Raw genomic sequence first — 55,073 nt, forward strand, 5'->3', positions numbered from 1 at the left:
GCATCGCGCTCGAGCACCCGCGCATCGAGCGCTTCCACCGTGTTCAGCGCGACATCGAGACCGGGATCCGAGAGCAGGCGCGGTCCGGCATTCGCCAGCGTGGCATCATCGAGGATGACGCGCATGCCTGTGTCGGACCATCCGAACAGGCCGTTGCCGTCACGGTCTCGCCCAACCCAGTGGACACTGTCGCGCTCGGCCACCTCCATCGGCGCGGAAAGCTCGGCGCTGACACCGGTAACCATGGCATTGGTGCCGGCCAGCGCCAGCGCGCGGGCAGACGCCTCGGCCGCAACGGCATTGGCGAGATCGGCAATCCCGACCGAGCCCGCCATGACGCGCCAGCCCGAGCCGTGGCGGGTAAGCTGGTAATAGCGCCCGCCGCCGAATTGGCCTGCAGCAAAGGCGGCACCGGCCTCGCTTTTGATGACCATCGCCGTGCCGCCGTCGATCGACAAGCTCGGCTCGACCGTATTCGTGCCCGCGACATAGATCAGCACGGTCGAAGTCCCCGAGATCGCGGCAACCCCGTTGCGCTTGGCGGCCGAGGGCAGTTCCGCCGTCAGTGCGTCGGCCGTCCCGCCGACATTGGCGAGCGACATCAGGCCGGCATCGCGTGCCAGGGTCATCGTATCCACGCGGCGCACCACGCCCCAATAGGGGGCAGCGTCCGGAAACAGCGGGTCGTCGGCGTCGAGATGGGAGAGGCGATAGGTCAGCACGCCGCTTTCCATGGTGACAATCATGCCCAAGCCCGCAAGCAGGTCGGCCTGCCCCGCCGCAACAGCCTGTGCGCGGTTGGCAAATTGCTTGCCAGCCCCCGCCGTCACGCCGTTCCAAAGCGCCGCGAGCGCGGCATTCACCGCGCCCTCGAAGTCGCTTTCTTGCGCATATTGGGTCGGAGCCGCGCCACGCGTGACGAGCTCGAAAGTTGGTGCAGGCATGTCGGCCCTCAGTTTCAGGTGGTGGTTGCCGAGGCACCGGCCGAGAACGGCGAGAGGTTGCCCCATTGGTCGCGCGCCCGCGCGAAGTAGAAGCGGGTCACCCCGCTGCCGAGGCCGCTGTGGCGGCGTTTGATCGAGACGTTTGCGCCGGCGTTGACGGTCCAGAGCAGGGTTGCCGTGAGCGGGCTGTCGGCGCTGGCGGCATAGACCAGCAGCTCGCGCGCATTGCGGTCGCCCGATTGCTGCGCGGTGACATCGATCCAACCCGCGCCCGCCGCAATTGCGGTAATCTCCGGCGCGGCGATCTCGGCTTCCGGTCCCGCCGCGTGGATCCACGCGGTCTCGAGCCAGTCGGACTGGCCATAGGTGCCGCGCGTACGCACGCGGATCTTGTAGCGGTAGCGATCACCGATCTTGACCAAGGGCACGACGGCTTGGAAAAGCCCGCCATCGTCGGCACCGCTGTCGGCGATCTGACCGCCCGAGCGCCAGCCTTCCCATTTCCAGCTCACCGTTCCGTTGTCGCCGGACTCAACGCGTCGGTAATACCCGTATTCCCATTCGTAGCCCTTGGCCGAAGCCGAGACCGACGCCTGCCAATAGGCCAGAACCGCCGCGATCGTCATGTCTCCCGATTGCTGCGCGGCAAGGCTGCCGGTGATGATCGTCACCGCAGGCGGTGACTGGACCTTGCCGCCGGTCGGGCTGAATGCGCCCGGCGCAACATCCTTTTCCTCGCTCGCGGCATCCCAGGCAAAGACCGCATCGGACGCTTCGGACAAGACGACCGGCAAGCGGATGGTGACGGCGTCGCTATCGTTGATGCCCGCTGTCGGCTCGATGCTCTCGACCTCGTACTTTTCGTTCCACGCGCCATAGGGCGCGGGCAGGTTCAACCGGCAGACCGATCCCGCCACGAGATCGAAGGCGTCGGGCATCAGCTCCCCCGAGACCTGCCGTTGCATGCGCGAGCGCATCACTGCGATCTTGGCAAGGCGCTGCGCCTGCCGGTGATCGGTGACAAAATCGAGATCCAGCGTCAGCCGCTTGGCGACGCCGCCATCGGCCGCCTGCGCGCCCGGCACGACATACACCGGCGTTTCCGCGCTTTCATAGGCGCGATCGGGCGCGGGATAGCGGGCAACCGCTTCGGTGTAGAGATCATCCGAGGAGCGCCAGCGCACCAGCTCGAGGGGCTGGCCGGTGGTGAATTCGGTGATCGTCTTGACGCTATAGCGCAGTACACCAGGCACAATCGCGAGCTTGCCGCCGATGCGCGTCAGACGCGCGCCGCCCGCATCGAGAAGCGGCTGGATCTGGTCTTCCAGCTCGGCCCCGTCGCCATAGACCAGCACGCCGTCGCAGCGGTAGCGCGGCTGATAACCGCCGCCCTTGAGCGCCACCGCCTGATCCGCCACATCGGCCGCCCAAGCGAATGTATCCATGCGGAGATAGGCGTCGCCATAAGGGCGCGCCGGATTGCTGCGCAGGGCATCAAGCGCGATCAGGCCCTGATTGCGCGAGAACTTCGTCACTCCATCGCGCGGGTCATGAACCAGCGACCAATTCCCGTCGACGGTCAGCTCGGGCGTGGGTGACGGCCAGCGCTCTGCCCTGTCGTCATCGCTACCAAGACGGAAACGCGCCCAGAGCACCGTCCGCCCGCGCCACGCATCGCTCGCCTGAAAATGACCGCCGGAGTTGGCCACGATATAGTCGGGGCACTTCCTTTGGTCTCCCCTGCCGATCCAGATCCAGACATGCGGGCCGCTCGCGCCGGGGCCAAACGGCCAGTTCGTGCCGTTGGCCCCGCCGCCGTTGAAATCGAAGGCATCGCCGGTCAGTTCCACCTTGCGCTTGTCGAGATAGACCGTGAAGGGCCCCGCGCTGGGTCGGCTGTTCAGCAGGTAGCAGATGTACAGGCTGCGGCCGCGCACCTTCCAGCCGACCGGCGTGCCCGGCGCCCAGGTCTTGCCGTAGACATGGCGATAGGCGGGCAGCGAGGTCGGCACGACCAGCTCCGCGCGCTGGGTCTCTTGCTTGGGCTTGCCGCGCAGAGCCTGCACCGCCATGCTCAGGCCGACCGAAAGGGCCATTTGGACCACGCCCGAGACGATGGCAAAGCCCGCCGTTGCGGCCGCGCCGGCCCCGAGCAGCGATGTTGCGACCCAAACCCCCACCGGCGCGGCGTCGGCGCGATCGGGGATCACCGCAAAGCCGATCAGCGCGGTGGAAATCAAAAGCAGTTTACGCAAGGTGCCATCCCTGTTCGGCGGCCTGCACCAGGGCAAAGCCGCGCAAAGACTTTCCGGCCCAGAGGCCGGGGTGAATGCAGATCGCCAGCGATGCGCGGCCCTCGATGCCGACAAGCGCCAGCCCGCCGGCGGCATGGCCGTCGCGCAACCCCGCCTCGGCCGCGAGCGTGGCCGCCAGCCCGTTCATGCCGCCGCTCTCGCGCATGAGCCGCAGCGCGCCCCGCTCGCCCTGATAGCCCCTGACCCGCGCCATGGGGTCGAAGCCCCAAAGCGCGGCGAAGACGTCACAGGCGGCGCTGGAGCAGTCGCAGGGGCCCCATGCAAAAGGCCGCGCCATGACGCGCTCCACCGCAGCGAAGACCTGATCGGGGGTCATGGCTCGGGCCATTGCGTCTTCTGCGCATCGGCCTGGGCAAACATCAGATGCCGCCCTGCCGTGTCAGCGGGATAGGCGCGGCTTTGATCCTCGTGGCTATGCGCGATCGCGGCCATGGTCCGGTAGGACGGGCCGGTCGAGAGCGTCACGGTCAGCGTGAACAAAGTGACCGGCTGGCCATCTTCGTCGACTTCCTCGGAGCGCAGCACCATGCCGTCACAGGTGCCGGTGATGACATCGACCGCCCCGATCAGATCGGTGCCACCCCATGTCGTGGTCGCTCCGAGATAGACCGTGCCGATCCGGCCACGAATGACCGTGTCGGCATAGACCGCGAGCTCATCCCAGTCGCAGGTGATCGAGAGGTGGAATTCCTCGGGCACGCCCATCAGCCCCTCGGCCGGTGTGCTGACCTCGCCGAAGGCCCCGACGCCGGTGAAGGCCTGCCCGCCGAAGCTGATATTGCCCGCATTGCTATGGGCGCGCAGCCGCGCCCCCGGCCAGTCGAGATCGACCAGAACCACCGGATAAAAAAACGGCCCCGAAAGGGCCGTCAAAAGCGCGGAAGGCGTGTTGCGGGTCAGATCCATGGATTGCGCTCCGTAAAGCCGCCGACCTCATCGGCAAAAACCTCGCGGAAAGCCCAAGTATAGGACCAATCCGCGCCGACCGGCTGGACCGAGCGCGGCAGGGCCCCGTCAACGCGGAACACCGCCTCGTCCTGACCGGCCATATTGACGCGGCCGTTCGCAATGGTCGGCTGGCGATCGAGGCGCAGCGTCACCGCGCCCGAGCCATTGGTGACGGCCGCACGCACCACACGGGCAACTTCGGATATGGCCGCATCAGCCATGCTGTGGATCCTGATGTAATCGCCCGGGGCCGCGACCTGCATGCGCGGCGGCAGGCCCGAGACCGGCAGATGCCACCACATCCCGCTCGCCGTCGCGGTGCCCGCCTCGATCACCGTGCCGCTGAAGCTGCGCAGCGGGTTCGGGCCGCTGCCGGCGCGCCATGTCAGCGGATCCACCCCGCTGCCTGCGCGCCAGTTGAGCGGGTGGGCATTCATATCCGCCCCCTGACGGCGCAATTCGTCGAGGTGCCAGTTGATCGGCGAGGATTTGATGCGCACGCCGTGGATGCCGCCCTCGAGCAGCTGCTTGAGCATCTCGCAATAGCCCGCACCCATCCGCCCCGCCGCCAGCGCCGAGACCTGAAGCGTCACGACCTTGCGCTTGCGCTGCGAGGCCTGCATCTGGTCGCGCCCCGTCATCAGCGAGCGCAGCCGCGCCACCGGCGCGACCTCGGTCCATTCGGAGCCGATTACCCCCACCGGCGGCCATGGGAAAACATTGATCGCCATGGATTACCTGAGAACTGATTTGGTTTTGCTGTTTGCTTTGGCCATCTGGCCCACGGCACCGCGTTGGATGGACGGCGCTGCGGCGTTGATCCGGCTGTCGATCACCTCGAGCATGATCCCCAGATCATGGGTGGCCCGCACAACCAGCGTTCCACCGTTACCGCCGAGCCCCTGCCCCTTGGTGTGATCAAGAATGGTTTCGTTCGGGTGCATCATGGCGAGGAAGCCACCCTTGCCATCGAGGCCGCCGGAGCGCGCACCGTCGCCGGTATGGCCGCCGCCATCAAAGGACAGGAGCGACCCGAGCAGGCTCCCGAGCCCGCCACCATCCCCACCGCCCAAGCCCCAGAGCCCCTCGAAGGCCTTGCTGGCCGCCATCTCCGCCAATTTGGCGATAATGCCTCCCAGAGCATCCTTGAAGCTGGAGGCTCCGCTGATCCAATCCGAGAACGCGCTGCCGAAGGCGCCCTTGATCTCGTCCTGGGTACGGGCGAACTCCTCTTGTTCTTCGCGCAGTGATTTGAGCGTGCGCTCGGCATCGACATGCGCGCCGGCCATCTGGCGGATGTTGGCCAGCATCTCGGGCGACAGGGCGACATTCGATTTCTGGGCCTCGGTCAGAAGCTTTTGCTCCTCCTCGATGATCGCCAGCTGACGCTCCCAATCCCCGCCGGCCGCCACCGCGCTTTTGAACGCCTCGACCTGCGCCAGCACGGCTTGGGTATCAGCCTGCAGATCACCCACCCGGTCGGAGAAACGATCCGCGCCGCTACGCGCGCCACGGCTCTTGCGCGCCGAGCCGCCCTTCTTCCCGCCACGCGGCTTGCGCGCCTCGGTGGTCAAGCCCGACCACTCATCATTCTGGGAAAAATCGAGATCGACCTGATTGATGTAGTTCTGGACGGTTGCATCACTCATCGAGAAGAATGGCGAGCCGGGCGTGTTCTGACCGTTCAGGATTTCCTGCTTGCGGCCCGCGATCTCGCCGGCGCGGCGCGCTTCGACGGCCGAGCCACCGGCATCGCGCACGCTTTTGGCGGCGTTGATCTTGGCGTTCATGATCATCGAGCCACCAAGGGCATTGATCAGGGCTGCGGAATCCTGAATCTCCTTGCGAACGGCCGCCATGGCATCCTGCCAATCCCGCGTCTGCATGGTCGCGTCATAGGAGGCATCGGCTGCATCCCAGAGGCTTTGCTTCATCTCGTCGGTGATGTTCATCGAGTCGATCAGCAGATATTGCTTCTCGCGTTCGGCCTGCGCTTGGTATTCGGTGACCTCGCGCGATCGCTCGCCATATTCGAGCGTCAGCGCCCGCAGCTCGGCTTCGCGCTCGAAGGTCGCCAGCATCTCTTCCGCTTTGGCCGCATCGGCCGCGCGGATGTCGGCGCGCTGTTTCTCGCCTTCGAGCAAAGCGCGCTGCAGCGGGATCATCTCGGCGTCGATCGCCGCCAAAGCCGTGCCATCGGCCCCCGCCTCCTTGGCCGCTTTCAACTGCGCATCGAACGCATCGAGCTTCTGACGTAACCCCGTCAGATAGTCGTCAAGGCCGCCCTCGGGAACCGGCTTGCCGAGATAGGCAAAGATATCGCGCATGGTATTGCCGAAGCGCTCGGCCATCGCGAGCTTGTCGCGATCCAGACCGCCGAAGCCCCAAAGCGTTTCTCCCCAGCTCTCGGATTTGAAGCCGAGTTTGCCCGCGGCCTGGGCGAGGTTCGCACTTTCGATCCGGCCGGCACCATCGATGCCGCGCTCGCCGAAAGCATCAAAACCGAGATCGCTATAGGCCTTGCTCATAATGCCGGAAATCGTCGAACGGGTGCGTTCGGCCTCCATCACCATGATTTTGCGCGCGATCGCCGCCCCGCGCTGCGCCTCTTCGCCATAGAGCTTTTCGGCCTGGCCGGTGTAAAGCAGCGACACGCCGAACGCGTCGTTATAGCCCGACATGCTTTCCTTGAGCGATTTGAACGCATCCTCGGCCTTCTTGGCCTCCTCTTGCGCGGGCATCAGCCACTGGACAGCCGCTGCGCCAAAACCAATCACCCCGATGGTTGCCAGCGAGACAGGGTTGAGCATGCCGACAAACGCCCCGCCCAGAGCACGCAGCGCGCCAACCCCGCCGCCCATCTGGGTGAGTACCTGGCTGATCTGCGTGCCCTGCTGGAGCGCGAGCTGCAGCGGGTTCTGCCCCGCCGCCATCATGACGCCGATGTCGTTGAACTGCGACACCAGGTTGGCGTTGGCACCCGCCGCCGCCCGCATTCCGCGCGTGGCATCGTCGGACGTCTTCTTCAGACCGGAAATCTCTGCCTTGGCCTTGCCGACCCCCGCGGCAAAGCCGCCGGCATCAAGACTGAGGCGTGCCTTCAACTCACCGACATTGCCCGCCATTCAAGACCCTTCCTCGATCGCACCCCAAGCCTGCGCCAGAAGACGCAAGGCGGTTTCCTGTTGTACGGCGGTTTGAGCGCCGCCCCTGGTCGGAGCGCCATGCGCACCGAAGTAATCGTCGTATCCGCGCAACTTGCCCACAAAGGCCGCGCCGGTAAGCGCCGCCATTGTCCAGGCCATGCGGTTGCGCATCGCCAGGTCGAGGTGCAGGCGGTCGCGAACCGCCCGCATCTGCAAGACGAACAAACGCGGGGTCAGCGACCAAAAGGCTCCCGGAGCAAATCCGGCCGCAATATGGTCGCGATAGAGTTGGCTCAGATGGATGTCGCCCGCCGCTTGCGCGGGCGCCGCCGGTTTCCCGGGCGTTTCTCCGGAGCGGGCACATCACCTTCTTGCGGCATCGCCGCATTGACGCCCGCCACAAAGGCCGAAGCATTGGCGTCGAGAATGCGCCCTGCCAGCTCGAGCGTCATGTCGGGCGCATCGCCTTTGAGCCCGCCGTAAATCAGGGCCCGCATGTCGCGTGCACCGATCAGCCCTTTCTGGATGCCGCCGTTTTCCAACAAGGTCAGCATGGCAAAGCCGTTCTTTCCGGTTACGTCCTCGAAAGTGCAGAGCGCCCCCATATCGATGGTCAATGGGTAATCCCGCCCGTCGTGGTGCAGAAGTATGGTGCCGCGAAGATCCATGATTGCTCTTTCTGCTTATGGGACGGCCACGATGACCGGCTTGCCCGAGGGTTTGATGGTCACGGAAGCACTGAGCTTGCCCTCGGGCGAGATCTCACCAGGAGCGAATGCGGTGACAATGCCCTTGAACTGCAAAGCCACGGTGCCGCTTGGAAAGGTCAGCTGGAAATAGCCCTCACCCGCCTCGAAGGCCGCCAAGAGCGGGTCGGAAACTGCCGGCACCCAGTTGACGTCAAAGGTGCAGTCCGATCCGGTTTTGAGGCCCGCAATGAATTCCGCATAGGCGTCAGGGCTCTCAAGATGCGTGGCATCGACGGTATTGCGGGTCCAGCCCGCAGGGGTGACGCGCGTGACTTCTGCCGCTCCGACATAGGGTCCGCCCGCAGCCGCCCCGATGCCAAATTGGGCACCAAGCCCGATCTGTGCCTTGGTCTCCGGCATATTCTGCCCTCCAATCAATAGAAAATGGGGACCGCGCGAGATCCGCGCGGCACAATATCAGGGGGTATCGGGGAGCGTGGCCGGCGCGCGCAGGCTGGTGATCTCGAACCCCATCACCAGCGTACCGATGTTGCGGGCGCCGTCCGCATTGCTCACGATCGAGGTCTCCCGCAAGAAACAGAACTGGTTTTGCTGCCGCAACGCGCCGGTCACCAGCGCCTCGACAAAGGCGCTATCCTCATCAAGGATATCCTCGACATCGTCCCCGCCCGCGCGCCGGATCGCGATCTGCATCAAGGTTTTGCGCTCGGAAGTGGTGAAACTCTCCATGCGGAAACCCTCTTGCGGGGTCAGCACGCCCAGAACCGGCAAGCTTTGCGTATCGACAGAACCTGACCAGACCTTCGGGGCCGTGAAGTCTGCGAAGCGGGTATGACCGGTCAGTGCGGCCATGGCCTGCACCCGATAATTGGAACGGTAATGGGCCATCAGATCATCCATCAACCAGCTGAAGTTCACAGACCAAGAAAGCATCGCGAGCAGGCGATCCTGTCGGGTGAACGTTCATGATTTTGAACACACGCCCGCGGGAAACGGTGATGTGCTCACCGCGCCGGGCCTCGGGCGCCAGATCCCGCGCAACCCGCCAGCTCGGGGCAGAGATCAGGACCAAATGACCATCCGCTCCCTCGACCTCGATCGGGGCCTCGCGAAACACCGACTGGATCTCGCGCGGGGCACCGGACCGAGGCTGATAGGAGACGGAAGCGCCGACCACATCCGCAAGGATGCCGGTCATCCCGTCAAAGATGCTGGCCATCAGGGCATCGTCGTCCTTGTCGCCTGCCCGCCGGTAGGGAATCCCGATCTCGGTATAGTGCACACCGGAAAAATCGAGATCATCACCGTCAATTTCCGCCTTGCGCCGCGCGGTCTCGTAGCGCTCCACCAGGGCGGACCATGACGCAAAGGTCGCCGCCGCGCCGTTGAGCGCATAGCTGACGAAAGGCGTATTGCGGATCGCCGGATCATCGATACGCACCAAACGGCGCTTGCCCGTCGCTTCGTCAACCTCACGGCTCTCGTGCAGCCAGCCGCCATGGCCCTGCGCCGCGCGGCGGTTCATCTCCGCTTTTTGGCGGTGATGGATCACACTGCCGCAATGCGGGCAAACCATATGCGCCTGATCCCCCGCCTCGCCGGGATCCAGATCACGGTTGTAACTGAGGCGCTCGTAAGTCGGCTCAAAATACTCCGCGCAATCGAGGCACTCCCAGAACCAGCGCGCGCGCGTCCCCTCGTTATAAAGGTTGACGATCCCCCCCGTCGTGGCCGGCATCAGATGCGGCTCGAGCGGATTGGCTTCGCGCGCCTTGTCCTCATCGACCGGAAAGGCCGGCGTGCTTTCGGCAAAGACGCAGCCGCGGCTCAGAAACGTCCGGATCCGCTGCAGGGCCATGCCCCAGGGCGAGGCCTCGGGGGCGTCTTTGGGACCGAGCCGTTGCGGCATGTGATCATAATCGGTCAACAGCACCATGCGTTGCGAGCGCGAGGACAGCTGGTTCGCCACCGGATAGCCGATGCCGAGCCTCATCCCCTTGAAGCGCTTGCGGCTGAAGGTACTGTCCTCGCGCGCCTTTCCCAGACGCTCTGCCAGCAGCGGGCTGTGATAAATCGCCGGATCCAGCTTTTCCTCGACCCAGGCATCCGCATCGGTCTTGGTCATGTGGATCAGCTGCACCGGCCCCGGAGCACAGGTGACCGCATGGGCCGAGACCGACAGCAGCATCTGGCTTTTGCCGCTTTGCGAAGGACCGACGAAGACTACTCCCTTGAAGCGACGAGACTGCGAGATGTCCTGCGGCTCGATCGTATAGGGCGTGACACCGCGGTCATAGGCACTCCAGCGCCCCGCAACCGGCACCCGCAAGGCGCGCTCGGCCGCATCCGTCACTGTGATCCGGCTGGGTGGATCAAGCAGCGGCAGCGCATCTGCAATGATCTCTTCGGCCGTCATGAAGGGCGGTAGCGGCTGGATGCGGCTCAGTTCCCCCATGCCGCGATCAAGCATGATCACCATCAGCCCAGATCCAGTTCCGGCTGCCGACCAGACATCGCAACAACAGCCCCGGCACTCGTCACCCGCTCGGCGATCATCCGCTTTGCTTCGCCGCGAATCTGGTCGCAATACTCTTCAAGCTGTGCGACCTGCGCCGCCGTCAGCCCGAAGTTCATTTCAGCGAAGTCCGGCAGGTTATCCATGGCAGTGCCAAAGGCGACAAAAACATCCTCGATGACCGCGCGCGCCCGATCGACCCTCATCAGATCGCCGCGCTGCTCTGCCACCCGATTCCGATGGTATTCGGCCTCAGAAAGCTTGCGCAGCTCGTCCGCAGACAGGTGACCTTCTTCTTCCGCCTGATCCTCGTCCAGGTTCCGAAAGGCCAAAGACGCCTGCGCGACCAGCTGATCACCGCGCAGTTTGGAGGCGCGCGCACGCTCGTCGCGGTCCTGCCGCCAAGCCCAGCAATGGGAGAGGCGGAACTCGTAGGCCACGCCGTTTTGGCCGGTAGACATGACCGGCATGCCTTTATTGACCCAATCCGTGACCGCATTGACCGAGACGCTAAATGCGGCGGCCAGCTGCGCCCGGTTCAAGGGCGTGCCGTCATCCTCGACCCCGTCCGGCAGCGGATGGCGTGCGAGATCGAGCATGCTCCCGTCTGACAGCGTGATGACTTCCGACATAGCAACCTCATGAAGAACAACAGCAACACCAACAGCAATAAGCGGTTGAAATTGCCCGAACGAATTGAACGGGGTGCGAATTACCCCCGTGCAGGTCCTTGCCGGGAAGGACCCGAAAACGTGACATATTCGACACAGGGCCGCGAAACGGCTCAGGAACCTGCCTTCGCCGCCAGGCGCGCCACCCGCGCCTCAATCTCGCGCCGCAAATGCACGGGCAGACGCAGCCGGAACGCTTCATCGGCCCCGTCATAAAAGCCGAGCCGCGGCTGGTACTGCGGCACCACCCGCGTGAAGCGCAGGATCTGGTAGATCGTGCCGTCGGCTTCGCGCATCCACACGCCTTTGGGCAACCGGCTATCCGCCTGCGGCACGAAGAAGCCTGCCTTCCTCCGCCTGCGCTTGCGCGAAGCCGCGGTCGTGTTCGTCCAGGCATCGCGCTGCGCCCTCAGCCCCGACATCACCTTGTTGCGCTCGCCCGCATCCCAGTTGCCATAAGCGTTGAGCTTGGCGAAAGGCGCGGGCGTCACGGCGGTGATCGTCCCGTCATAAGCCAGCCGCGACCGCAGAACCGTTTCCAAGCCGGTGGTCGGGCGTGGCCCGCCGCCCTCCTGCACCTTGAGGTAATCGCGTGCCGCATTGCGCGGGCGCTCGTGGATCACCGCCTCGAGCCGTTCGGTATGGGCCTTTTGGACAACAAAGGCACCTTTGGTGAACGGGGTCGGACGGTCAAACACCGCATCCATCCGTGCATGGATCCCCGCGAGCACATCCCCCGCCGTCTTGTCCAGCGCATCCTTCGCCGCCCATTTGATCTGGCGTTCGGAAAGTTGGCGCAAGTTTGCCTGAAGATCCGCGTCATCGAGCGTAAGGTTGAACATCAGAGGCTCCGCAGTGCACCCATTGCGGGACTATAGTCCGTGCGAATCGCTTGAGGGTGGTGTTAGGCTTCCATGAGCGATTTTTTCGAGATCATTTCATGGCAGCACTTTTCATCGGCACGATCACAGGCCTCATATGCGCGGTAGTCGCGGCATGGCTAGGAGCCCCCATCTGGGCGGTGATCTGTGTCTACGCTGTCAGTGGCGTCATCGCCGCACTCGCCCATGCCGTCGTGCTTGCCCTCATTGAGCCTGATCTGGCGGCAAGAGATAAGGAAAACCAAAGACTGGATACCGAAGTAGAGGATCCTCAATCCCGTCAATAACCCCCAAGCGCTCCGCCAGCAGCCAGGAGGCCGAAAGCATGCCGCAAAGAGTTACCTTCTCCATAGGACGATTTGGACCCTTCGATGGAGAACTTACAGAACCAAACGGACATCTTCGTCAGGCGTATCAGCTCTCGTTCGGCCCTCTTTACGTTAACGCGCGCGCTATGAGCGCCGAAAAACGTATCCAAATCCAGAAGAGAAAACGCACAATCCTTGAGGGCGTTTACTCCGGCACCATCACGGTAGACGAAGTTTCGCACGCAACCTACGGCGAGTTAACCATAGAACCATGAGAACACGTCATGCGCGGCGAGCGGCTCAAAGGATGCACGCAGCGCTCCATGTCGAAGTGAACTTAGGTTGCCGCCTATTTGACAACCAAGACCGGTATTGAGGTTTTCGCAATGACATCCGCAGTCGGACTGCCCAGAAAGGCCCGGGCAAGGCTGTGTCGACCTCGCGAGCCGATAACAATCAGCTCTGCCCGCATTCGATCGGCGGCCGTCAGTACCGCAGAGGCTACATCACTTTCTTCGCAAACCTCACCGTGAAGGAATGTCTCAGGCACACCCAAATTCTTTGCAATGGTCATTGAGGCGGCCAGTCGGTCACTCTCGCGAACGAGCGCTGCCCTCCTCATACTCGCGAGATCCGCTTCGACAAAGTAACCTTCCGAGGCTGCAACTGGAACCATCGCCTCCGAGACAGAAATAATTGACAACCTAGAGCCGAGCCGTATCGCGAGCCTTGCAGCCGTCTCTACAGCGTGAAGGCATCTCTCTGACCCATCAGTGACGGTGACGATTCTTGTGAACATGGCTATTCCTCCCTTTAGGACAGAATAACACGCAAGTATCGCGAACCGCTGTGCATTATCGGCCTAGCACGCTGGACGCCAAGTCATAACACAGGAGCCAACCCTATCTCACGAAAAGTGCCCGCAAGGATTTCTCCTTCGGGCACACGTGTAGATATTATTGAGATTGATACTCGGGTGGGACTTAAGCCGTCAAGAGGATTTAAACACAGCGCCTGCCATACGGTTCAAGGACAGGCCCAACGCGTTGATTAGGACCTGTGCATGCGCTCCCTTATAGGCCCAGCCGTGATCCTCCAAAACGCGGCGAAAGCTCTTGTCCTGCAGGCAAATCGCATCGACCAGCACGCGATCCAAGATGAGCCCCGCCGTGGCGCCTCCGCGCGCCGAGGGTCTGACACGTCGCACCGACATCGCAATCCCAGAACCGATGCGCTGCCGAAACCGCTCGATCTGGCGACCGGCATCAATGAACGCGTCGATGAACTCACCACCGCCCGACGCACCGCCACCGACCCGCGTCTCCAATCCAATGCAGCGGACCCCGCCCGCGTCATGGCGCTCGACCAATGTGCGGTAGAGCCGCGCGACATCGACCTGTCGCCCCGTGAACGGGCCGGCCTCGCCTCGGGCAGCCGCACGGCGCGCGAGATCGTCGAACACATCCGCGACACGAACCGCCTTGAAGCCGCGCCAACCCGTTTCCTCGCTCCGCCACCCAGTCTTGTCGTTCTCATCCGGCACCATGCGCCGCGGCGTCACCACGACCTGCGGCCCGCGCGCCGGCGCGATCGGGATCAACGGGCCACAGCCCTCGATCGGCGTGGCCCGCGCGAGCACCGCATCAAGGCGCGTCCGCTCGTCAAGGGCCCGCGCTGCAGCCATCTTCTGATATGCTGCGTTATCCATGCTGCTGCCCCTTTCCCATGGCCCGACACCGATCGAGCGCCGCGATCCTCCGTTCCCGCCAGTCGCGCTCCGGTGGCGCAAGCTCGCCCTCTCGCGCCAGTCGGCCTTCGAGATCCTGAAGACGTCGCACGTCTCTGGCGGCTCCGTCGCGGATTGTGCTGAGCGTCCAGTTGCTCGGCCAGCTCCGGTTTTTGCGAAGGTGCTGCAACAGCTCAGGGGCCCAGCCCTCCGAGATCGCCGACTGACCACAGGCATGAGCGAAGACCGCACAGATCAAAGGCGAGGCGCTATCGCTCGGAGGCTGGATATCCGCCGCCCAATTCAAGATCTCATTCCCCACCGGAAACCGGTCCCGCTCTTTCCCGCTCGGCCGAGCAGCCGCATGCTCTTCCAGCGCCATCAGGCTCGCATCCGACATATAGGCCAAGCGCTGGCAGAGATTGTCGACCTCCGCCTCGAAGGCCGCGACCGTCAGCACCGCACGCTTGGCCAGCCCGCGCCTCCTCAGCGGATCGACCAGCAGCTGCATGACCCTCTTTTCACCCTGCGCCTGTTCTTCGCTGTTCATCTCTGTCCCTTTTCTCAGCCCTTCCGACTTATCCACAGGCGTCCCCGCTGCCGTGTCGCGGGATTGGCCTTTGTCTTTCTCTTTTCATTTTCTTTGTCTCTGTCCCTGTCGTGCCGGACAGTCCGAGAGTGTCCGAGACTGTCCTGAACTGTCCTTCGGACAAAGTTGGACAGTGTCAGACAGAGCGTCCAGCACTCCGCGACAAAGAAAAGCTATGGTTCATCCACGCGCCCATGCCGCGCTCGACCCAAGTCGCCGAACGGTATTCGCAGCCCTCATGGACCATCCATTCGTCGATCCAGCGCACCGCCGCATCATTGGCGCCGATGTCCTTGTTGTAGGCGGTCAGGGTGATGCGCAGGCGCTGGATCCGCTTGGCGACATTGGCGGCGTCATTCTTCGCACGGTTATCCTCGCGGCGTGCGATCGCTTCCTGCAGCGTGCGCAGCACCATCGGATGTGCGAGGCGGACCTCCTCGCCACAGTGCACGAGGTGCCATTTGTGCAGCGGCCCGAATTCGAGCCGACAAAGCTGTGAGAAATGACCGGCATCGACCATCAAGAGCTTGGCAAGCAGCTCGTGATCATTGGGCAAGGTGCCGACCGGTGCCTGATCATAGGAGATGTTGATCAGATCAAAGAACAGCGCGCGGCATTCCGGCGTGCCTCGCAGGCGCATATCGGAGTTGAGCCAGCGCCGCCGCTCCCAAGGTACGAAATAATGGCTATCGAGGCGATCCTCGACCGTAAGCGGATAGTCCGGCAGATCGTCGATCGACACGGGCTGGAGACTGCGTATCTGAGTGCTCATGCCGCACCTACCTTTGCCTTGCCGGCATCGGCCAGCATCAGTCGGGCGAACGCCAGATCGGCGCGATTGTCCCGCAGCCAGACAAACGCCGTGCGATAATGGACACCGAGATCGGCCGCGAAAGCCGCAATGGAGGGCCAATGCCGCCCGCAAAGAGAAACCGGCTTGGCCACCGCCACCTTGCCGCGTGCCGAGCCGCTGCCTTCCCCGAGAAGATCGAGATGGCCGTGGCGGCCGAGATGATAGGCGACCGTCGAGGAGGTCACCCCCGCCGCCCGCGCGACCGTGCGCATGCCGAAATAGGTCTTCCCGCGCCAAATATAGGCCTCGGGGGCCGGACCGGTCTGCACGCGCGGCACCCGCCCAGCATCATTCACCGAGAGCGTCATATCATCACCTGTCCCTTGCGCATTCGCGCTTGTTTCTAAAAATGCGGGGCGGCCGAGCAGAGACCGCCCCTCAGACGTCACCGTGAGGCAGGCTTCGGTGAATGGGTGCCCCGACGGCTTTCAGCCGCCTCTCGGATGGGCCAGCCGCAGGGTCCGGAGATCGCGCCATGATGATATCCACGCGGGCGACGCATCCCCGACAAGGTTTCAGCCAGGCACTGCCGCCCCGCATCATCCCTGCCCGATGGATCCTGAAAACGCGTCATGTCAGTCGCCCCACATGATGTCGGCGTAGTTCGGCAGCGATTGCGCAGCGAAATCCACAACATCGCCTGTAGGGGTGCACAGACCATCGAACCAATTGCACGAGGTCTGGAAGGTCACGCTGAAATGCACGGCGCACAGCTCTTTGGTCTGAAAGCTGTTGATCACGAGCAACGACCAACGACGCCGAAAAACCTTAGGCTCGAGTCGGCCGAGCGCGCCGTGATTGCGGCGACGGCTGCCGTGCGACCGGCCCCGCCCATCAAACGGACTGGCATGGGACGTTTGGCCTCGCGCGATCTCTCTCTGGCCAACACCCACCTCGAGGACGCCGTGATGCGTGCCGTGCGCTACATCACCGCCTGACGCTCCGGTGACCGGCCCCGCGCGGGCCGGCATCCCGAGCGCCAGCGATGGAGGGATCGAGACATGGACATTCAAAACAGCTTCGACGGCATGCCGGACAGGCTGCCGCCACCGACAGGAAGCGACGGCACAGACATCATGCGCAGCGCCGACCGGAAACGCCGCAAGGCCCCGCCCGTGAAGGAGACGGCCGAAGACAAACAACAGAGCGACAACACCTATGGCATCGCCGCTGAAGAGTTGCGGCAGTTTATCGAGCAGTTCGAACAGCTGGACGCGGAGAAGAAGGACATCTCTTCGCAGCAAAAGGAGCTGATGGCTGAGGCCAGAGCCCGCGGCTACGACACCAAGGTGATGCGCAAGGTCATCGCGCTGCGCAAGCGCGACAAGGACGATGTGGCCGAGGAAGAGGCCATTCTCGAAATGTACAAAGCAGCATTAGGGATGATCTGATGTCTAACGATTACGCCGTCAAGCGTGAAGCCGCGCGCGCCGCCGCCCGCGAAAAATACGCCGCCGACATGGAAGGCCAACCGCCGCTCAAGCGCGGCGACGAGCTTTGGTGGATGGGCCATGATGAAGAGAGCTTCTCATGCCATGCAGCCACCCGCGACGAGGCCATCGAGATCGGTCATAAAGATTATGACGACGGCGATGGCTTCCACATTGTCCAGGCTCGACAGGACGAGATCGACCTCGCCGCCGCATTCGATCTCGAGCGGTTCAGCGAGGAGGTCGATTGTCACTTCGAAGATCTCCAAGGGGAGGATCACGAAAGCTTCCTCTCGAGCTGCAGCCACGTTGAGCTTGGCGCCCTCGAAGCCGCGATCCGCCACACCATCCGTCAATGGCAGGTCAAGACACGGCTGGACGGCGGCGGAACCTGCTATCCGTCCATTTTCACCGTATGCGGTAAGGACGAGCACATTCCCTCCATGAAGGAAGGTGGTACCGCATGAAGACCCACCGCGGCGTCACTGTTGTGGAAAGCGACCACCCAAGCGGCGCGCGCACCTGGGCGCATGAAGAGAGCGGCTGTGGCGGCGTTGCCCACACCAACGAAGAGGCGATCCGCCAAATCAGCCGCGCCTTGGGGCCGGATCCCGCGTGTGCGTTCTGTCGAGAGCATGGGACGGACGACTGGGCCTTTGAGGCACTTGTACCCTGCGCGGTCTGCTTTCCGGAGGATCCGGTGAACGACAAGAGGAGGGCTGGATGATGGGTATGCAAAAAACGAGCGAGCGCTTGGAGGAACTGCTCAGCGTCTGCGAACGCAGAGGCAAGAAAGTTACCTCAGCTCAGATTCACGGCTCCAAAATCTTGCTGACATTCGATGGATACAAGCACGAGCCCGAAGGCTCGGTTCAGCCCATTGACCTCATTAAATGGTGAAATCCTTGAAGAAAGAATTGCCCAAGTACGTCTATCGGCGGGGGCGCAACAAACACGTCTACTTCTATCGATTCGGGAAGAACCATCGCATCCATGCTGAGCCGGGAACCGCCGAATTTCACGCGGAATATGCTCTACTGTTGATGAAGGGCCGCCCCGCAGCCCCGAACCGAACGGTAAAAGGGCTAATCACTAAGTATATTGAAAGTGACCGTTGGCCCACACTCTCGAAGCACACACGCATAGGCTACTCTCGGCATTTCCGATATCTGGAAGAGAAAATCGGCCACATTGACCCTACGACACTGAGGACCGTTCATGTCTACGAGATGCGCGACAGCCTGAAAGCAACCCCGACCGATGCGAACCGTAAAGTCGGCGCATTAGCGACCTTACTTACCCATGGCATCAGGATCGGCTGGCTCGATAGAAACGTCGCCCAAGGAGTGATGCAACTCAAGGGGACCCGCCCTCCCCGTCAGCCATGGCCTGTCGAAAAGATCGAAGCGTTTCGCAAAGCGGCCGATCCACAAGCACTATTGGTCTTCGATCTTTTACTGGGCACCGGCCAGCGAATCGCTGATGTGCTGAAAATGCGTTGGTCCGACCTGGACGGCGCAGGAATTGCCGTGAAGCAGTCGAAAACCGGTGCGCTTCTTTACGTGCCCCTGACAAGAACACTCTCACAAACACTTTCACGCACACCCAAGCGCGGCTTGACGATCGTTTCACAAGAAAACGGGCGATCGGTCGGATACAATCTCGCGTGGAAGTGGATCATGGATACGCGGAAGCTCGAAGTCGTCCAGGCAGAGGCTTGGGACATCCACTCGTTGAGACACTCTGCCGCGTCGGAAATCGCTGCACTCCCAGGAATGACGACCGAGCACGTCATGGCGATCACGGGGCATAAATCCAGCGCCATGGTGCATCACTATGCCGGAGCCGCAGCGCAGAAGGCGCGAGCACAAGAAGCCCAATCCGCGCGAGAAAAACAGGAGAACATTGCACCACCTAATTGCACCAAAAAATAATTTACATAAATATCAATGCATTGTGCGAAATTTAACATGATTCAGGAACATCTCCTTGGTCAAGGTCGTGCCCTTGCGCAGGCTGAAAAGCTCGAGGATCTGGTATTCCTTGCCGGTGAGCTTGACCGGCGCGCCATTGACCTCGACCGAACGGGCGTCAAGATCGACAATGATGTCGCCGGTGCGGATGACAGAGTGGCTATGCCCTTTCGAGCGCCGGATGATCGCCTGAATGCGCGTAATCATCTCTTCGCGATGGAAGGGCTTGGTCATATAGTCGTCGGCCCCGAAGCCGAAGCCGCGCAGCTTGCTTTCGGTATCGTCCGAGCCGGTCAAAATCAGGATCGGCGTGTCGATCCGCGACATGCGCAGCTGACGCAAAACCTCCATCCCGTGCATATCGGGTAGGTCGAGGTCCAGAATGATCAAATCGTAATCGTAAAGTTTGGCGAGATCGATCCCCTCTTCGCCCATATCGGTCCGGTATACGTTGTAATTCGCAGACGTCAGGATCATTTCAATGCTGCGGGCGGTAGTCGGATCATCTTCGACAAGCAGGATACGCATGTGACTGTCCTCAAACTGTTCGGTCTAGCGCTGACTATCGGCGCAAGAGGTTAATTTCCCGTTACCGTCGGTTAAGAGTACAGCAATACAATCTATGGTTGTCTATAATTTTGTATTCGCGTGACTTTTAATGCATTTTTACCATGCGCCCTTATTGCCGATACCCAACTGTCGAGCTCTTCTTCGGACAAGCCGTAGCGCGCCAAGGCATCCTCCCGCGACAAGAGGCCGTATTCCACAGCCTCGGCAACCGTGGCCTTGCGGCTGGCGACCCAGCGCGTGGCCGCCGCCGGCAGATCGGCCAGAGTAAGGATGCGGCCATCGGGCAAACTGACCGTGCGCGGGCCCGTACTTTTTCTCAGAAACATGATACCACCTGTTCTCGATACCGCTGTTTTGCCCGCTTCGTCTTAATTCGCGGTGAAATTCCCTGGGCCATTGCAGGCCGCGGCCCTTGAGAATAGATAGCGTTTTCCCTATTTCTTCGGGAAAGCGATGCTCCTGAGCGTTGCGAAAGGATGATCCATGACACTGTCGACCTCGACCCTGCCCGATACCGCGCAGGATGCGCCCTTGAACTCTTTGGGTTTCGCCAAGCCTCCCTCGCAGACGCGGGTGGTGGTTGCGATGTCGGGCGGCGTCGACAGCTCTGTCGTCGCGGCCCATCTGGCGGCCGAAGGCTACGACGTCATCGGCGTGACGCTGCAGCTTTACGACCATGGCGCGGCGCTGGCGAAAAAGGGTGCATGTTGCGCGGGTCAGGACATCCATGACGCGCGCCGCGTGGCCGAACGCATCGGCTTTCCGCATTACGTCCTCGATTACGAGAACAAATTCCGCGAATCCGTGATCGAGGAATTCGCAGACGCCTATCTGGCCGGCGCGACTCCCGTGCCCTGCATCCGCTGCAACGAACGCGTAAAATTCCGCGATCTGCTGGAAACGGCCAAGGATCTCGATGCCGACTGCATGGCGACCGGCCACTACATTCGCCGCGAAATGGGGCCGAACGGTGCCGAGCTGCATATGGCGGCCGATCCGCATCGCGACCAAAGCTACTTCCTGTTTTCGACCACGCCCGAGCAACTCGCCTTTTTGCGCTTCCCGCTCGGCGGGCTTGCGAGCAAGGCCGAGACCCGCGCCATGGCGACGCAATTCGGTCTCTCGATCGCCGACAAGCCCGATAGCCAGGACATCTGCTTCGTGCCGAACGGCAATTACGCAAGCGTCATCGAAAAACTGCGCCCCGGCTCGGCCGATCCGGGCGAGATCGTCGACCTCGAGGGCAATGTTCTGGGCGAGCATCGCGGCGTCATCCACTACACCATCGGCCAGCGCCGCGGCCTCGGCATCGGCGGACTGGGCGATCCGCTTTATGTGGTGAAGCTCGACCCCGATGCGCGCCGCGTCATCGTGGGCCCGAAAGAGGCGCTGAAGACGAAAATCGTGCCGGTGACCGAGGTCAATTGGTTGGGCGACATCCCGTTCGAGGGCGAGATTGCCCTGAACGTGCGCATCCGCTCGACCCGCCCGCCGCGGCCGGCGATCCTGCGCGCGACGGGCAAGGGGCGCGCCGAGATCGAATTGCTCGATGCCGAAGAAGGCGTCAGCCCTGGTCAGGCCTGCGTCTTTTATGAACAAGACAGCACGCGGGTTCTGGGCGGCGGCTGGATCTCGCACCGCCGCGGCGGCTAAACGCGAACCCCCTACCCCAATGATCAAAGGGCGGCCGAAGGGCCGCCCTTTTGTGTCGGTGCGCCCAAGCACCCGCCCGCCGATCCGTCAAAGAAGGCAGGCGCGGGCTTACGCCTCGCTCGCGATGCGGCGGATGCGCTCGACCATGGCGCGCAACCCGTTGGAGCGCTGCGCCGACAGATGGTCGTTCAGCCCGAGCCGCGCCAGTTCGGCCGGCGCGTCGATCGCGAGAACCTCCTTGACCGGCACCCCCGAATAGAGCGCGTGCAAAACCGCAACGAGGCCGCGCACGATCAGCGCATCGCTGTCGCCCTGAAAATCGAAACGCCCGTTTTCCACCTTGGGAAGGATCCAGACCTGGCTCGCGCAGCCCTCGACCTTGGTCGCGGGAACATGCAAAGCGGGATCCATCGCGGGCATGGCTTTGCCCAATTCGATCACATGGCGATAACGGTCTTCCCAATCATCCAGAAAATCGAAGGTTTCCGCGATCTCTTCAAATGCCGGAGTGGCCATTTTCGGCCTCCTTTCGCAAAACTGCCGCAGGCGGGATAGCGCGCCTGAGCGCCAAGGTCAAAGAGGCTTTCCCGCAGCGCCTACTTCCCCTATCAATAGCGCAAAGTAACGAGGGCCAGAGACGGGAAACCCTTTGATGCGGACAATAACTTTCGGTCTTTTGACGACGGCGGCGCTCGTTCTTGCGGGTTGTGGCGGCTCCGGCAGCGGCAGCGCGGGAAGCGCCAGCAGCGGCCTCAATCCTCTCGGCTGGTTCGGCGGCAGCTCGGAAGCGCCCTCGACCCTCGATCCCGAGGGCGGCTATCCGACGGAGAATGCCGACAACCGCCTTCCCGTCGCCCAGATCACCGGCGCGAAATGGGAGCCGCTTTACGAGGGCGGCATGCTGACCGTCACCGCCCTGCCGAGGACCAAGGGCTGGTGGGCGATGAAGCTGATCACCGAAGTGCCGATGCCCGAAGGCCGCATCCGCCCCGACGAAAACGGCGTGCTGCGCCTGCGTCTGGTCGGCCTGCCGCCTTTGGCCAATACATTCGAGGCAAGCGCGCCCGCCGATCCGCGCAGCGATACGGCGACCGTTGCCATGACCTTCTCGCACGAGGCATTGTCGGGGCTGCGTCAGGTCGTGATTACGGGCGCCAACAACTCGGTCAGCATCTCGCGGCGCTGACCGGTTGCCCGAGACAATGAAAACGGGGCCTGCGATGATCGCGGCCCCGTTTTGCATTTCCGGTCTGTGGCGGTCCATCGGACGGCGCGCGCCGTCTGCTCAGCCCATTTTGCGCAGATAGGTCCAGGTCGGCACACGCGCGTCACGCGCAACCGACCAGCTTTCCGCATCGCCGAGATAGGCGAAGCCGCAATTGGTCAGAACGCGGGCAGAGCTCGGGCTGTCCTGAAATGCCTCGGCAAAGAAGGTGCGGTCATGATGGGGATTGGCGCTGACGAGACCTTCGACCGCTTCGGTCGCAAAGCCGGTGTTCCAGAAGCCCGGGCCGATCCAGAAGCCCAGTTCGGAGCGCTGATCCTCGAGACGGGTCAAGGACACGATCCCCAGAAGCTCGGCAAGATTGCTGTCGCTGCCGTCGATCGCCCAGACATCCTCGTCACGATTGTCGGCCATGGCGCGCGCGACATAGGCCTCTGCCGCGCCGGGCGGCAACGGATGGGGAATCGAACGCGTACCTTCGGCGACACGTTTGTCCGCAGTGTAATGCGCAATCAGCCCCGCATCGGATTTCCGCAAGGGTCGCAGCAGGAAACGCTCGGTCCGAATCTCTATCTGCGGACGCAAAGGCGCTTCGATCAAATCCTGCATCTTCCTCACTCCCCTTTTAAATTAACTAGGTACCGCCCCCGGAAACGACAAGGGGACCGGCTTGCGCCGATCCCCCCTAACACTGATGTGTTACAATCGGCTTACTCGGCAGCCTCGAGATTGGCCGGGAGCACAGAAATGAAGGTGCGACCCTTCAGACCCTTGTGGAATTTGATCTGGCCATCGGTCAGAGCAAACAGGGTGTGATCGCGGCCCATGCCGACGTTCTGGCCGGCCCACCAGGTGGTGCCGCGCTGACGAACGATGATGTTGCCTGCAACGGCGGCTTGGCCACCGTAGAGCTTCACACCAAGACGGCGACCGGCGGAGTCGCGACCGTTGCGGGATGAACCGCCTGCTTTTTTATGTGCCATGGTGCTTAGTCCTTCTTAGCTTCTTTCGCCGGCTTTGCAGCCTTGGCGGGCTTTTCAGCAACGGCGGCGGCAGCAGCAGCCGAACCAGCGGTGCGTGCACCGATTGCCGCTTTGACGTCCGATTTCTCGGCGCCTTTTTCCAGCAGCTCGGTGATGCGGACCAGCGTCAGTTGCTGACGGTGACCACGCGTGCGCTGCGAGCTGTGCTTGCGGCGGCGCTTGACGAAGGTGATGACCTTGTCGGCTTTGATCGTGTCGATCACGTCGGCCTGGACGGCAGCACCAGCAACGAAGGGTGCACCGACGGTCGAACCGATCATCAGAACATCGTTGAACTGGATTTTGTCACCAGCTTCTGCAGCGAGTTTTTCGACGCGCAGCACATCACCGGCCTGAACCCGGTACTGTTTGCCGCCAGTCTTGAGAACTGCGAACATTGGTCTTTCCTTACCTCTCCGCGTCCTTTGGCCCCCATCACGGGATGGATGTTTCGGGGCAAGCCCCGCCTTCGGACAGCGCACCCTGGGGAGGGTGAATTGAAAATAAACGACCGTCCCGACGCGGAACGTCGGGCGAGTCCCGCTCCTCATGCCGGATTCGGGCCATTCAGTCAATCAAATTCGCGGATATGCCCGATAACGGGGGGTGCCGAAACGGCGGCAGAGCACGGTTTTCGGCCTAAAGGCCCCTGCTCCATGCAGGCTTTTGCCCAAGCCGCGCCACGAGGTCAAGGGCATGTGCTCGCAAGGCGGCGGGACGTCGGGCCCCGCCGCCCTGCGATATAGATCCTTATGCGGTGATCAGCGCCTTCAACTCGGCCACTTTTTGCGCCAACAGCACGGCATCGCCGCGCGCTTCGACATTGAGACGCAAAACCGGCTCGGTGTTCGAGGCGCGCAGGTTGAAGCGCCACTGCGCGAAAGCCAGCGACAGCCCGTCCATCTCGTCGCGCGACAGCGCCTCGGGGGCAAAGTGCGCCTCGACGCGGGCGCGAGCGGCGGCGACATCCTCGATCACGAAATTGATCTCGCCCGACGAGGGGAAAGCCGCGCGACGCTCGGCCACGAGTTCGGACAAGGCATGACCATTGCGACCCATCAGCTCGACAACCATCAACCAGGGAATCATGCCGCTATCGCAGGACATGAAATCGCGGAAATAGTGGTGCGCCGACATCTCGCCGCCATATACCGCGTCGTATTCGCGCAGGGCCGCCTTGAGGAAAGCGTGACCCGTGCGCGCCTGAATGGCGATGCCGCCGGCCTTTTCGACGATGTCGCGCGTGTTCCAGATCACGCGCGGATCATGGACGATCTTCGCCCCCGGCTCGCGCTGGACGAAGGCCGCAGCCAGCAGGCCGACGATATATTCGCCCGCGATGAAGCCGCCTTTCTCGTCAAAGAAGAAACAGCGGTCGAAGTCGCCGTCCCAAGCCACGCCGAGATCGGCGCCATGGGCCAGAACCGCCTCGGCGGTGACAGGCTGGTTTTCGTCCAGAAGCGGGTTCGGAATGCCGTTCGGAAAGCTGCCGTCGGGCTCGTGATGCATGCGGATGAACTCGAAGGGCGCGCCTTTGGCCGCAAGGGCCTCGGCCAAAGCGTCAAACGTCGGACCCGCCGCGCCATTGCCTGCATTGACCAGAATGCGCAGCGGCCGCAATGCCGCGATATCGACAAAAGAGAGCACCCGCTCGACATAGGCCGCGCGCGATTGTGCGCCGACATCGCGGCGGCTGCCGCCCGGGCGCGCGGGACCGAAATCGTCGGCCTCGGCCAGAGCCTTGATCTCGGCCAGACCGCTTTCGCTGCCGAGCGGGGCCGAGCCTGCGCGCACCATCTTCATGCCGTTGTAATCCATGGGATTATGCGAGGCGGTGACCTCGATCCCGCCATCGGCATCGAAATGGCTGGTCGCGAAATACATCTCTTCGGCACCGCAAAGACCGAGATCGAGCAGCTCCGCACCCTCGTCGATCACCGCCTGCGCGACCGCGGCCGCAAGCTCGTCCGAGGAGGCACGGATATCGCGGCCCAGAACAACGCGTTTGGCCCCCAGAGCCCGAACGAAACCCCGTCCGATCCGATAGGCGATCCCTGCATCGAGGTTGTCGCCGAGACGTCCGCGGATGTCATAGGCCTTGAAAGCGGTCAGTTCCGTCATCGATGCACCTTTTATCACCAGTCCTGCCATCCCGCCCCGGGATGTCGCCGCCGTGATAACAGCTTGCGGCCCCTGCGTCCATTTATCCGCCCCGTCGCGGCCATCAGGAAAGCCGTCATCACGACAAGATGCCGAAAGAGCACAGCACAACTTTAAGTGGCTTAAATTTGACCCAATTAAACCCTTCGGTGACATGCGCGCTATCCTGAACATGCACGACGGGATCATCCGTTTCGAACGATCGGGAGACAGGACATGAAAGCGCCACTGCACGCCGTGACGGATACCGAAGAGATCGTCATTCCCGATGACCATTTCGATCGGGCGAGACGTCTTCTGGACCGGCTCGACCAGCAAATCGCCCTGATGTCCAATCCGGTCGCCGGTACCTGCGCGGTCTTTCACGAGGATGAGGCCTTTGAAATCGCCCTGCCCTGGGCCGCTTTCGAAAACTATCAATTCAAGATCGCGAGCCGCCATGCCGCGCCCGATCCGATGCTTTATACCCAGCTTTTCGATCTGATCCCTTCGCTTGCGGGCAAGGCCCTGCTCGATATCGGCGCTTTCACCGGCCTGCAGGGCCTGATCACGCGCCGTTTTCTGGAGCCCTCGCAGCTCCTTATGGTCGAGCCGCAAGCCATGATGCAAAAACATCTGGGCCGCACCATTGCCGCCAATCCCGAGGGTTGCCCCGTCACCTTGCTCAAGGCGGTCATCGACGACGGAACTTCCGTGATGCAGAAGTCGGCCACGCGGCACGAAAGACTGGCCGACACCAGCTATCTGCGCCGCGATTCGGGAAAGATCTCCGCAACCACGATCGACGCGCTCGGCCTGACGGATCTAGGGCTGATCAACCTCGATATTCCGGGTGCGAAAATCTATTCCCTCAAAGGAGCCGAGGCGACCCTGCGCGACCAGCGCCCGCCCGTCCTCGTCAATCTTTCCGGACGCGATGCCACCGAAATCAAAGAGTTCATGGAGCCGCTCGGTTACGAATTCGTCAGGCTCGGCAACCATGGCGCCCTTTTGCTGCCCCATTGACGAAAGCGCGCCATGTCCATCGCCTTCGTCACCATGGTCTATAACGACGCCTTCTTTCTCGAAATCTGGCTGCGCCACTATCTGAAATACACCCAGCCCGAACATATCTATGTCGTGACCCACGGCCCCCAGCCCTATGCCCATGAAATGGCCAAGGGCTGCAATATCATCGAGATCGAGCGCGACCCCCGCAACCCGCGTCTCGATCAGGACCGCTTCGTCTATCTCAGCCAGTTCTGCTCCGAGCTGACGGCTTCCTATGACCGCGTCATCTGGAACGATGTCGACGAAATCGTCATGCTCGACCCGCTTATGGGCTCGGATCTGACCGGCTATATCGATGCGATCCCCAAGAAGCAAAAGGTGGTGACGCCGTTGGGATTGGAGGTCATCCACCGCACCGATCTCGAAAGCGATTACGATTACGCGCGCGGCATGTTCGCGCAGCGCCGTTTCCTGCGCTGCAACGGCTGGTACACCAAGCCCAACATCACCTCGGTTCCGATCGTCTGGGGGCCGGACGGGCATGGATCGAGCCATAACAAGATCCACCTCGACCCCCACCTTTATACGTTCCACCTCAAATGGTTCGACTACAACTTTCACCGCAACCGGCATCGCGAACGGTTGAAGTTCCGCTTCGACGACGAGGCGGGCAACGAGGTGATCATCGGAGCCGGCAGCTGGAGCTGGTCGGAGGCGACCTATGTCATCGTCTCGAACAGCTTCCTGCGCATGAGGATCAAGTCCGACGAGGGCGCCTTTGATTTCAGCCATCTGCGCGAGCGCATTCTGGCGTCCTTCGTCGGCGGCGCCAACGGCAAGTACCGCATCTCGTGGTTCGCCGACGGCACATTGCATCCCCTGCCCGAACGCTTCATCGGGCTGATCTGAGACGCGGCCCCCAAGCTTGAAAGAGCGCAAATGCGTGGCCGGAAGCGAAAAAGCCGCGGGGATCCCTCCCGCGGCTTATTCGTTTTTGGGCTAAGGCGATCGCTTCAGCTCCGGTGATAGAAATCCTCATAGCGGATGATGTCATCCTCGCCGAGATAGGTGCCCGTCTGGACCTCGATCAGAACCATCGGAACCTTGCCCGGATTTTCCATACGGTGCACCGCGCCGAGCGGGATATAGACCGACTGGTTTTCACTGATCAGACGCACATCCTCGTCGACGGTGACCCGTGCAGTCCCCTCGACCACGATCCAATGTTCGGAGCGGTGGTGGTGGCTTTGCAAGGACAATGCCGCGCCGGGGTGGACGACGATGCGCTTGACCTGAAAGCGCGCGCCGAGAACAAGCGTCTCGTACCAGCCCCAAGGACGGTAATCGCGGGGCAAGGTCTCCGCCTGACGCGCACCCTTGAGCTTGAGCAGATCGACCGCCTTCTTGACGTCTTGCGCTCGGTTCTTGGCCGCGACCAGAACCGCATCAGGCATGGCAACGACGATCATATTCTCGAGCCCGATGCCGACCACGACCTGCCCCTCTGCCTCCGAACGCAGCAGCGTATCCGAGCAATCGATCGCCTCCGCCGGCCCGTGCCGCGCGACGCCGGACGCATCGGGGCCCTGCTCGCGCCAAACCGCGTCCCAGCCGCCCAGATCCGACCAGCCCGCAGCGAAGGGCACGACCGCGAGGTTGGGTGCCTTCTCCATCACCGCGTAATCGACGGAAATCGAGGGGGCCTGTGCGAAAGCCTTGGGCTCGAGCCGCAGGAAACCCAGATCGGCCTGCGCCTGATCCAGCGATTGTTCGACCGGCGCCAGCAACTCCGGCGCAAAGGCGCGATAGGCCGCAATCAGATCGCCCGCACGCGCAAGAAAAATCCCCGCATTCCACAGGTAATTGCCGGAGGCGAGCATGGCTTGCGCCCGTTCCGCCTCGGGCTTTTCGACGAAACGGCTCAGATCGAGCGGCGCGCCCGACCCGTCCGGCACGCTCGCCAGTTCGAGATAACCGTAGCCGGTCTCGGGCCGGTCGGGAGTGATGCCGAAAGTCACGATCTTGCCCGCGGCAACCGCGCTCAACCCGCGCGCCACCGCCGCGCGGAAGGCCTGTGCATCGGGAATGACGTGATCGGAGGGGGCGATCAGCAGGACCGCATCGGCGTCCTGCTTTTCGAGATGGAGCGCAGCCGCAAGAACCGCAGGGGCGGTATTGCGCGGCTCGGGCTCGATCAGCACCGCGCCGGGATCGACACCAACCTCGACCAACTGCTCGGTCACGACAAAGCGGAAATCGCTGCCGGTCACGATCAGCGGCCGCGCAAAGGCAAGCTCGGCCGAGCTTTCGGCAAAGCGGAGCGCCGCCTGCTGGAACAAGGTGACATCCCCAAGAATCTTGGTGAATTGCTTGGGATAGGACTTGCGGGACAGCGGCCAGAGGCGGGTGCCCGAACCACCGGACAGAAGAACCGGGGTTACGTTCCGAAAATTGCTCATGCGCGGGGCTACTTGGTTGGGATCGTTACTGTTAGACAGCTAAACCCCAGTCTCCCCCCCTTTGCAAGCCAACCCTTGCCAAGCCCGTAAAGAGCGATGGATTTCAGGGCGTTCCGTATCCGACAGGCCGCAGCGCCCGTGCCCGCTGATCGTGCATTCGGGAACGCCCGCCCCGCGCGGCACCGCATTGCCGACGCAAGGCCGCGCTCAAAGCGCGCCCCAACCTCCGACGCCCGCGGCCATCAGGCCGAGCCAGAACAATTTGCACAGAAGATGCAAGGTTTGGTCCTGATTATAGCTGATCCGGTTGCCGCATTTGAGATCGTCGATCATCGCGTGGATCACGGTTTCCGCCAGCCCGAGCCAGAGGCTGCCGGTTACCAGCCCGACCATTCCGCCGTGGATCACCGAATGCGCGGCCATCGCCTGATACCACGGCACACCGGGGACAGGCGCGAAGCGGTTCTTGGCTTTGGCGAGAAATTCGCCCTGAAGCGGATAATCGGCGAGCATATGGGCAAAGAGCAAAAGCCCGAAGGTCTCGATCAGGCCGAAGGGGCTCATGGGCACATCCCGCAGATTTTGGCGGCAAGCGGCATCGGAAAGGCAAACGACAGCTGGGTGAAGCCAAGCGGGCAGCACGCGGGGGGGCGCTGCAGGAGGATCCTATTTCGACCGCGCATAATAGACGCCATTCCAGTTCCCGTCCTCGTCTCGCTCGAATTCGTCCAATGGCCCGCCGACAAGATCGGCAATCCGCTCCTGATAAAGACGATAGACGCCGGACAGACGCCTGTCACTTGATAGCTCGCTATCCGTTAACAATTTCAATGCGCTAGAAAAGTTTCTTGCCCGATAATGCATCAAAAACGCGGCAAATGCCGATTGACCGGCGCGAAAGCCCGCATCTTTGGCGGCTTCGGCATCTCCGAGCAGCGCATAAATCGTCACCGGCTTCTTGCGCCCGACCACGCTCACGCGGTCGATTTCGATGAAGGCCAACTCGGGCGCTGCGGCGCGTGTCGTCTCGGAGACGGCGATGGCGATACCGTATTGCTTGGTCAGCCCCTCGATGCGCGCGCAAAGATTGACGCTGTCGCCAATCGCCGAATAGGAAAAGCGCCGGATCGAGCCGAGGTTGCCGACGCAGGCCGGACCGCTGTGCAGCCCGATGCCCACGCGGATATCGCGCCCTGTCTCGCGCCCCATGCGCTCGACCGCCGCGATCATGCCCAAAGCGGCGAGACAAGCCTTGCGCGGATGGTCGGCAATCGCGAGCGGCGCGTTCCAGAAAGCCATGATCGCATCGCCGATATATTTGTCGATCGTCGCTTCCTGCTCGAGCAGAACATCGGTCATCGGCGTCAGCAGGCCGTTGAGCAAAGCCGTGAGCGTGGTCGGATCAAGGGTCTCGGACAGGGTGGTAAAGCCGCGGATATCGGAAAAAAGCACCGTCAGCTCGCGCTCTTCGCCGCCCAGTTGCAGCGCCTCGGGGTTTTCCGAGAGGCGGCTGACCAGCGTCGGCGAGAGATATTGCCCGAAGGCGCGGCGCACGAATTTCTTTTCGCGATTGCCCAGCAGGATCAGCAAAGGCGCGGTGACCAGAAACACCGCGAGCAGACAAAGCGCGGGCAGAACCGGATCGAGAAGCAGGCCGAGATGGCGAAAACCGTACCAGGACGCGCCCGCCACGCCCGCAAGCATCAGGCAAAGCGCGAGGCTGCTGAGGACCGGCCCGCCCCAAGCCACGACCGCGACCAGCACGAGCCCCGCGACAAAGGCCGCGGCGATTTCGAGGCCCAGAGCCCATTCGGGACGGATCAGGAAACTCTGGTTGATGATCTGGTCGATGACTTCGGCATGGACCTTGACCCCCGGCCATGCCGCGGAGATCGGCGTCGCCACGATATCGCGCAGACCGATGGCGCTGGTGCCGATCAGGACGATCCGCCCCTCGAGAGCAGCTCGGATCTCCGCGCCTCGGGCCGGATCCAAAATCGTGGCGGCGGAAATGACGGGCATTGTCGGCATTCCGGAATAATGCAGCCAGAATTCGCCATTCGGGCCGGTCGGTATTTCGAAATCCGCGACCTTGAGCCCGAGCATCCCTGCCCCGCCCTGCCGGCCGCCGATCTCGCCGCTGGCATCGCTCGAACGGATGATGAAGCCGCTGGCGCCGGTTGCGACGCGCAGCGCCTCGATCCCGAGCGCGGGGTAAAGTCCCTCGGGGCTGCCCACGACCATCGGCATGCGTCGCACGACGCTATCGGCCGAAAGGGAATAGGAAAAATTGCCGATGCCGCGCGCGGCCCCTGACAGAATTGCCAGATTGCCGACGCCGCCCGCATAATGGGGCAAGTAGCCGTTTGGATCGCTGCCGCCATAGGAAAAGCCCGCTTTGGGTCGCGCGATCCCCGTCTTGGTCTCGTTGCTGAGCGCGACGCCCAGCACCACCGGATTGCGCGCGATCGCCTGTGCGAAAGCCTCGTCATTATCCGTAATCGCCGCGCCTTGCGGTATTTCGACCCGCGCGCCCATTGCTTCAAGGCTGCGCACGGCCTCTTCGAGCGAGGTCCGGTCCGGCTCGGAAAAGGCGATATCGAGTGCGATCACGGCCGCGCCCGATTGCCCGATCACATCGATCAGTCCGGCCATGCGGTTGCGTGGCCAGGGCCACTGCCCCAGAGCCGCAATCGATGCCTCGTCGATATCGACCACCGCAACCGCTGGATCGCCTGCCGCGCGTGGCGACAGGCGCTGATAGGCGTCAAAGACCTGATAGCTGAGGCGGTTGAGCGCGCCGCGCGCGCCCACCGTCAGCGAAAGCACGAGACAAAGGGTGACGATCCCCGCCAATACGACCACCGCACGACGACGCGCGGCGGGGGAACGGGGCCAGAAAGACGCCATCCGCCCCCCTATCGCGAGCCGCCGAAGATGCCGTTCGCCGACCATTCGCTCCCGGCCTCGAAGGCGCTGAAACCGCCGCCGATCCCTGCCGCGGGAGTACCGCCGTCGTTGAAGAACCCGCCTGAAATCACGCCGTTCACGTTGCCGCCGCCGAGCTCGCCGATGAAACCGTTATCCGCACCCGCAACCGGCGTCATGTCGATCGTCTGCGTGCCGAAATTGCGCCCGTCGAAATCGGTGATCTGGATATCGCCTTGACCTGATCCGAAGTCGACCTGCGCAGTCATGCCGCCGCTGGCCTCGTAGGTATTGCCCGCGTTGAACACGGTCCCGACAGCATTGCCGGTATAGGTCGCCGATCCCGTCAGAGGCATCTCAGCCGCCGAGGTCGGTTGCCCGATGATCCAGAAACCTTCGACCGGATCGGTGAAGCTTCCGTCGCTCGGCCCTTCTGCCGCCCAGCTTCCCCAGCTCATGAATTCGCAATCGCAAAGCGCGGATTGGTCTGGCGCGACCTCGACCCGCCCGACCGCATTGCTCGCGCCGAAATCGGTATTGTCGGTGTAATGGCCCTCGGGGGCGGTGGTGACAAAGGGCGCGTCGCCCCAGTTGGAATGGATGAAGCGCGACGTGAAGCTGTTGGTCGCCGGATCGAAAGACATGCTGGCCGTGCCGCGGCCGCCGCCCTGCCGTCCGGTCGTCATGCTGAAGCCCTCATAGGGGCCGTCGAACGGTACAACGACCGGCGGCTCGGGTTCAGGTTCGGGCCCCGGCGGCTCCGGCTCGGGTTCGGGCTCGGGCCCCGGAGGCTCGGGTTCGGGCTCGGGTCCCGGAGGCTCGGGCTCGGGTTCGGGTCCCGGAGGCTCGGGCTCGGGTTCGGGCCCCGGCGGCTCGGGTTCGGGTATGACTGCAGTAATCCGCTCGCCGAGATTGGCGTCGCCCGAATCCGCGACACCACCGTCGCTCTCGTCGAGCAGAACATCACCGAATTCGGGCGACGCGAGCCCCGTCCCGCCCGGCCAGCCGGCATCCGGCCCCACCTCGGGCGCCTCGCCCAGACCGCTTTGCCCCAATGCCGCGAGAAGTGCCGCAAGCGCCTGCGGATCGGGCGGCCCGAGCGGCGACTGGCTGTTGGTCAGGGCACCGCTCAGCGCGGGGATCCAGTCGGGCGGCGTCAGGATTACCTGAGGCGGGGCGAAAAACCCGGGCGGCAAAGCACCCGCGCCAGCCGTTGCGGAAGCCATGCCCCCGCCCTGTGCGCCGCCTGCAGGCGATGCGGCCCCAAGAGCCGGCGGCACAGGCGCGCCTGTCTCTCCAAAAACAATCGAGCTTCCCGGTTGGGTCACGACGACACGCTGCCCGTCGGGCAGCGTCAAGGTCAGCTCGTCGCCGAAGACCAGCGAAATATGGGGCGGAATATCACCGATCCGATGCAGCTGGAAATCGACGATTGCGCCCCTTATCCCCGCCACGCCGATCGGGGTTTCGACGTTCATCCCGCCCTCGCCCTTCGAGGCCGCGCCGCCGATGAAGCGAAAGGCCCCCCGCGACGCGCTCGCCGCAATGCTGGCGCGGTCGGCCTCGGGGTCATAGACGAAACGGTCGATCGTCAACGACGAATTCGGCCCGACGGTAAAGTTGCTGCCGTCGGCCAAAAGGATCTGAACGATACCGGCGGCATCGGTATCGAAGACCTCGTTATGGACGACATTCTGCCCGACCTCGACCACGCGGGCCGAGCTGCCGCCGCGATGGGATTGTGCATCCGGATTGACCGCAGCCGCTACACCGACATCCTGCGCGCGAACCGGAGAAACGATCAGCTCTCCCGCGTTCAGCCCCGCCAGCGCCGTGCAACCCATCAGGAAAAAGCGGTTCATCATGGCCTGACCTCAAAACTGGTGAACGAATGACGCGCCGAAGGTCGCGTCATGGAAGGTGCGGATATCGTAGTTCGAGCGCACCGAGCGGTAGCCGCCATAGACCTGCAAATTGAGCTGGTCCTTCAGCGGCACCGTCTGGACAAGCTGGAGCGAATACTCCGTCCCGCGCTGCTTTTCGGTATGGCTGACCACGCGGTTGGGCGCATCGTTGTGGCGGCGCGCGATCCGGCCGATCGCGGTCAGCGTCCAGGGATCGGTATCGATCTCGAAGGGCGCATCGAAACGGTGGCTGACCCCGAGTTGCAGATTGCCCTCCCAATAGGAGAGCGAATCGTCCTCGGCGCTGCGGCGTTCGGCGCCAAGTCCGGCGAAGCCCTGCCAATTGGCCGAAAACTGGCGCGAGAGCGAGCCCGACAGCCGGTAACGCTCCCCGCTCAGCCGGTCGCTGCGCGGGCGCTGGCGGGTCGAGCGGTAATCCTCCTGACGGAAATCGAAGCTCAAACGCGCCAAGGTCGCACGCCCGCGAGGGGCCTGAAATCCGAAGGACAGCCCGTAGTTGGTATAGTTAGGATCGCCACCCAACATGCCTCCGCCCGCCACGGCCGAGGCGCTGAAACGCCCGCCCTTGAGCCCGAAACGGTCCAGAGCGAAAACCGGACCCGCGCGGAACTCTGCCTCGAGGCTCGAGATATCCTTGCGCTCGGCAAATTCGCTGGCGGAAAGCCGGAAATCATATTGCAGCGCGACATCGCGGTAGGGCAGCGGCTGGCGATAGCCGAGCGAAAGCCCGACCTCGGCGGCGATATCGGGCGTTCCGCGCGCGATATCGTCGAGAATATAGTCGAGTCCCTGAAGATTGACCGTCGCGCCACCCGGACCGGCATTGGCGTTGCTGTGATGACGAAAGCCCACCGAAAGCTGGCCCGTCCAGCCGGTCTTGCCCTTGCCGCCATCCATCGCGCGCAAGAAGCCGTCGACCTTGGCGCGCACGGCGGGCGGCGTGTCGGAGCGCGCCATCACCTGCGCAAAATAGCCACGCGAGGCCGAATAGGCGCCGAGCTGATAGTACAGCGCGCCGAGTTCGAGCTGGAGCCGCGGGGTATTGGGCACGCGCACCAACATGCGCTCGTAGGTCGCGATCGCCCCTTCGAGATCGCCCATCCGCGTCGAGATCTGCGCATAGGCAAAGGCCGCATCCAGATCGGCGGGATTTTGGCGCACCCGCACCAAAAGCGCGCGCCGCCGCGCCTCGAGCGAAGCCAAAAGCGCGCCGTTCTCCTGGGGCGGCAGGTTATAGCGGCGCATGTCGACCGGTTGCGGCGCAGCCTGTGCCGCAGGAGCGCTCCGCGCGGTCGCGGTCGCGGCCGCCGGCGCGGTTGTTTGCGCATCCGCCTGCCCGCCCAGCCCCGCAAGCCCGAAAAGCGATGTCGCGGCAAGCAAAAGCGCATGGGCCGCAACAGAGGAATTCCGGCTGACGGAACCCGCCCCGAAGCCCCTCACGCCAAGCGCGAGGCGGCTGCGTTTTTCGCGGATCTGCGCCACATTCGTCTGCTCGAAACCCTTACGTGCCAAAATCAGGCCTCCCTGCGGCAAAACCCGCTCATCGTAAAACGTTCTGGCCCAAATCCGGCGAACCGAATCCGGCCGGCCAAAAAGGGCGCGCGATCGGCACAATCAAATGCAGACAATCTTCTACATCCGGTCCTTGAGCATCTACCTGTTTCTATAGACATGTTTTCGCGCGTTACGCAAAGGAAGCAGCCCTGAATGCACTTGAACCGCATCTTTTGGTTGTGCTCTATGGCTTTGAGGTCGCGGTTTCCATCTGACGGTCCCGCGCGCCTGCCGCCGCATGGATGCTCCGAAAAAATGCCCGAACGCTCCCCGATCTGCCGCGCAGTTGCCGCAAGATTTGCGGGGCAGACCCATGGCGCGCGCATGCGTCCCGCCCTGTTTCCCGTCCCTAATCCCGCCCCGCTCCCCGCTCGTGAAAGCCCGATGTCATGAAAGCCACGACCAAGGATCTGCCCGCATCCGCCCTCGATCTGATGAAAGAGCTCAGCCCGCAGGAACGCGAGGCGGTCATGGAAAATGCGGTCATGCGCCTGATCCCGCGCGGCGAGATCATCGTGCATCAGGGCGACGAGGCCGACCGCGTCTATTACGTCCTTCGCGGCAAATTCGAGGTTCTGCGCGACCGTAATCACGTCGTGGCCGAAATCGGTCCGGGCGAACCCATCGGCGAGATCGCCTTTTTCGCGGGGCTGACGCGGACGGCCGATGTCATTGCTTTGCGCGACAGCGACGTGATCGAGCTCGACCGCGAGGCCTATGACAAGATTTCGCGCTCTGTTCCCGCTTTCACGCGGATGATCCTGCGCTCCTTCGGGCGCAGGCTGGCTGCGGCAACCTCGACCGCGCCCTCGCTGGCGCTGCGCATCGCGGGGGCGATCGGGATCTGTGCGGCCGGCAGCCGCCCCATGCCGCAAGCCTTTGTCGAGGGACTTTGCAGCGAACTTTCCAAGCTGGGCCACGGCACGCCGATCCGGCATAGCGACCTGCCCGCCGATCACGCGACGCTCGACGACCGAGCCGTGACCGAATGGCTGGCCATGCGCGAGCGCGAGCTTGGACGGCTGCTTCTGGTCACGGGCGAAGGAAACGCGCGCTGGGACCGCTTGGCGCTGCGCCAGTGCGATTTCCTGCTTTTATGCGGCTACGGTCCCGAGGGTCGGGACGGCCCCGTCCCGCGCAACCCTTTGGAAGATTTCGCCTTGCCGCTTTTTCGTGCCGAGCATGTCGGCCTTGCGCTTTGGCGCGAGAAAGACAGCGAGCCGATCCGCGACACGATCAACTGGCTCGGCAACCGCAGCCTCCAGCTCCATCACCATATCGCGCTCGACACGGACCGAGATGTGGCGCGGCTCGCGCGTTTCCTTTCGGGCAAAGCTCTCGGCATGGTGTTGGGCGGCGGCGGGGCCTTGGGCGCGGCGCATCTGGGCACCCTGCGCGCCCTGATCGACGCAGGCGCGCGGATCGATCTTTTCGGCGGCACCAGCATCGGCTCCTCCGTCGCGCTCGAGATGGCGCGCAACCCCGGATCCGCCGACCGGATCGACCATTTCGAGGCCTTCTTTCTGCGCCGACGCGCGCTTTCGAAACTGACGCTGCCGCTTTACAGCGTCTTCGATTCCCATCATTTCGACCGCGAGTTGCGGCAGGAATTCGGCGACAGCCTGATCGAGGATCTGCCGCTCAATGCTTTCGCCGTCGCCTCGAACCTTTCGACCCATGAAGTCGTGGTGCAGCGGCGCGGTCTGTGCTGGCGTGCGGTGCGGGCCTCGGCCGCCATTCCCGCTGCCCTTCCGCCGCTGGTGACCGAAAGCGGCGAGGTGCTGATCGACGGCGCGATCATGGACAATGTGCCCGTGAGCCAGATGCGGCGGCTCAAATCCGGCCCCAATATCGCGGTAATCCTCTCGCCCGAGGATGATTGGCGCATCAGCCGTCGCCACGACAGCCTGCCCTCGCGGCGCAGGCTCGCAGGCGAATTGGCGCTGCGCCGTCACGACGGGGGCGATTTCCCCAAGATCATCGAGGTCGTCGGCCGCGCCATGATGGTCGCGAACAGCCGCGTCATGCGCCAGATTTCCGTCCATGGCGACCTGCTGCTCGAGCCGCCTTCGGTGCCGGGGATGGGACTTCTCGACTGGAAGCACATCCGCGCACAAGAAACCGCAGCCTACGAGTACACGATGGCGCTTTTGGACAAGGCCGGCAGTTTCGAGGCCCTTTTGGCGGGCCAAACTGTCGAGGACGGCGACGGGGACTGATCCGGCCTCTCTCCGAGAGAAGCAGCCCCGATCCGATAGCCGCGCCTTAATGCAGGCCGAATTCGCGCATCAACCTTTCGCGCAGCCGCACGAAATCGGGGGCCGAGCGCTCGCGCGGACGCGGCAGATCGTTTTCGATCACCTGCACCGGTTTGCCGTTCTGGCCAGACAGCACCAGCACGCGATCTGACAGAAACACCGCCTCTTCGAGATCATGGGTCACGAGGACCATGGTCACATTCTCGCTGCGCCAGATCCGCGCAAGCTCTTCCTGCATGGTGATCTTCGTCATCGCATCCAGCGCACCGAAGGGCTCGTCGAGCAGCAGGATGCCAGGCTGGACCGCCAACGCCCGCGCGATGCCGACGCGCTGCGCCATGCCGCCCGAAAGCTGGCCCGGATAGGCGCCGTTGAAATCGGCCAGACCGACCAGCCGCAGGTAAGTCTCGGCGAAACGGCGCGCCGCAACCTTGGAGCGGCCCTGCATCTCGAGCCCGAAAGCGACATTGTCGAGCACCGTCTGCCACGGCAGCAGGCGCGGCTCCTGAAAGATCACGGCCCGCCCGCCGCCAACCCCGTCGACCGTCTGGCCGTCCATCAGGACAGAGCCGCTATCGGCCGCCTCGAGCCCCGCGAGAATGCGCAAAAGGGTGGTCTTGCCCGAGCCGGAGGCCCCGACAATGGCCAGGGTCTCCCCCGGCCGGATCTCGAGGTTGAGGCCGCGCAGAACATCAAGCTTCTGGCCGTTGATTTCAAAGGATTTATGCAGATCGCGGATGGTCAGGGCGGATTGGTGACGGCTTGCAGTATCGCGGGCCTCGTCATCACGGGGCTGGTCATCGCGGGGCTGGTCGAACATCGGGGCACCTTTCGGAAATTGGGGCGTGGTTCGGATCGGCGCGGGCCCATCGAGAGGGTCCCGCGCGCCGTGACTTTTCCTGTCACGATTTCGCGGCGGACGCGGTGACCGGAGCCAGAAGCTTTGCCGGATCGAGCTTGCCTGCGGGGATCGAGCCCTCGCTCTCCAGCCGCTCGATCCAGAAGGTCACGTCGCGCGGCTGCGGCTCGGCGCCTGCCCGCAGGCCGAAACCGCGCCAATATTGCGCGAGCTCGGGCGGCTCGCCGCGTACTTCAAGGATCTCGGCAAAGACCTTTTTCGCCTCGTCGGGATGCTCGCGCGACCAATCCGCGGCACGGATCGCGCCGTCGATGAAGGCGCGGGTGGCCTCGGGGTGCTCTTGGGTGAAGGTGCGGTCGAGCGTGATGAAGCCGCCCGCGATCTCGCCCAGAATATCGGTGTCGTTGAAGACCTCGCGCACGCCGCCGCCTTCATGGATCTTGCCGTCGAAGGTCGTCTGCCAATAGCCGATTGCCGCGACATCGATCTGGCCCGCGCGCAGGGTTTGCTCGAGCTGCGGGCCGGGCACGGTCACGAGGTTGACGTCGCCGGGCTTCAGGCCGTTCTGGGCAAGCGCCTCGCGCACCGTGTAATCGAGATGCGCCCCAAGCGTGTTGACCGCGATGGTCTTGCCCTTCAGGTCGGCGACCGATTTCACATCGCTGTCCTCGAGCACATAGAAATGGCTCTGGGCTTCGGCATTGATGCCGTTGCTGGGATAGGCCAGCACGAAATCATTGCCCGCCGCGATCGAATTGAGCACGGCCGCCGTCGCCGCGCTGCCGACATCGGCGCTGCCGCCGGCGACGGCCATCAGCGATTCCGGCCCGCCCGAACTATAGCCGATCGATTCCAGTTTGACGGGCGTGCCCTCGTAATAGCCGAGCTTGTCGGCCAGCAGATGGGGCTCGATCCCGCCGCGCGAGGCAAAGACGCGGAAAGTCACGCTGTCTTCCGCCAAAGCGGGTGCGGCAAGGGAGGCGATGGTGGTCAGGGTCACGGCGACAGCGGCAGCCGCCTGTCGTGTCGCGGTACGAAGAGAGGTCGGGCGGAGAAACATGGGAAAGATCCGTTCATTGCGAAGAAAGGCGATGGGAGGGCGGAGGTTCGTCTGTGGCGACCGGCTGCGCTTGGCCGCGCTCAGCGCCGGCTCACGCTGTTCCAGCGGCACAGATAGCGCTGGAGGGCGACGATCACCCCGTTGGCGACAAGGCCGAGCACGGCGAGCAGGCCGATATAGGCGAACATCAGGCCGATCTGGAAATTGTACTGCGCATTCATCACCTGAAAGCCCACGCCGCTGTTCGCGCCGATCATCTCGGAGGCGATGAGCATCAAAAGCGCCGAGGTCGCAGACAGCCTCAGGCCGACGAAAATCTGGGGAAGCGCGCCCGGCAGGACCACGCGGCGGAAGGTCTGGAGCCGGTTCGCACCATAGCTGCGCGCCATTTCGACCAGCTTGTTGTCGACCTCCTTGACGCCGCCGATCGTGGCAAGAAGCAGCGGGAAAAGCGTGCCCCAGAAGATCACGAAGACTTTCGACGTCTCGCCCAGCCCCATCAGCAGGATGAAGACCGGATAGAGCGCCAGAGCCGAGAGCTGGCGAAACAGCTGCAGCACCGGATCAAGCGCCCGTTCGACCCTGCGCGCCGAACCCATCGCAAGACCCAGAGGGATCGCGATGATGATCGCGGCCGCGAAAGCGATCCCCGAACGCTGGAACGAGATCGCGAGATCGCGCTGCACCAGCCCTTTGTCGATGGCCGCGAAAAGCGCCTCGAGCACGGTCGAGGGCGCGGGAAAGACCGCCGCGTTCAGCCAGCCCAGCCGGACCGCGAACTCCCAGCCGAGGATCAGGCCGACGATCAGCCCGTAGCGGACCACGGCCTGTTTCGCGATCCCCGCCACCCGCGCCGGGTTGGGGAGAAAACCCGGCGCGGCGAGATCAATCGAATTGGTGCTTTGTAGGGTCATGGTCTCACCTCATTCCGCCGCAAGCTGGGCGCGGGCTTCGGTCCAGGGATTGACGGGGCGCGACAGGCCGAGGTTCTCGCGCAGGGTGCGGCCCTCGTATTGCTCGCGGAAAAGGCCGCGGCGCTGCAGCTCGGGGACGATCAGCTGGACGAAATCGTCCAAGCCCGCGGGCAGCCAGGGCGGCAGGATGTTGAACCCGTCGGCGGCCTCGTTCTCGAACCATTCCTGCAAGGTGTCGACAATGGTTTCGGGCGTGCCGATCAAGGTCAAATGCCCGCGCGCGGTCGCCACATATTGGTAAAGCTGGCGGATGGTGAAGCCGTGTCGGTCGGCAATCTCGCGGATCAGGATCTGGCGCGACTTGTTGCCCTCGGTGGTGTCTTGCGCCGGCAGCGGCCCGTCGAGCGGATAGCCCTTGAGATCGAGCGTACCGCCCGCAAGCCCGTTGAGCAGCGCCAACCCCTCTTCGGGCAGGATCAGCGAGGTCAGCCGGTCGTATTTCGCCTGAGCTTCCTCCTGCGTGCGCCCGACAAAGGGCGCGACGCCCGGCATGATCAGCACCTCGGCGGGATTGCGGCCCTTGGCTGCGACGCGCGCCTTGATGTCGCGGTAGAACTCCTGCGCCTTGGCCAGCGTCTGATGGGCCGCGAAGATCACCTCGGCGGTCTCGGCCGCCAGATCGCGACCGTCCTCGGAGGCCCCCGCCTGCACCACCACCGGATGCCCCTGCGGCGGGCGCGGCGCGTTGAGCGGGCCTTTCACCTGAAAGAATTCGCCCTTGTAATGGATCTCGTGAACGCGGTCGCGCCCGAAGAATTCGCCGGTCGCCTTATCGCGGATGAAGGCGTCATCCTCCCAGCTGTCCCACAGCTGGCGCACGACGTCGACATGTTCGCGGGCCCGGCGGTAGCGTTCGGCATGGGGCAGTTGTTCGTCGCGGTTGAAGTTCTGCGCCGTCTCGTCGCCGGTCGAAGTCACGACATTCCATGCCGCGCGCCCGCCGCTGATCAGATCGAGCGAGGCGAATTTGCGCGCGAGCTGATAGGGTTCCTCATAGGTGGTCGAGGCCGTCGCGATAAAGCCCAGATGGCTGGTGTGGGCGGAAAGCGCCGCAAAAAGCGTCACCGGCTCGAAGCCCGCCGCCTTGGCGCTGCCGCCTTCGCGGCCACCCGAAAAGCCGACCGAAAGACCGTCGGCGAGAAAATAAGCGTCGAAAAGCCCCTTCTCGGCGGTCTGGGCCAGCCGGATGTGAAAGCCGATATTGGTCGCGCCATCAGAAGGCGCATCGGGATGACGCCATGCGGCCACATGCTGGCCACCACCGGGAAGAAATGCCCCAAGACGAATTTTTCTGCTCATGATCAATGCCCTTCCAAGCTCGTCCCGCAGGCCAGCAGCATTTTTTGCGCGGTCGTTGCGGGTATTTCCGGCCAATCACCGAATTAACGATGATATTTATCGTCTATTAAGATAAACAGCGCCGGTACTTCGTGGCCATTCCAAAGTCATGCGAATGGCGACAGGATTCCGCCCTCCGGCCCGCCGCGAGGGAGAAAATTTTTCCCTACGGCCGGAGGGAAGCCCGCATCGGGCGGATTTGCGGGACGAAAAACTCCGCGCTCAGGCGGGTGCGCGGATCAGGGTGACCCTGACCTCGAGGCCGGGATCGGCATTCCGCAAGACCAGATCGCCGCGTGCGGCCTCGAGGATATCCGAGGCGATGGCCAGCCCGATCCCCTGCCCGCCCGGCGTTTGGTCGAGCCGCCTGCCGCGTTCGGGCAAGGCTTCGAGCTGGCTCTCGGGCACGCCTGGTCCGTCGTCGCGGATGGTGACGACAAGCACGGCCTCCTCGGCCCGAAGCGTCACGCGCAAGCTGTGGCGCGCAAAGCGCAAGGCATTCTCCATCAAGGCGCCGAGCACCTCGATCAGATCATCGCCGTCGATCCGTGCGAAAAATCCGGACGGTGCCTCGATCTGCCACAGGATTTCGCCGCCGCGCGGAGTGCGCGCCAGCACTTTGGCGATTTTGTCGATGACCACGGCGGGATCGGTGCGGGCATGTCCGTGATCGGAATGAATGCGCGCACGAGCCAATTCGCGGTCGACATGGCTGTGCATGACGCCGACCACTTCCTCGATCGCCTGCGCCACCTCGTGCTCGCCGCGCCCGCGCAGGAGCTCGGCATCGCCGAGCAGAGCCTGAAGCGGGGTCTTGAAACCGTGGGCGAGATCTGCGGCACGGTGACGGGCGCGGGCGAGATCGCGGTCGCGAGCATCGAGAAGCTGGTCGATCTCGCGCGCGAGCGGGACGACCTCGGTCGGGAAATCCTCGCCCAGACGGTTATTCTGGCCCGAATCCAGCGTCGCAACCCTCGCTCCCACCTGCGACAGCGGCCGCAATCCGACGCGGATCTGGACCCATGAAGCGAGCAGGAAAAGCGCGCCGAGCACCGCGAGATAGGGCAGAAGATCGCCGATAAAGGCGCTGCGGGCTTGCGACAAGGCGCGCCGGTCGACCGCCACGATCAGGCGCACCGCCTGCGCATCCGGCCCGTTCCCGAGCAAAAGGCCGCGATCGACCGCCAGAAGGCTTTGCTCTTGCGGCCCTTCGAGAGCGATGACGGCACTTGCGCCCGCCGGCGGCGGCTGCTCGGGCGGGACCAGCGTGACATCCCAAAGCGAACGCGAATGCAGCATGCGCTCGCCGATCCGCATCTGCCAATAGGCGCCCGAGAACGGCATGTCGTAGCGCGGATCGAGAGCGATGGGCCGTGTGCGGATCCCGCCCGCCTCGCCCCGCTCGATCGTTGCGATCAGCGCCATGGCCCGCGCCTCGAGATCGGCGACCGCCACCCGCGTCGCATGACGGTCGAACAAAAGCGCAAGCCCGATCGCGGCGAAAGTCATCGCCGCCGCAATCGCTGCCGCACCCGCCAGAAAAAGCCGCAGGCGCAGCGAATTCAGCCTCATTCGGGCTGTTCCAGAAAATAGCCGAAGCCGCGCCGCGTGCCGATCACCCCCGCGCCAAGCTTGCGACGCATCCGCGCGACAATCGCCTCGAGCGCATTGGCCTCGCGCGAGCCGTCATCGCCGTAAAGATGTTCGAGCAATTCGCTCGGCGCGATGATGCGGCTTTGGTTGAGCGCGAGATAGGCGATCAGCCGGAATTCGAGCGGCGTCAGGTGGACAGGCACGCCGTCTCTCGCGACGGTCATGCGGTTGAGATCGATCGAAAGCGTCCCGATGCTTTGTGTGGCCGCCCCCCTCCCGCCGCTGCGGCGCACCAGAGCGCGGGCGCGGGCCACCAATTCCTCCATGCGGAAGGGTTTGGGCAGATAGTCGTCGGCCCCCGCATCGATCCCCTCGACCCTTTCAGTCCAAGCGCCGCGCGCGGTCAGGATCAGGACCGGACTGTCGCAGCCCTCGCCCCGCCACCGCTTGAGCACGCTCAACCCGTCAAGCCCCGGCAGGCCGAGATCGAGGACGATCAGGTCGTAGTTTTCGGTGCCGCCGCGAAACCAGGCATCCTCGCCGTTGTTGCAGCCCTCGACCAGAAATCCCGCTGCACCAAGCGCGCGCGAAAGATCGGCGGCGATGCGCGCGTCGTCCTCGACCACAAGCGCGCGCATCAGGCCCGACCGCTTTCTTGCATTCCGGACCTCATGAATCCTCGTCTTCCATGCCGATGATGCGGCCGGTCACCGCATCGACCTCGATCTCGATCAAACGCCCGCCGGCAGTGAGCAGTTCGATTTCATAAAGCTGCACATCGTCGTCATCGTCGAATTCGACCTCGACCACCTGTCCGGGATGCTGCGCGGTCACGATCGCGAGGATCTGCGACAGCCCGAGGATCTCGCCCCGCGCCACCGCCTCGCGCGCGTGGTCCTGATCGTTGCGGCCCAGTTCGCCGCGCCCCAAATCACCCGGCCCGATGCGCGTCGCCAGCTGCCCTGCCGCATCGATCGGGGCAAGGCTCTGGGCCAGCATAAGAAGAAAAAGGCATGTCTTGCGTGTCATAATTTCTCCTCTTTAACGCGAGCGCGCTGACAAAACACTGACGGTTGCTGTCAGATTGTTGTCAGCCAGCCTGTGCCAAAACGCTTGAACGGCGAAAGCCAAACGCGAATCGCATGCACCGGCCGCTTGGACAATGGCCTTTCTGCCGGAGCGACGCGGTTTCACCTCATCGGGTCTTCGGGCCTGTCCCCGACCCTGCCGGCCCCATTTGCGGTCGCGCAAAGACAAAGAGAAGGAAGCATTCCATGGCGAGAATTCAGGGCACTCCGCTGGCAGACCGCATTTTCGGTACGGCAGTCGACGATTGGCTTTCGGGCCTCAACGGCAATGATTCAATTTTCGGCGGGGCCGGCTCGGACCGAATTTATGGCGGGAACGGCAACGACCGTCTGGTCGGCGGCTCCGGCAATGACGAAATTTACGGCGGCAACGGCAACGACGAGCTGATCGGCGATGACGGCAACGACGAGCTGGACGGCGGTTCGGGCAACGATACCCTCTACGGCGGGGCCGGCGACGACGAGCTGGATGGCGGCGCGGGCCATGACCGCCTGTTCGGGGGCACCGGCAATGACGAGCTGGACGGCGACGGCGGCAACGACACGCTCGACGGCGGCGACGGCAATGACGAGCTCGAGGGTGGCGAGGGCAACGACAGCCTGCTCGGCGGCACCGGCAACGACGAGCTCGACGGCGACAACGGTGCCGACCGTCTGTTCGGCGGCGGCGGTCGCGATACGCTCGACGGCGGACGTGGCGACGACATCCTGAGCGGCGGCGCGGGTGCCGACCGCTTTGAATTCGGCCGCGGCGAGGGGCGTGACCGCGTCACCGATTTCCAGAACGGCCTCGACCGGATCGAACTGGACGATTTCAGCGTCGGCCAGGTCAGAGGCGTCATCGCCAATGCCCAGCAGCAGGGCAGCAGCGTCGTTCTGCACCTCGATACCTGGACCTCGGTCACGATCGAGAACATGCGCGTGAACCAGCTCGACCTCTCCGATTTCACCTTCTGATCGGAAGCTGCGAAGGGGGTTGCCCCCAATAGGAAAGTCCTTCGGGAAAGGCGCGCTCCGGCGCGCCTTTTTCAATCCCGTTGCCCTGTCGACCATGCGGGGCCGCGCGCCTGCAGCCCACGGGATACACAGGTCAACTTCCCGTGTGGCGCGCGCCGCGCGGGCGGGGCAAGCCTCTCCGGCCACTTGTGCTCGGGCATTGCTCCTTTATGCCTGGGCCCACAAACGCCGCTTTCACGGGGATGCGACAATGGCTTCAAACCGCTGGCTTGTGCTTGCAATCGTCTCGAGCGCGCTCTTGCTGATCGTAATCGACATGACGGTGCTTTATACGGCGCTGCCTCGTCTGACCCATGACCTGCGCGCCAACGCCTCAGAAAAGCTGTGGATCCTCAATGCCTATCCGCTGGTGGTCGCGGGGCTTTTGCCCGGCCTCGGGACGCTGGGGGACCGTTTCGGTCACCGTCGCATGTTTCTGGGCGGGTTGGCGGTTTTCGGAGCGGCCTCGCTGATCGCGGCTTTCGCGCCGGTGCCTGCGGTTTTGATCGCGGGACGGGTTCTGCTGGCGGTCGGTGCGGCGGCGATGATGCCCGCAACGCTGTCGCTCATCCGGCTGACCTTCGAGGATGAGAACGAGCGCGCATTTGCCATCGGCATCTGGGCGGCCGTCGCCTCGGGCGGGGCGGCTTTCGGTCCGGTTCTGGGCGGCATTCTGCTCGAACATTTCTGGTGGGGTTCGGTCTTTTTGATCAATGTGCCCATTGTAGCACTGGCCTTTGTCGCAGCGCTTGCCTTCATTCCCGCGCGGCCCGGCAATGCGCAGGCGCATTGGGATGCGCTCAGCTCGCTCCAGATCATGGTGGCGCTGATCGGCCTTGCCTATGCGGTCAAGGAGATGGCCAAACGCGAGCCGCTCTGGTGGGCGGTGGCGGTTGCCGCGGCCCTCGGGTTGCTGGCGCTGGTGCTGTTCATCCGCCGCCAGCGCCGCCTGCCCCATCCGCTGATCGATTTGCGGCTTTTCGGCAATGCGCAGTTTTCGGCGGGCGTGATCGCGGCACTTTGCGCCTCGATGGTGATGGTCGGGGTCGAGCTTGCCTTGACGCAAAGGCTCCAGCTGGTGCAGGGGAAATCCCCGCTCGAGGCGGCGCTCTTCATCCTGCCGATCCCGATTGGCGCCTTTGTCGCGGGGCCGGTGACGGGGCTGCTGCTGCCGAGACTGGGGCCGAGGGCCGCCCTTCTGGCGGGCTTGGGCCTCTGCCTCACCGGCGTTCTCGCGATGATGCCGCTGCGCGATGCCGCGACCGTCTGGCAGATGCTTCCGCTCGGGCTTTTGGGGCTCGGGATTGGGGCCGCGATGACGGCCGCCTCTTCGACGATCATGCTGAGCGCGCCCAGCGAAAGGGCGGGTATGGCCGCCGCGGTCGAGGAGGTCTCCTATGAACTCGGCGGGGCTTTGGGCATCGCCATTCTCGGGACCGTCATGTCGCTCGGCTATCGCTGGTCGATGCCGGTGCAAGCCGAACTCGGCGCGGCTGCATCCGACGGCACGATCTACGACAGCCTCGACGAGGCGCTTCTCGTCGCCGAAACCCTGCCCGCCGAAACCTCTGCCAGCCTGATCACCACGGCCCGCGCGGCCTTCGAGCAGGCGTTCTTGTCGGTGGGTTTCGCGGCGGCGCTGATCTTGGGCCTGACCTGCCTGTTGATCTTCAGGCGGGGCCGCAGCGCCGCCTGAAGCCATGCACGCTCACAGCAGCCATTCGACCGGCAGAAGCCCGATCACCACGATCGAGATCTGCTGGAACCATGTCGCGCCCGGCTCTTTTTGATAGATCAGCTGCGAGCCGTCGGCGCGCTGCTCGGTCCAGACCATATTGCCTTCGGCGCTCAGCGCGGGACGGTAACTGATGGCCTTGACCGGTCCGTCGAAGGTCGCCGAGGTCAGTTGCGCAAGCGAGGGGCTGTCGATCATAAAGCCCATCTCGCAATTCAGAAGCGCCGAACGCGGGTCGAAATTGAACGAGCCGATAAAGACGCGGCGGCGGTCGATCGCGAAGGTTTTGGCATGAAGGCTCGCGCCCGACAGACCGAAGCGGCGGATTTCCTCGTCGCCCGATGCCTTGTCCGAGCGCAGTTTCAGCTCGTAGAGATCGACGCCCGCCTGCAGCAGCTTGCGGCGGTATTTGGTATAGCCGGCATGGACGACCAGCACATCGGTCGTATTGAGTGCATTGGTCAGGATGCGGACGCGGCGCTTGTCCTTCGCGAGATTGGTGAACAGCTCGAGCCCCGCCTTGCCCGGCACGAAATAGGCCGAGACCAGATCCAGCTCGCTCTCCACCCCGCCAAGGATCTCGCCGAGATGGGTGACCATCAGCTGGTCCTTGCTCGCAATCCCCTGCCCCTTGGCGGGATCATCGACGACCAGCGCGATATCGGTCCATTCCGGCTCGACCGAGCGATGCATCAGCCCCGCGACACTGGTCGTCGCCTGAGCGATCAGGCTGGTCGCCTCGGGCGAAGCGGCTGTCGCGTCGAGCAGCGCCACCGCTTCTGCAAGGTCGCCCGGACTGCGCACGATATCCTCGATCGCATGAACCGAAGCGCTGTTCCAATAGGCGTCGAAAGCGGCCGAGGTTTCCGCAACGATCGGCCCCACCGCCAGCACATCGAGGTCGATATAGAAATCTGCGTCGCCCACCTGAAAGTACTCATTGCCGATATTGCGCCCGCCGATGATGGCGGCAGCACTGTCGGCGATGAGGGATTTGTTGTGCATGCGCCGGTTCATGCGCATGAAATCGATCGCGTAGCCCGCCATCTTGGGCTTGCGGATCGCGGAGGGGTTGAAGAGGCGGACCTGAAAATTCTCGTGGCTGCTCAGGGCGGACAGCATATCGTCCAGTCCGGGGACGCCGTTGTCGTCCACCAACAGCCGCACCCGCACCCCGCGTTCCGCCGCATCATGAAGCGCCTTGAAGAGCAGACGCCCCGCCAGATCGTCGTGCCAGATGTAATACTGCACATCGAGCGATTGCTCGGCATTGGCGGCCAGCTCGAGACGACTTGCGAGCGCGTCGAAGCCGCTCAGGATCGGGATGAAGCCGCTTTTTGCGGGATGTTTGGCCATGCCCTCAAAGGCGCGGCGGCCGATGGCCGTCCGGTCGCTGGCGGCAATCGCAGGCTCGAAGGCACGCCCTTCGGTCGTGGGCAAAGGGAAGATCTGGCGCGCGATCACGATGGCCAGAACGGCCAGAGCACAAAGCGCGGCCCCCGTCAGCAAGACATTTGCAAGAATGCTGCGCATCCGCCCACCCGTTTCTGCCATCGTACCGTCTTCGGGTCGGATTGGGTCACGAGCCGCGCGGAAAGGAAAGCGGAATTCGCTCGTCCCGGGCGGCCTTCCGGCGTGGTCGGCCTGCACGGATGGCCCGCATGACCGGCAATCATGGGCGGCGGCGGCCTGCGGGACAAGAGTGGCGTTCTCATCATTTCTGCCAATAGATGCACAGGCGCAAAAGCGGGACGCTGGCACAAACCTCCATCGCGCTGAAAGGAAACCCCATGTCCCATCCCACCATCCGCAAGCTCGCGGGCGCAGGCGCGCCGCAATCGCTCGATCCGGCCAAGACGGCATTGTTGGTGATCGACTTCCAGAACGAGTATTTCACCGGCGCGCTGCCGATCCCGAACGGCAAAGCCGCGCTGGAGAATGCCCGCCGCCTGATCGCGCATGCCGACGAGGCCGGCATGCCGGTCTATCACATCCAGCACGTCCTGCCCGCCGGCATGCCGATCTTTGCCGAAGACAGCGCGACCTCGGACTTCCACCCCGACGCCCAGCCCGGCCCCAAACACAAACGCATCGCCAAGCAACAGATCAGCGCCTTTCCGGGAACGGATCTCGACCGCGAGCTGAAAGCGGCAGGAATCGAGACCGTGCTGGTCACCGGCCTCATGACCCATGCCTGTGTCGCGGGCGCGGCGCGCGATGCGGTGCCGCTCGGCTATCAGGTCGTGGTGGCCGCGGATGCCTGCGCCACACGCGCGCTTGATACCGCGGATGGCGATCAGGTCGGCCATGACCAGCTCCACCGCGCGGCTCTGGCCTCGATCGACGATGTCTTCGGCGCGGTCATGCCGACCGAAGCCATTCTCGCGGTGCCTCTGCGCGCCTGAGCCCCCAAGCGAGAGGGGGCCGCTTGACCGCGCCACCCCCGCCCGAACCGCCGAGTTGCGCGCCCGACCAAGCCCGTCGGGCGCGCATATTCGTTCGCGCCCCATCCCGCGCGCCCGCTGTGGCGCGACTGCATCCACGCGCGCAAGGGTGATCATTTCCCGAGTTGCCTATTTCCTGTTCTGGGTGCATTGCCCCTTGCAGAAATGTTTGGTCCTATCCGCAGAGGGAGGGCCGACATCTGTTCTGACCCTGTTCAACCAGAAGACCGGAACCAAAGATCGTGGCAGCAAGCAATCTCGACGGCAGTGGCCCGAAGTGGAAGAAAGCCGTTTGGCCGCTTGTCGGCATCGGGGCGATTTCGGTCTCGTTCTGGCTGTTGGCGCAAGAGCTGCGCGGCATGTCATGGGACGCGCTCTGGGCCCGTATCACCGAGATCAGCGCGCATAACTGGCTCCTGATCTCGATCTGCACGCTGGGTTGCTACCTGATCCTTGCCGCCTACGATTCGCTGGCGCTCAAACATCTCAAGCGCAAGGTGAACTACAGCTTCGTGGCGCTTTGCTCGCTTACGACCTATGCCCTCTCGCATTCTCTGGGGGCTTCGGCCTTTACCGGCGCGGTCATCCGCTACCGCGCCTATTCGACCAAGGGCCTGAGCGCGGCCGAGGTCGGGGTGCTGGTAACCTTTTGCTCGCTGACCTATGCGCTCGGCGTAATGGTGCTCGTCGGGCTCGTCTTTCTGCTCGATCCCGCGCTTGATACCCGCTTTGCCGAGGTCCTCTCGCCGGGGATGGTACGCTGGATCGCATGGGGGCTTTTGGGGCTCAGCGCCTTTTATCTGGTCTGCAGCGCGCTGCGCCTGCCCGATCTCAAGATCCGCAATTTCCGCATCTCTTACCCCTGCCTGCCGATCGCCTTGCGTCAGGTTCTGGTCGCCCCGATCGAGCTGCTCTTTGCCGGCGGCATCCTGTATTTCGCCCTGCCTGCCACCGGAAATCCGGGCTATGTCGTGGTGCTCGGCGTCTTTGTCGTGGCCTTCACGCTGGCCCTGATGTCGCATGCGCCAGGGGGCTTAGGCGTCTTCGAGCTGGGCGTTCTGATGGCTTTGCCCGAATTCCCGCCCGAGACGGTGCTTGCCGCCCTTCTGGTCTTCCGGCTGTGCTATTTCATCATCCCGCTGGTCATCGGACTGGCAACGGCGGTGATCTTCGAGCACGGACAGCTGCGCTCGGGACTTGCCGCGCAAGGCACGCCGCCGCCGTCGCATTAGGGCCGCCGACCAGAACCAAGGGGCGACCCGTCGGGCGACTGACAGAAACTCTTCAGCCAATTGCAACATCACTGTCAGGAACAGGGCTTAGCTCACGGCGCAGCACCGCTTTGAGAGGAAACCGAATGCGCCTGTTCACCCTGCTGCTCGGCAGCGCGACCGTTCTGGCCCTGCCCGCCACCGCCGAAGAGAGCTTTCCCGCCAAACTCGCAGGCCATGCCGCTTTGCCCGCGCTGACGCTGGTCGCGCCACCCGCCGATGCACCACGCGACGCGCTTTTGGCGGGCAAATTCACCACCCCCTCGCGCAACAGCACGCCCATGAGCCTCGAAGGCGATGTCGGCCCGAATTACGGCGGCCACAAAACCGGCCTCTCCCTGCCCTTCATCGGCCAGCCCGTACAGGGCCTGTCGGGCTTTGCCATGAACCGCGCCGCGGACGGCAGCTGGTTCGTGCTGACCGACAACGGCTTCGGCACCAAGCTCAACAGCCCCGATGCGCTGCTGAGCTTCCACCGCATGACCCCCGATTTCACCACCGGCAAAGTCGCCCGCCTCGAGACGGTTTTCCTGCGCGACCCCGATTTCAAAATCCCCTTCCGCATCGCCAACGAGGGCACCGAGAGCCGCTATCTGACAGGTGCGGATTTCGACCCCGAAAGCATCCAGTACCGCGACGGCGAGATCTGGATCGGCGACGAATTCGGCCCCTTCCTGATCCGCGCGACCGAAGACGGGCGGATCGTCTCGGTCCACCAGACCGTGCTGGACGGCCAACCGCTGACCGGCCCCGACACCCCCGGCACGGCGGTTCCGGCACAGGCGGGCAAGGATTTCCGCGTCCAGCGCTCGGGCGGCTACGAGGGAATGGCCCTCCAGCCCGAGACCGGCCTTCTGTGGGCGATGCTCGAAAAGCCGCTTCTGGACGAAGCAGGCGCGCCCGAGGGCGATTTCCTGCGCGTCATGACCTTTGATCCGGCGAAAGGCGATTGGACCGGCGAGAGCTTCCGCTTCAAACTGTCCGAAGGCGCGACCGCGATCGGCGATTTCAACTTCATCGACGCGACCCGCGCCCTCGTGATCGAGCGCGACAATGGCGAGGGTGATCAGGCCAAAGCCTGCGCCGAAGGCAGCACCGATCACTCGGCCTGCTATCCGCTGCCCGCCAAGGTCAAGAACGTCGTGCTCGTCGATACAGCCACCACCGATGCCGAGGGCAATCTGCGCCGCATTGGCCATATCGACCTGCTCGACATCGCCGACCCCGACAGCAAGGCGCTGCCCGGCCTCGCATCCGGCAGCGGACCCTTCACCTTCCCCTTCTTCACGATCGAGGATGTGGCCCGCGTCGACGAGACCCATATCATGGTCGCCAACGACAACAACCTGCCCTTCTCGGGCGGGCGCGAGATCGGCAAGGCCGCGGATAACGAATTCATCCTGCTCTCCGTGCCGGAGCTGCTCTCGGCACGCTGAGGCGGTTCAAAACGAGGCGGAGGCGGGCTTGGCGCGAGCGGCCCGCCTCCGCTGAATCACAAGCCCTGCATCCACGCGATAACGGCACAACCCGAGGACCGCGCGCATGGATACCGCTCGCGTCAGGCGGGAAAACCGTGGCAAAGGCCGCACCGCTACCCAGCCGCAGGGAACGAAAGCACGGTTTCGGCGCGGCAGGAACTTGCCTATTTCACATCATTGCCCTAGCAATATGTGTAAATTGTTATTCGCTTTTTTGGTGGTTCGATGTCGTTTTCTCTTCGCCAAACAGATCGTCTTGGCCGTCTGACCACGGCCCTTGGTCCCGATACGCTTGTCCTGCTGCGGTTCGACGGAAGCGATCACCTCAACGGGCTTTTCGATTACCGCGTCGAGGCGATCTCGATGGAACGCGACCTCGATTTCGACGCGCTGGTCGGAACCCATGCCACCGTCGCGATTGACGGCCGCGAGGGGCTGCGCCATTTCGACGGCATCGTCACCCAAGCGCGCTGGATCGGCTCGAACGAGAACGGCCACCGCTACGACCTGAACCTGCGCCCCTGGTTCTGGCTGGCGGGACTTCGCCGCAACCAGCGGATTTTCCACAACAAAACCGTCGTCGAAATTCTCAAGGAATTGCTGGCCGATTACGCCGATCTCGGGACGCCCGCGCTGGACATGGCGCTGACCGGCGATCATCCGGTGCTGGAATATACCGTGCAATACCGCGAATCGGATCTCGATTTCGCACGCCGCCAGATGGAGCGGCACGGGATCTCCTTTCATTTCCGCCACGAAGACGGCAACCACACGCTGGTTCTCACCGATGATATCGCGAGCCATGTTTCGGTCGGCTCGCGCGAGTTCAAATCCTATGACGCGCATCATCAGGCCGATGGCGAGCATTTCTGGGAATGGGCGCCCGAGCGCAATCTGACCACCGGCGCGGTCCGTCTGACCGACTACAACTTCAAGACGCCGATGGCCGCGATGGAGACCGACCGGCAGGGCGATGCGGCCTATGCCCATGGCCAGATCGAAAGTTTCGACTATCCCGGCGACTACCTTGACCGCGCGCGCGGCAAAGGCATGGTCGGCCTCAAGGCTCTGGGCGAGCGCGGCGGCGACCGGCGTCACCGCGCGGCGGGCGATTGCGTCTCGCTCGGTGCGGGCATGCAGGTGACGCTGAGCGGCGATCCTGTTCCCGGCACCGGCGAAACCTATCTCGTGCTCTCGGCCAATTACCATTTCATGAGCGAAGCTTACGGTACCGGCAGCCCCTCCAAGGACGGTTACGCCTTCAACGCGAGCTGGAGCATGATGCCGATTTCGGCGCCGATGGTACCGCCACGCCGCACGCCCATTCCGGTCGTCCAAGGCCCGCAGACCGCCATGGTCGTCGGCGAAGGCGAGATCGATTGCGACGATTTCGGCCGCATTCTCGTACGTTTCCACTGGGATTTGCAGAATGCTTTCTCGATGCGCTGCCGCGTCAGCCAGTCTTGGGCCGGCGCCGGTTGGGGCGGCATGGTCATTCCGCGGATCGGCATGGAGGTCGTGGTCGAGTTTCTCGAAGGCGATCCCGACAAGCCGCTGGTGACCGGCTGCGTCTATAACGGCAAGAACAACGTCCCCTATGATCTGCCGGCCAACAAGACCATCAGCACCTTCAAATCCGACACCCATGAAGGTGCGGGCTATAACGAATTCCGCTTCGAGGATCAGGCCGGTCGCGAAGAGGTCTTCATGCATGCGCAAAAAGACCACAATACGATCATTGAAAATGACGAAAGCCACTCCATCGGCCACAACCGCAGCAAATCCGTGGCCAACGACCAAAGCGAGAGCGTCGGCAACAACAAATCCATCTCGATCGGCAACGACCACAACGAGACCATCGGCAACGACATGTATTACAATGTCGGTCGCAACCAGCAGGAAAACTACGGCAAGGACCACATCCACCGCGTCGGCAATATCCACAAACAGGCGATTTTTGCCGATCACCTCTACGAGGCGGGCCGCAATTTCGAGGGCGAGGTTTTCGGCCGCTATACGCTGGATGTCGGAAAATCGATCACCAACAACACCCGCATCCATACGCTGATGGCCTACGAGAAAATGCAGATCAAAGGTCCGGGCGGCAAGATCACCATCGATGCCTCGGGGATCTCGCTGGAGGCCCCGACGATCTGGCTCAAAGGCAATGTCGTGATGAGCAGCGGCTCGAGCACGCAGGTCTCGACCCTGCAGATGGCGGCACGCGAAGGCCTGCCGCTTTGCGAGGAATGCGCGAAATTCGAGGATGCGACCAGCGAAGAGTAAAGGGCGCACCCTCGGTCCGGTCTGACCGGACGAGCGAGTTGGGGCGGGGTGCAAAGATGCGGCCCCGCCCTTTTTCATTCCCCGAGCTTTGGCGCGGTCGACACCGGTCCGCGTCAGCCGCCCTCTTCGGGCAGGAGGGTATAGCCGAAGCTGGCCGGATCATAGGCAAACCGGCTGGTCGCGGGACGGGTCGTCTCT

General features: G+C 63.5%; 57 protein-coding genes and 1 pseudogene (1 of these 58 running past the window's edge). 18 read left to right on the forward strand and 40 right to left on the reverse strand.

Annotated features, from left to right (window positions below; all coding sequences use genetic code 11):
• From ACFFUC_RS09720 to ACFFUC_RS09780, 13 genes are all read right to left on the reverse strand, one after another.
• Positions 1 to 944: hypothetical protein (locus ACFFUC_RS09720; protein ID WP_377685759.1), on the reverse strand; the 944-nt coding region annotated here is incomplete at its 3' end.
• Between the two features lie 14 nt (positions 945 to 958).
• Positions 959 to 3,199 (reverse strand): phage tail protein, encoded by a 2,241-nt coding sequence (locus tag ACFFUC_RS09725; RefSeq protein ID WP_377685761.1) that lies wholly within the window; start codon positions 3,197 to 3,199, stop codon positions 959 to 961.
• Positions 3,192 to 3,587: a DUF6950 family protein gene (locus ACFFUC_RS09730; protein WP_377685763.1), complete on the reverse strand. Its 396-nt coding sequence runs from the start codon at positions 3,585 to 3,587 to the stop codon at positions 3,192 to 3,194. Before ACFFUC_RS09730 ends, ACFFUC_RS09725 begins: the two co-directional genes overlap by 8 nt.
• Positions 3,572 to 4,165 (reverse strand): hypothetical protein, encoded by a 594-nt coding sequence (locus tag ACFFUC_RS09735; RefSeq protein ID WP_377685765.1) that lies wholly within the window; start codon positions 4,163 to 4,165, stop codon positions 3,572 to 3,574. Before ACFFUC_RS09735 ends, ACFFUC_RS09730 begins: the two co-directional genes overlap by 16 nt.
• Complete coding sequence (locus ACFFUC_RS09740) at positions 4,156 to 4,938, reverse strand: hypothetical protein (RefSeq protein ID WP_377685767.1); 783 nt, start codon at positions 4,936 to 4,938, stop codon at positions 4,156 to 4,158. The genes ACFFUC_RS09735 and ACFFUC_RS09740 overlap by 10 nt, the downstream gene beginning before the upstream one ends.
• Positions 4,939 to 4,941: 3 nt before the next feature.
• A complete protein-coding gene (locus tag ACFFUC_RS09745; RefSeq protein ID WP_377685769.1) occupies positions 4,942 to 7,332 on the reverse strand; it encodes a phage tail length tape measure family protein in 2,391 nt (796 codons plus the stop codon).
• Positions 7,333 to 7,512, reverse strand: a complete 180-nt coding sequence (locus tag ACFFUC_RS09750; protein WP_377685771.1) for a hypothetical protein — start codon at positions 7,510 to 7,512, stop codon at positions 7,333 to 7,335.
• 134 nt (positions 7,513 to 7,646) lie between these two features.
• Positions 7,647 to 8,021 carry a hypothetical protein gene (locus ACFFUC_RS09755; RefSeq protein ID WP_377685773.1) on the reverse strand — a complete coding sequence of 125 codons (375 nt, stop codon included), beginning with the start codon at positions 8,019 to 8,021 and terminating at the stop codon, positions 7,647 to 7,649.
• A gap of 15 nt (positions 8,022 to 8,036) precedes the next feature.
• Positions 8,037 to 8,462 carry a phage tail tube protein gene (locus tag ACFFUC_RS09760; RefSeq protein ID WP_377685774.1) on the reverse strand — a complete coding sequence of 142 codons (426 nt, stop codon included), beginning with the start codon at positions 8,460 to 8,462 and terminating at the stop codon, positions 8,037 to 8,039.
• Between the two features lie 57 nt (positions 8,463 to 8,519).
• Positions 8,520 to 8,996, reverse strand: coding sequence for a hypothetical protein (locus tag ACFFUC_RS09765; protein WP_377685776.1), 477 nt, complete (start codon positions 8,994 to 8,996; stop codon positions 8,520 to 8,522).
• On the reverse strand, positions 8,956 to 10,542 hold the full coding sequence (locus ACFFUC_RS09770; RefSeq protein ID WP_377685777.1) for a head-tail joining protein: 1,587 nt from the start codon (positions 10,540 to 10,542) through the stop codon (positions 8,956 to 8,958). The genes ACFFUC_RS09765 and ACFFUC_RS09770 overlap by 41 nt, the downstream gene beginning before the upstream one ends.
• Complete coding sequence (locus ACFFUC_RS09775) at positions 10,542 to 11,210, reverse strand: DUF1441 family protein (protein ID WP_377685779.1); 669 nt, start codon at positions 11,208 to 11,210, stop codon at positions 10,542 to 10,544. The genes ACFFUC_RS09770 and ACFFUC_RS09775 overlap by 1 nt, the downstream gene beginning before the upstream one ends.
• A 152-nt stretch (positions 11,211 to 11,362) precedes the next feature.
• On the reverse strand, positions 11,363 to 12,091 hold the full coding sequence (locus ACFFUC_RS09780) for a hypothetical protein (RefSeq protein WP_377685781.1): 729 nt from the start codon (positions 12,089 to 12,091) through the stop codon (positions 11,363 to 11,365).
• Positions 12,092 to 12,189: 98 nt separating this feature from the next.
• Between ACFFUC_RS09780 and ACFFUC_RS09785 the strand changes: the two genes are divergently transcribed.
• The gene (locus tag ACFFUC_RS09785; RefSeq protein WP_377685783.1) at positions 12,190 to 12,417 is read left to right on the forward strand and encodes a hypothetical protein; all 228 of its coding nucleotides are present in this window, start codon (positions 12,190 to 12,192) and stop codon (positions 12,415 to 12,417) included.
• A 370-nt stretch (positions 12,418 to 12,787) separates the two neighbouring features.
• On the opposite strand, the gene ACFFUC_RS09790 is transcribed toward ACFFUC_RS09785, so the two are convergent.
• From ACFFUC_RS09790 to ACFFUC_RS09815, 6 genes are all read right to left on the reverse strand, one after another.
• Entirely contained in the window at positions 12,788 to 13,237 is a 450-nt protein-coding gene (locus ACFFUC_RS09790) for a universal stress protein (RefSeq protein WP_377685785.1), read from the reverse strand.
• A gap of 192 nt (positions 13,238 to 13,429) precedes the next feature.
• The gene (locus ACFFUC_RS09795) at positions 13,430 to 14,146 is read right to left on the reverse strand and encodes a hypothetical protein (protein ID WP_377685787.1); all 717 of its coding nucleotides are present in this window, start codon (positions 14,144 to 14,146) and stop codon (positions 13,430 to 13,432) included.
• Positions 14,139 to 14,714, reverse strand: coding sequence for a hypothetical protein (locus ACFFUC_RS09800; protein ID WP_377685788.1), 576 nt, complete (start codon positions 14,712 to 14,714; stop codon positions 14,139 to 14,141). Before ACFFUC_RS09800 ends, ACFFUC_RS09795 begins: the two co-directional genes overlap by 8 nt.
• 175 nt (positions 14,715 to 14,889) lie before the next feature.
• The gene (locus ACFFUC_RS09805) at positions 14,890 to 15,525 is read right to left on the reverse strand and encodes a hypothetical protein (protein ID WP_377685789.1); all 636 of its coding nucleotides are present in this window, start codon (positions 15,523 to 15,525) and stop codon (positions 14,890 to 14,892) included.
• Positions 15,522 to 15,914, reverse strand: coding sequence for a hypothetical protein (locus ACFFUC_RS09810; protein ID WP_377685791.1), 393 nt, complete (start codon positions 15,912 to 15,914; stop codon positions 15,522 to 15,524). Before ACFFUC_RS09810 ends, ACFFUC_RS09805 begins: the two co-directional genes overlap by 4 nt.
• 267 nt (positions 15,915 to 16,181) lie before the next feature.
• Positions 16,182 to 16,346, reverse strand: coding sequence for a hypothetical protein (locus ACFFUC_RS09815; RefSeq protein WP_377685792.1), 165 nt, complete (start codon positions 16,344 to 16,346; stop codon positions 16,182 to 16,184).
• A gap of 108 nt (positions 16,347 to 16,454) precedes the next feature.
• On the opposite strand from ACFFUC_RS09815, the gene ACFFUC_RS20015 reads away from it, so the two are divergent.
• The 6 genes from ACFFUC_RS20015 to ACFFUC_RS09840 all read left to right on the forward strand — a co-directional run bounded on the left by ACFFUC_RS20015 (position 16,455) and on the right by ACFFUC_RS09840 (position 18,970).
• Complete coding sequence (locus tag ACFFUC_RS20015; RefSeq protein ID WP_446686705.1) at positions 16,455 to 16,544, forward strand: Acb2/Tad1 domain-containing protein; 90 nt, start codon at positions 16,455 to 16,457, stop codon at positions 16,542 to 16,544.
• A gap of 138 nt (positions 16,545 to 16,682) precedes the next feature.
• Entirely contained in the window at positions 16,683 to 16,997 is a 315-nt protein-coding gene (locus ACFFUC_RS09820) for a DUF2312 domain-containing protein (RefSeq protein WP_377686154.1), read from the forward strand.
• Entirely contained in the window at positions 16,997 to 17,503 is a 507-nt protein-coding gene (locus ACFFUC_RS09825) for a hypothetical protein (protein ID WP_377685794.1), read from the forward strand. The genes ACFFUC_RS09820 and ACFFUC_RS09825 overlap by 1 nt, the downstream gene beginning before the upstream one ends.
• Entirely contained in the window at positions 17,500 to 17,763 is a 264-nt protein-coding gene (locus ACFFUC_RS09830; protein WP_377685796.1) for a hypothetical protein, read from the forward strand. Before ACFFUC_RS09825 ends, ACFFUC_RS09830 begins: the two co-directional genes overlap by 4 nt.
• Entirely contained in the window at positions 17,760 to 17,936 is a 177-nt protein-coding gene (locus tag ACFFUC_RS09835; RefSeq protein ID WP_377685798.1) for a hypothetical protein, read from the forward strand. Before ACFFUC_RS09830 ends, ACFFUC_RS09835 begins: the two co-directional genes overlap by 4 nt.
• A gap of 5 nt (positions 17,937 to 17,941) precedes the next feature.
• Positions 17,942 to 18,970 carry a tyrosine-type recombinase/integrase gene (locus ACFFUC_RS09840; RefSeq protein ID WP_377685800.1) on the forward strand — a complete coding sequence of 343 codons (1,029 nt, stop codon included), beginning with the start codon at positions 17,942 to 17,944 and terminating at the stop codon, positions 18,968 to 18,970.
• Between the two features lie 33 nt (positions 18,971 to 19,003).
• On the opposite strand, the pseudogene ACFFUC_RS09845 reads toward ACFFUC_RS09840, so the two are convergent.
• Together ACFFUC_RS09845 and sciP are read right to left on the reverse strand one after the other, a co-directional pair.
• Positions 19,004 to 19,537, reverse strand: a pseudogene (locus tag ACFFUC_RS09845) (response regulator transcription factor); the annotation flags it as partial.
• 92 nt (positions 19,538 to 19,629) lie between these two features.
• Positions 19,630 to 19,905: a CtrA inhibitor SciP gene (gene sciP / locus ACFFUC_RS09850; RefSeq protein WP_377685803.1), complete on the reverse strand. Its 276-nt coding sequence runs from the start codon at positions 19,903 to 19,905 to the stop codon at positions 19,630 to 19,632.
• 157 nt (positions 19,906 to 20,062) lie between these two features.
• Here sciP and mnmA point away from each other — a divergent pair, with 157 nt between their 5' ends.
• A complete protein-coding gene (mnmA, locus tag ACFFUC_RS09855) occupies positions 20,063 to 21,232 on the forward strand; it encodes a tRNA 2-thiouridine(34) synthase MnmA (RefSeq protein ID WP_377685804.1) in 1,170 nt (389 codons plus the stop codon).
• A gap of 108 nt (positions 21,233 to 21,340) precedes the next feature.
• Here mnmA and ACFFUC_RS09860 read toward each other — a convergent pair whose 3' ends face one another.
• Entirely contained in the window at positions 21,341 to 21,748 is a 408-nt protein-coding gene (locus tag ACFFUC_RS09860; RefSeq protein ID WP_377685806.1) for a SufE family protein, read from the reverse strand.
• Between the two features lie 136 nt (positions 21,749 to 21,884).
• Here ACFFUC_RS09860 and ACFFUC_RS09865 point away from each other — a divergent pair, with 136 nt between their 5' ends.
• Complete coding sequence (locus ACFFUC_RS09865; RefSeq protein WP_377685807.1) at positions 21,885 to 22,418, forward strand: hypothetical protein; 534 nt, start codon at positions 21,885 to 21,887, stop codon at positions 22,416 to 22,418.
• 99 nt (positions 22,419 to 22,517) lie between these two features.
• On the opposite strand, the gene ACFFUC_RS09870 is transcribed toward ACFFUC_RS09865, so the two are convergent.
• The 4 genes from ACFFUC_RS09870 to ACFFUC_RS09885 form a co-directional block, all read right to left on the reverse strand.
• Positions 22,518 to 23,066: a GNAT family N-acetyltransferase gene (locus tag ACFFUC_RS09870; RefSeq protein ID WP_377685809.1), complete on the reverse strand. Its 549-nt coding sequence runs from the start codon at positions 23,064 to 23,066 to the stop codon at positions 22,518 to 22,520.
• Between the two features lie 101 nt (positions 23,067 to 23,167).
• A complete protein-coding gene (gene rpmA / locus ACFFUC_RS09875) occupies positions 23,168 to 23,440 on the reverse strand; it encodes a 50S ribosomal protein L27 (protein WP_312529088.1) in 273 nt (90 codons plus the stop codon).
• Between the two features lie 5 nt (positions 23,441 to 23,445).
• Positions 23,446 to 23,877, reverse strand: a complete 432-nt coding sequence (rplU, locus tag ACFFUC_RS09880; protein ID WP_377685810.1) for a 50S ribosomal protein L21 — start codon at positions 23,875 to 23,877, stop codon at positions 23,446 to 23,448.
• Between the two features lie 352 nt (positions 23,878 to 24,229).
• Complete coding sequence (locus ACFFUC_RS09885; RefSeq protein ID WP_377685812.1) at positions 24,230 to 25,600, reverse strand: phosphohexomutase domain-containing protein; 1,371 nt, start codon at positions 25,598 to 25,600, stop codon at positions 24,230 to 24,232.
• A 255-nt stretch (positions 25,601 to 25,855) separates the two neighbouring features.
• On the opposite strand from ACFFUC_RS09885, the gene ACFFUC_RS09890 reads away from it, so the two are divergent.
• Together ACFFUC_RS09890 and ACFFUC_RS09895 are read left to right on the forward strand one after the other, a co-directional pair.
• Complete coding sequence (locus ACFFUC_RS09890; RefSeq protein ID WP_377685813.1) at positions 25,856 to 26,644, forward strand: class I SAM-dependent methyltransferase; 789 nt, start codon at positions 25,856 to 25,858, stop codon at positions 26,642 to 26,644.
• A 12-nt stretch (positions 26,645 to 26,656) separates the two neighbouring features.
• Complete coding sequence (locus tag ACFFUC_RS09895; RefSeq protein ID WP_377685815.1) at positions 26,657 to 27,538, forward strand: glycosyltransferase family protein; 882 nt, start codon at positions 26,657 to 26,659, stop codon at positions 27,536 to 27,538.
• Positions 27,539 to 27,642: 104 nt separating this feature from the next.
• On the opposite strand, the gene ACFFUC_RS09900 is transcribed toward ACFFUC_RS09895, so the two are convergent.
• The 5 genes from ACFFUC_RS09900 to ACFFUC_RS09920 form a co-directional block, all read right to left on the reverse strand.
• Complete coding sequence (locus ACFFUC_RS09900) at positions 27,643 to 29,088, reverse strand: mannose-1-phosphate guanylyltransferase/mannose-6-phosphate isomerase (RefSeq protein WP_377685817.1); 1,446 nt, start codon at positions 29,086 to 29,088, stop codon at positions 27,643 to 27,645.
• Between the two features lie 207 nt (positions 29,089 to 29,295).
• The gene (locus ACFFUC_RS09905) at positions 29,296 to 29,652 is read right to left on the reverse strand and encodes a DUF3307 domain-containing protein (protein WP_377685818.1); all 357 of its coding nucleotides are present in this window, start codon (positions 29,650 to 29,652) and stop codon (positions 29,296 to 29,298) included.
• Positions 29,653 to 29,754: 102 nt separating this feature from the next.
• Positions 29,755 to 31,998: a CHASE2 domain-containing protein gene (locus tag ACFFUC_RS09910; RefSeq protein ID WP_377685820.1), complete on the reverse strand. Its 2,244-nt coding sequence runs from the start codon at positions 31,996 to 31,998 to the stop codon at positions 29,755 to 29,757.
• Positions 31,999 to 32,006: 8 nt separating this feature from the next.
• On the reverse strand, positions 32,007 to 33,881 hold the full coding sequence (locus ACFFUC_RS09915) for a FecR family protein (RefSeq protein ID WP_377685822.1): 1,875 nt from the start codon (positions 33,879 to 33,881) through the stop codon (positions 32,007 to 32,009).
• 9 nt (positions 33,882 to 33,890) lie between these two features.
• Positions 33,891 to 35,453 carry a hypothetical protein gene (locus ACFFUC_RS09920; protein WP_377685824.1) on the reverse strand — a complete coding sequence of 521 codons (1,563 nt, stop codon included), beginning with the start codon at positions 35,451 to 35,453 and terminating at the stop codon, positions 33,891 to 33,893.
• 431 nt (positions 35,454 to 35,884) lie between these two features.
• On the opposite strand from ACFFUC_RS09920, the gene ACFFUC_RS09925 reads away from it, so the two are divergent.
• On the forward strand, positions 35,885 to 37,714 hold the full coding sequence (locus ACFFUC_RS09925) for a patatin-like phospholipase family protein (protein ID WP_377685825.1): 1,830 nt from the start codon (positions 35,885 to 35,887) through the stop codon (positions 37,712 to 37,714).
• A 46-nt stretch (positions 37,715 to 37,760) separates the two neighbouring features.
• Here ACFFUC_RS09925 and ACFFUC_RS09930 read toward each other — a convergent pair whose 3' ends face one another.
• From ACFFUC_RS09930 to ACFFUC_RS09960, 7 genes are all read right to left on the reverse strand, one after another.
• Positions 37,761 to 38,573 (reverse strand): ABC transporter ATP-binding protein, encoded by an 813-nt coding sequence (locus ACFFUC_RS09930; RefSeq protein WP_377685827.1) that lies wholly within the window; start codon positions 38,571 to 38,573, stop codon positions 37,761 to 37,763.
• A gap of 82 nt (positions 38,574 to 38,655) precedes the next feature.
• Positions 38,656 to 39,672, reverse strand: coding sequence for an ABC transporter substrate-binding protein (locus ACFFUC_RS09935; protein ID WP_377685829.1), 1,017 nt, complete (start codon positions 39,670 to 39,672; stop codon positions 38,656 to 38,658).
• Between the two features lie 80 nt (positions 39,673 to 39,752).
• Positions 39,753 to 40,586: an ABC transporter permease gene (locus ACFFUC_RS09940; RefSeq protein ID WP_377685831.1), complete on the reverse strand. Its 834-nt coding sequence runs from the start codon at positions 40,584 to 40,586 to the stop codon at positions 39,753 to 39,755.
• Positions 40,587 to 40,595: 9 nt separating this feature from the next.
• A complete protein-coding gene (locus ACFFUC_RS09945) occupies positions 40,596 to 41,945 on the reverse strand; it encodes an LLM class flavin-dependent oxidoreductase (RefSeq protein ID WP_377685833.1) in 1,350 nt (449 codons plus the stop codon).
• Between the two features lie 261 nt (positions 41,946 to 42,206).
• Entirely contained in the window at positions 42,207 to 43,556 is a 1,350-nt protein-coding gene (locus ACFFUC_RS09950) for an ATP-binding protein (RefSeq protein ID WP_377685836.1), read from the reverse strand.
• Positions 43,553 to 44,215 carry a response regulator transcription factor gene (locus ACFFUC_RS09955; protein WP_377685838.1) on the reverse strand — a complete coding sequence of 221 codons (663 nt, stop codon included), beginning with the start codon at positions 44,213 to 44,215 and terminating at the stop codon, positions 43,553 to 43,555. The genes ACFFUC_RS09950 and ACFFUC_RS09955 overlap by 4 nt, the downstream gene beginning before the upstream one ends.
• A 31-nt stretch (positions 44,216 to 44,246) precedes the next feature.
• Complete coding sequence (locus tag ACFFUC_RS09960; protein ID WP_377685839.1) at positions 44,247 to 44,606, reverse strand: PepSY domain-containing protein; 360 nt, start codon at positions 44,604 to 44,606, stop codon at positions 44,247 to 44,249.
• Between the two features lie 245 nt (positions 44,607 to 44,851).
• On the opposite strand from ACFFUC_RS09960, the gene ACFFUC_RS09965 reads away from it, so the two are divergent.
• Positions 44,852 to 45,622, forward strand: coding sequence for a calcium-binding protein (locus tag ACFFUC_RS09965; protein ID WP_377685841.1), 771 nt, complete (start codon positions 44,852 to 44,854; stop codon positions 45,620 to 45,622).
• A 250-nt stretch (positions 45,623 to 45,872) separates the two neighbouring features.
• A complete protein-coding gene (locus tag ACFFUC_RS09970) occupies positions 45,873 to 47,357 on the forward strand; it encodes an MFS transporter (protein ID WP_377685843.1) in 1,485 nt (494 codons plus the stop codon).
• Positions 47,358 to 47,369: 12 nt separating this feature from the next.
• On the opposite strand, the gene ACFFUC_RS09975 is transcribed toward ACFFUC_RS09970, so the two are convergent.
• Positions 47,370 to 48,950 (reverse strand): phospholipase D family protein, encoded by a 1,581-nt coding sequence (locus ACFFUC_RS09975; protein WP_377685845.1) that lies wholly within the window; start codon positions 48,948 to 48,950, stop codon positions 47,370 to 47,372.
• A gap of 236 nt (positions 48,951 to 49,186) precedes the next feature.
• Between ACFFUC_RS09975 and ACFFUC_RS09980 the strand changes: the two genes are divergently transcribed.
• The 4 genes from ACFFUC_RS09980 to ACFFUC_RS09995 all read left to right on the forward strand — a co-directional run bounded on the left by ACFFUC_RS09980 (position 49,187) and on the right by ACFFUC_RS09995 (position 54,875).
• Entirely contained in the window at positions 49,187 to 49,801 is a 615-nt protein-coding gene (locus ACFFUC_RS09980; RefSeq protein ID WP_377685847.1) for a cysteine hydrolase family protein, read from the forward strand.
• A gap of 281 nt (positions 49,802 to 50,082) precedes the next feature.
• Positions 50,083 to 51,072: a lysylphosphatidylglycerol synthase domain-containing protein gene (locus ACFFUC_RS09985; protein WP_377685848.1), complete on the forward strand. Its 990-nt coding sequence runs from the start codon at positions 50,083 to 50,085 to the stop codon at positions 51,070 to 51,072.
• A gap of 125 nt (positions 51,073 to 51,197) precedes the next feature.
• Positions 51,198 to 52,547, forward strand: a complete 1,350-nt coding sequence (locus tag ACFFUC_RS09990; protein WP_377685850.1) for an esterase-like activity of phytase family protein — start codon at positions 51,198 to 51,200, stop codon at positions 52,545 to 52,547.
• Between the two features lie 267 nt (positions 52,548 to 52,814).
• Positions 52,815 to 54,875: a type VI secretion system Vgr family protein gene (locus tag ACFFUC_RS09995; protein ID WP_377685852.1), complete on the forward strand. Its 2,061-nt coding sequence runs from the start codon at positions 52,815 to 52,817 to the stop codon at positions 54,873 to 54,875.
• A gap of 113 nt (positions 54,876 to 54,988) precedes the next feature.
• On the opposite strand, the gene ACFFUC_RS10000 is transcribed toward ACFFUC_RS09995, so the two are convergent.
• Positions 54,989 to 55,073: the 3' end of a hypothetical protein gene (locus ACFFUC_RS10000; protein ID WP_377685854.1), read on the reverse strand. It continues 476 nt past the right edge of the window; the window shows 85 of its 561 coding nt (coding positions 477-561); its start codon lies off the right edge, out of view — the gene reads right to left on this strand; the stop codon is at positions 54,989 to 54,991.

The sequence above is a fragment of the Paracoccus cavernae genome, from assembly GCF_042430175.1.
Classification (GTDB): domain Bacteria; phylum Pseudomonadota; class Alphaproteobacteria; order Rhodobacterales; family Rhodobacteraceae; genus Paracoccus; species Paracoccus cavernae.

Coding starts and splice junctions, on each gene's coding strand:
- ACFFUC_RS09995 (WP_377685852.1), top strand. CDS start 52,815: ATGTCGTTTTCTCTTCGCCAAACAGATCGTCTTGGCCGTCTGACCACG.
- rpmA (WP_312529088.1), bottom strand. CDS start 23,440: ATGGCACATAAAAAAGCAGGCGGTTCATCCCGCAACGGTCGCGACTCC.
- ACFFUC_RS09990 (WP_377685850.1), top strand. CDS start 51,198: ATGCGCCTGTTCACCCTGCTGCTCGGCAGCGCGACCGTTCTGGCCCTG.
- ACFFUC_RS09940 (WP_377685831.1), bottom strand. CDS start 40,586: ATGACCCTACAAAGCACCAATTCGATTGATCTCGCCGCGCCGGGTTTT.
- ACFFUC_RS09730 (WP_377685763.1), bottom strand. CDS start 3,587: ATGGCCCGAGCCATGACCCCCGATCAGGTCTTCGCTGCGGTGGAGCGC.
- ACFFUC_RS09960 (WP_377685839.1), bottom strand. CDS start 44,606: ATGACACGCAAGACATGCCTTTTTCTTCTTATGCTGGCCCAGAGCCTT.
- ACFFUC_RS09735 (WP_377685765.1), bottom strand. CDS start 4,165: ATGGATCTGACCCGCAACACGCCTTCCGCGCTTTTGACGGCCCTTTCG.
- ACFFUC_RS09980 (WP_377685847.1), top strand. CDS start 49,187: ATGTCCCATCCCACCATCCGCAAGCTCGCGGGCGCAGGCGCGCCGCAA.
- ACFFUC_RS09835 (WP_377685798.1), top strand. CDS start 17,760: ATGATGGGTATGCAAAAAACGAGCGAGCGCTTGGAGGAACTGCTCAGC.
- ACFFUC_RS09970 (WP_377685843.1), top strand. CDS start 45,873: ATGGCTTCAAACCGCTGGCTTGTGCTTGCAATCGTCTCGAGCGCGCTC.
- ACFFUC_RS09935 (WP_377685829.1), bottom strand. CDS start 39,672: ATGTTTCTCCGCCCGACCTCTCTTCGTACCGCGACACGACAGGCGGCT.
- ACFFUC_RS09820 (WP_377686154.1), top strand. CDS start 16,683: ATGCGCAGCGCCGACCGGAAACGCCGCAAGGCCCCGCCCGTGAAGGAG.
- ACFFUC_RS09890 (WP_377685813.1), top strand. CDS start 25,856: ATGAAAGCGCCACTGCACGCCGTGACGGATACCGAAGAGATCGTCATT.
- ACFFUC_RS09750 (WP_377685771.1), bottom strand. CDS start 7,512: ATGGCCTGGACAATGGCGGCGCTTACCGGCGCGGCCTTTGTGGGCAAG.
- ACFFUC_RS09825 (WP_377685794.1), top strand. CDS start 16,997: ATGTCTAACGATTACGCCGTCAAGCGTGAAGCCGCGCGCGCCGCCGCC.
- ACFFUC_RS09765 (WP_377685776.1), bottom strand. CDS start 8,996: ATGCTTTCTTGGTCTGTGAACTTCAGCTGGTTGATGGATGATCTGATG.
- ACFFUC_RS09755 (WP_377685773.1), bottom strand. CDS start 8,021: ATGGATCTTCGCGGCACCATACTTCTGCACCACGACGGGCGGGATTAC.
- ACFFUC_RS09945 (WP_377685833.1), bottom strand. CDS start 41,945: ATGAGCAGAAAAATTCGTCTTGGGGCATTTCTTCCCGGTGGTGGCCAG.
- ACFFUC_RS09795 (WP_377685787.1), bottom strand. CDS start 14,146: ATGGATAACGCAGCATATCAGAAGATGGCTGCAGCGCGGGCCCTTGAC.
- ACFFUC_RS09745 (WP_377685769.1), bottom strand. CDS start 7,332: ATGGCGGGCAATGTCGGTGAGTTGAAGGCACGCCTCAGTCTTGATGCC.
- ACFFUC_RS09800 (WP_377685788.1), bottom strand. CDS start 14,714: ATGAACAGCGAAGAACAGGCGCAGGGTGAAAAGAGGGTCATGCAGCTG.
- ACFFUC_RS09740 (WP_377685767.1), bottom strand. CDS start 4,938: ATGGCGATCAATGTTTTCCCATGGCCGCCGGTGGGGGTAATCGGCTCC.
- ACFFUC_RS09930 (WP_377685827.1), bottom strand. CDS start 38,573: ATGTTCGACCAGCCCCGCGATGACCAGCCCCGTGATGACGAGGCCCGC.
- mnmA (WP_377685804.1), top strand. CDS start 20,063: ATGACACTGTCGACCTCGACCCTGCCCGATACCGCGCAGGATGCGCCC.
- ACFFUC_RS09975 (WP_377685845.1), bottom strand. CDS start 48,950: ATGGCAGAAACGGGTGGGCGGATGCGCAGCATTCTTGCAAATGTCTTG.
- ACFFUC_RS09915 (WP_377685822.1), bottom strand. CDS start 33,881: ATGATGAACCGCTTTTTCCTGATGGGTTGCACGGCGCTGGCGGGGCTG.
- ACFFUC_RS09870 (WP_377685809.1), bottom strand. CDS start 23,066: ATGCAGGATTTGATCGAAGCGCCTTTGCGTCCGCAGATAGAGATTCGG.
- ACFFUC_RS20015 (WP_446686705.1), top strand. CDS start 16,455: ATGGGACGTTTGGCCTCGCGCGATCTCTCTCTGGCCAACACCCACCTC.
- ACFFUC_RS09770 (WP_377685777.1), bottom strand. CDS start 10,542: ATGGTGATCATGCTTGATCGCGGCATGGGGGAACTGAGCCGCATCCAG.
- ACFFUC_RS09965 (WP_377685841.1), top strand. CDS start 44,852: ATGGCGAGAATTCAGGGCACTCCGCTGGCAGACCGCATTTTCGGTACG.
- ACFFUC_RS09760 (WP_377685774.1), bottom strand. CDS start 8,462: ATGCCGGAGACCAAGGCACAGATCGGGCTTGGTGCCCAATTTGGCATC.
- ACFFUC_RS09785 (WP_377685783.1), top strand. CDS start 12,190: ATGGCAGCACTTTTCATCGGCACGATCACAGGCCTCATATGCGCGGTA.
- ACFFUC_RS09895 (WP_377685815.1), top strand. CDS start 26,657: ATGTCCATCGCCTTCGTCACCATGGTCTATAACGACGCCTTCTTTCTC.
- rplU (WP_377685810.1), bottom strand. CDS start 23,877: ATGTTCGCAGTTCTCAAGACTGGCGGCAAACAGTACCGGGTTCAGGCC.
- ACFFUC_RS09830 (WP_377685796.1), top strand. CDS start 17,500: ATGAAGACCCACCGCGGCGTCACTGTTGTGGAAAGCGACCACCCAAGC.
- ACFFUC_RS09910 (WP_377685820.1), bottom strand. CDS start 31,998: ATGGCGTCTTTCTGGCCCCGTTCCCCCGCCGCGCGTCGTCGTGCGGTG.
- ACFFUC_RS09900 (WP_377685817.1), bottom strand. CDS start 29,088: ATGAGCAATTTTCGGAACGTAACCCCGGTTCTTCTGTCCGGTGGTTCG.
- ACFFUC_RS09865 (WP_377685807.1), top strand. CDS start 21,885: ATGCGGACAATAACTTTCGGTCTTTTGACGACGGCGGCGCTCGTTCTT.
- ACFFUC_RS09780 (WP_377685781.1), bottom strand. CDS start 12,091: ATGTTCAACCTTACGCTCGATGACGCGGATCTTCAGGCAAACTTGCGC.
- ACFFUC_RS09925 (WP_377685825.1), top strand. CDS start 35,885: ATGAAAGCCACGACCAAGGATCTGCCCGCATCCGCCCTCGATCTGATG.
- ACFFUC_RS09775 (WP_377685779.1), bottom strand. CDS start 11,210: ATGTCGGAAGTCATCACGCTGTCAGACGGGAGCATGCTCGATCTCGCA.
- ACFFUC_RS09955 (WP_377685838.1), bottom strand. CDS start 44,215: ATGCGCGCGCTTGTGGTCGAGGACGACGCGCGCATCGCCGCCGATCTT.
- ACFFUC_RS09790 (WP_377685785.1), bottom strand. CDS start 13,237: ATGTTCACAAGAATCGTCACCGTCACTGATGGGTCAGAGAGATGCCTT.
- ACFFUC_RS09885 (WP_377685812.1), bottom strand. CDS start 25,600: ATGACGGAACTGACCGCTTTCAAGGCCTATGACATCCGCGGACGTCTC.
- sciP (WP_377685803.1), bottom strand. CDS start 19,905: ATGTTTCTGAGAAAAAGTACGGGCCCGCGCACGGTCAGTTTGCCCGAT.
- ACFFUC_RS09950 (WP_377685836.1), bottom strand. CDS start 43,556: ATGAGGCTGAATTCGCTGCGCCTGCGGCTTTTTCTGGCGGGTGCGGCA.
- ACFFUC_RS09905 (WP_377685818.1), bottom strand. CDS start 29,652: ATGAGCCCCTTCGGCCTGATCGAGACCTTCGGGCTTTTGCTCTTTGCC.
- ACFFUC_RS09860 (WP_377685806.1), bottom strand. CDS start 21,748: ATGGCCACTCCGGCATTTGAAGAGATCGCGGAAACCTTCGATTTTCTG.
- ACFFUC_RS09810 (WP_377685791.1), bottom strand. CDS start 15,914: ATGACGCTCTCGGTGAATGATGCTGGGCGGGTGCCGCGCGTGCAGACC.
- ACFFUC_RS09805 (WP_377685789.1), bottom strand. CDS start 15,525: ATGAGCACTCAGATACGCAGTCTCCAGCCCGTGTCGATCGACGATCTG.